The 56,876-nt window shown below is 74.3% G+C and carries 50 protein-coding genes and 1 riboswitch (2 of these 51 cut by a window edge); of the genes, 26 read left to right on the top strand and 24 right to left on the bottom strand.

The features are described 5' to 3' along the window. On the top strand, positions 1-649 hold the 3' portion of the coding sequence (locus tag ABZ858_RS05095) for a pentapeptide repeat-containing protein (RefSeq protein WP_361372722.1). Its footprint begins 20 nt before the window's first position; 649 of the gene's 669 nt are visible here — the last part of the coding sequence; its start codon lies beyond the left edge, outside the window; its stop codon occupies positions 647-649. 8 nt (positions 650-657) lie between these two features. On the opposite strand, the gene ABZ858_RS05090 is transcribed toward ABZ858_RS05095, so the two are convergent. Continuing rightward, complete coding sequence (locus ABZ858_RS05090) at positions 658-1,158, bottom strand: hypothetical protein (protein ID WP_361372720.1); 501 nt, start codon at positions 1,156-1,158, stop codon at positions 658-660. Between the two features lie 111 nt (positions 1,159-1,269). Between ABZ858_RS05090 and ABZ858_RS05085 the strand changes: the two genes are divergently transcribed. Beyond that, positions 1,270-2,634 carry a M1 family metallopeptidase gene (locus ABZ858_RS05085; protein WP_361372980.1) on the top strand — a complete coding sequence of 455 codons (1,365 nt, stop codon included), beginning with the start codon at positions 1,270-1,272 and terminating at the stop codon, positions 2,632-2,634. A 158-nt stretch (positions 2,635-2,792) separates the two neighbouring features. On the opposite strand, the gene ABZ858_RS05080 is transcribed toward ABZ858_RS05085, so the two are convergent. Next, positions 2,793-3,368, bottom strand: a complete 576-nt coding sequence (locus tag ABZ858_RS05080; RefSeq protein WP_361372718.1) for a TerD family protein — start codon at positions 3,366-3,368, stop codon at positions 2,793-2,795. A gap of 218 nt (positions 3,369-3,586) precedes the next feature. Between ABZ858_RS05080 and arfB the strand changes: the two genes are divergently transcribed. Then, the gene (gene arfB / locus ABZ858_RS05075) at positions 3,587-4,024 is read left to right on the top strand and encodes an alternative ribosome rescue aminoacyl-tRNA hydrolase ArfB (RefSeq protein ID WP_361372716.1); all 438 of its coding nucleotides are present in this window, start codon (positions 3,587-3,589) and stop codon (positions 4,022-4,024) included. A 193-nt stretch (positions 4,025-4,217) separates the two neighbouring features. Here arfB and ABZ858_RS05070 read toward each other — a convergent pair whose 3' ends face one another. Together ABZ858_RS05070 and ABZ858_RS05065 are read right to left on the bottom strand one after the other, a co-directional pair. Next, positions 4,218-4,670, bottom strand: coding sequence for a GNAT family N-acetyltransferase (locus ABZ858_RS05070; protein ID WP_361372978.1), 453 nt, complete (start codon positions 4,668-4,670; stop codon positions 4,218-4,220). Between the two features lie 129 nt (positions 4,671-4,799). After that, the gene (locus ABZ858_RS05065; protein ID WP_361372714.1) at positions 4,800-5,384 is read right to left on the bottom strand and encodes a flavin reductase family protein; all 585 of its coding nucleotides are present in this window, start codon (positions 5,382-5,384) and stop codon (positions 4,800-4,802) included. Between the two features lie 367 nt (positions 5,385-5,751). Here ABZ858_RS05065 and cdgB point away from each other — a divergent pair, with 367 nt between their 5' ends. Continuing rightward, positions 5,752-7,431, top strand: a complete 1,680-nt coding sequence (gene cdgB / locus ABZ858_RS05060; protein ID WP_361372712.1) for a diguanylate cyclase CdgB — start codon at positions 5,752-5,754, stop codon at positions 7,429-7,431. 120 nt (positions 7,432-7,551) lie between these two features. After that, complete coding sequence (locus ABZ858_RS05055) at positions 7,552-8,508, top strand: CBM35 domain-containing protein (protein ID WP_361372710.1); 957 nt, start codon at positions 7,552-7,554, stop codon at positions 8,506-8,508. A gap of 6 nt (positions 8,509-8,514) precedes the next feature. Here ABZ858_RS05055 and ABZ858_RS05050 read toward each other — a convergent pair whose 3' ends face one another. The 3 genes from ABZ858_RS05050 to ABZ858_RS05040 all read right to left on the bottom strand — a co-directional run bounded on the left by ABZ858_RS05050 (position 8,515) and on the right by ABZ858_RS05040 (position 11,682). Continuing rightward, on the bottom strand, positions 8,515-9,444 hold the full coding sequence (locus ABZ858_RS05050) for a 1-phosphofructokinase family hexose kinase (protein WP_361372708.1): 930 nt from the start codon (positions 9,442-9,444) through the stop codon (positions 8,515-8,517). A gap of 143 nt (positions 9,445-9,587) precedes the next feature. After that, positions 9,588-10,730, bottom strand: a complete 1,143-nt coding sequence (nagA, locus tag ABZ858_RS05045) for an N-acetylglucosamine-6-phosphate deacetylase (RefSeq protein WP_361372706.1) — start codon at positions 10,728-10,730, stop codon at positions 9,588-9,590. Positions 10,731-10,737: 7 nt separating this feature from the next. Then, entirely contained in the window at positions 10,738-11,682 is a 945-nt protein-coding gene (locus tag ABZ858_RS05040) for an ROK family protein (RefSeq protein ID WP_361372704.1), read from the bottom strand. A 126-nt stretch (positions 11,683-11,808) separates the two neighbouring features. On the opposite strand from ABZ858_RS05040, the gene ABZ858_RS05035 reads away from it, so the two are divergent. From ABZ858_RS05035 to otsB, 3 genes are all read left to right on the top strand, one after another. Further along, complete coding sequence (locus tag ABZ858_RS05035) at positions 11,809-13,059, top strand: extracellular solute-binding protein (RefSeq protein WP_361372702.1); 1,251 nt, start codon at positions 11,809-11,811, stop codon at positions 13,057-13,059. A gap of 260 nt (positions 13,060-13,319) precedes the next feature. Next, positions 13,320-13,562 carry a DUF3263 domain-containing protein gene (locus ABZ858_RS05030; protein WP_361372976.1) on the top strand — a complete coding sequence of 81 codons (243 nt, stop codon included), beginning with the start codon at positions 13,320-13,322 and terminating at the stop codon, positions 13,560-13,562. Between the two features lie 85 nt (positions 13,563-13,647). Continuing rightward, a complete protein-coding gene (gene otsB / locus ABZ858_RS05025) occupies positions 13,648-14,508 on the top strand; it encodes a trehalose-phosphatase (protein ID WP_361372700.1) in 861 nt (286 codons plus the stop codon). A gap of 53 nt (positions 14,509-14,561) precedes the next feature. Here the strand turns inward: otsB and ABZ858_RS05020 are convergent, their stop codons facing one another. Further along, positions 14,562-15,992 carry a trehalose-6-phosphate synthase gene (locus ABZ858_RS05020; protein WP_361372698.1) on the bottom strand — a complete coding sequence of 477 codons (1,431 nt, stop codon included), beginning with the start codon at positions 15,990-15,992 and terminating at the stop codon, positions 14,562-14,564. A gap of 173 nt (positions 15,993-16,165) precedes the next feature. Between ABZ858_RS05020 and ABZ858_RS05015 the strand changes: the two genes are divergently transcribed. Further along, positions 16,166-16,888 (top strand): hypothetical protein, encoded by a 723-nt coding sequence (locus tag ABZ858_RS05015; RefSeq protein ID WP_361372696.1) that lies wholly within the window; start codon positions 16,166-16,168, stop codon positions 16,886-16,888. Positions 16,889-17,430: 542 nt separating this feature from the next. On the opposite strand, the gene ABZ858_RS05010 is transcribed toward ABZ858_RS05015, so the two are convergent. Continuing rightward, complete coding sequence (locus ABZ858_RS05010; protein ID WP_361372694.1) at positions 17,431-18,375, bottom strand: glucosyl-3-phosphoglycerate synthase; 945 nt, start codon at positions 18,373-18,375, stop codon at positions 17,431-17,433. A 182-nt stretch (positions 18,376-18,557) separates the two neighbouring features. Beyond that, positions 18,558-18,721: riboswitch (SAM riboswitch) on the top strand. A 17-nt stretch (positions 18,722-18,738) separates the two neighbouring features. Here ABZ858_RS05010 and thrC point away from each other — a divergent pair. The 5 genes from thrC (at position 18,739) to ABZ858_RS04985 (ending at position 24,283) form a co-directional block, all read left to right on the top strand. After that, positions 18,739-20,025 carry a threonine synthase gene (thrC, locus tag ABZ858_RS05005; protein ID WP_361372692.1) on the top strand — a complete coding sequence of 429 codons (1,287 nt, stop codon included), beginning with the start codon at positions 18,739-18,741 and terminating at the stop codon, positions 20,023-20,025. Beyond that, entirely contained in the window at positions 20,022-20,297 is a 276-nt protein-coding gene (locus ABZ858_RS05000) for a ubiquitin-like small modifier protein 1 (protein ID WP_361372690.1), read from the top strand. Before thrC ends, ABZ858_RS05000 begins: the two co-directional genes overlap by 4 nt. Positions 20,298-20,728: 431 nt before the next feature. Then, positions 20,729-20,932, top strand: a complete 204-nt coding sequence (locus ABZ858_RS04995; RefSeq protein ID WP_009189266.1) for a cold-shock protein — start codon at positions 20,729-20,731, stop codon at positions 20,930-20,932. A gap of 378 nt (positions 20,933-21,310) precedes the next feature. Beyond that, complete coding sequence (groL, locus tag ABZ858_RS04990) at positions 21,311-22,933, top strand: chaperonin GroEL (RefSeq protein WP_361372688.1); 1,623 nt, start codon at positions 21,311-21,313, stop codon at positions 22,931-22,933. A 216-nt stretch (positions 22,934-23,149) separates the two neighbouring features. After that, positions 23,150-24,283, top strand: coding sequence for an NADH:flavin oxidoreductase (locus tag ABZ858_RS04985; RefSeq protein ID WP_361372686.1), 1,134 nt, complete (start codon positions 23,150-23,152; stop codon positions 24,281-24,283). Positions 24,284-25,066: 783 nt separating this feature from the next. On the opposite strand, the gene ABZ858_RS04980 is transcribed toward ABZ858_RS04985, so the two are convergent. The 3 genes from ABZ858_RS04980 to ABZ858_RS04970 all read right to left on the bottom strand — a co-directional run bounded on the left by ABZ858_RS04980 (position 25,067) and on the right by ABZ858_RS04970 (position 27,818). Next, on the bottom strand, positions 25,067-25,651 hold the full coding sequence (locus ABZ858_RS04980) for a hypothetical protein (RefSeq protein WP_361372684.1): 585 nt from the start codon (positions 25,649-25,651) through the stop codon (positions 25,067-25,069). A 45-nt stretch (positions 25,652-25,696) separates the two neighbouring features. Next, on the bottom strand, positions 25,697-26,638 hold the full coding sequence (gene murQ / locus ABZ858_RS04975; RefSeq protein ID WP_361372682.1) for an N-acetylmuramic acid 6-phosphate etherase: 942 nt from the start codon (positions 26,636-26,638) through the stop codon (positions 25,697-25,699). A 109-nt stretch (positions 26,639-26,747) separates the two neighbouring features. After that, complete coding sequence (locus ABZ858_RS04970) at positions 26,748-27,818, bottom strand: MurR/RpiR family transcriptional regulator (protein ID WP_361372680.1); 1,071 nt, start codon at positions 27,816-27,818, stop codon at positions 26,748-26,750. Between the two features lie 55 nt (positions 27,819-27,873). On the opposite strand from ABZ858_RS04970, the gene ABZ858_RS04965 reads away from it, so the two are divergent. Both ABZ858_RS04965 and ABZ858_RS04960 read left to right on the top strand, forming a co-directional pair. Then, on the top strand, positions 27,874-28,257 hold the full coding sequence (locus tag ABZ858_RS04965; RefSeq protein ID WP_361372678.1) for a hypothetical protein: 384 nt from the start codon (positions 27,874-27,876) through the stop codon (positions 28,255-28,257). Between the two features lie 25 nt (positions 28,258-28,282). After that, positions 28,283-28,561 carry a DUF4031 domain-containing protein gene (locus ABZ858_RS04960; protein WP_361372676.1) on the top strand — a complete coding sequence of 93 codons (279 nt, stop codon included), beginning with the start codon at positions 28,283-28,285 and terminating at the stop codon, positions 28,559-28,561. Here the strand turns inward: ABZ858_RS04960 and ABZ858_RS04955 are convergent. Together ABZ858_RS04955 and ABZ858_RS04950 are read right to left on the bottom strand one after the other, a co-directional pair. Beyond that, positions 28,543-29,637: a GNAT family N-acetyltransferase gene (locus ABZ858_RS04955; protein ID WP_361372674.1), complete on the bottom strand. Its 1,095-nt coding sequence runs from the start codon at positions 29,635-29,637 to the stop codon at positions 28,543-28,545. The genes ABZ858_RS04960 and ABZ858_RS04955 overlap by 19 nt on opposite strands. Positions 29,638-29,665: 28 nt before the next feature. After that, a complete protein-coding gene (locus ABZ858_RS04950; protein WP_361372672.1) occupies positions 29,666-30,319 on the bottom strand; it encodes a hypothetical protein in 654 nt (217 codons plus the stop codon). 81 nt (positions 30,320-30,400) lie between these two features. Here ABZ858_RS04950 and ABZ858_RS04945 point away from each other — a divergent pair, with 81 nt between their 5' ends. Both ABZ858_RS04945 and ABZ858_RS04940 read left to right on the top strand, forming a co-directional pair. Further along, positions 30,401-31,078 (top strand): maleylpyruvate isomerase family mycothiol-dependent enzyme, encoded by a 678-nt coding sequence (locus ABZ858_RS04945; protein ID WP_361372670.1) that lies wholly within the window; start codon positions 30,401-30,403, stop codon positions 31,076-31,078. A gap of 89 nt (positions 31,079-31,167) precedes the next feature. After that, positions 31,168-31,890, top strand: coding sequence for a copper homeostasis protein CutC (locus tag ABZ858_RS04940; RefSeq protein ID WP_361372668.1), 723 nt, complete (start codon positions 31,168-31,170; stop codon positions 31,888-31,890). Positions 31,891-32,314: 424 nt separating this feature from the next. Here ABZ858_RS04940 and ABZ858_RS04935 read toward each other — a convergent pair whose 3' ends face one another. Next, positions 32,315-34,279, bottom strand: coding sequence for a UvrD-helicase domain-containing protein (locus ABZ858_RS04935; protein ID WP_361372974.1), 1,965 nt, complete (start codon positions 34,277-34,279; stop codon positions 32,315-32,317). 521 nt (positions 34,280-34,800) lie between these two features. On the opposite strand from ABZ858_RS04935, the gene ABZ858_RS04930 reads away from it, so the two are divergent. Both ABZ858_RS04930 and ABZ858_RS04925 read left to right on the top strand, forming a co-directional pair. Continuing rightward, positions 34,801-34,986 carry a hypothetical protein gene (locus tag ABZ858_RS04930; RefSeq protein ID WP_361372666.1) on the top strand — a complete coding sequence of 62 codons (186 nt, stop codon included), beginning with the start codon at positions 34,801-34,803 and terminating at the stop codon, positions 34,984-34,986. Between the two features lie 17 nt (positions 34,987-35,003). Continuing rightward, positions 35,004-36,197 (top strand): glycosyltransferase 87 family protein, encoded by a 1,194-nt coding sequence (locus ABZ858_RS04925; protein ID WP_361372664.1) that lies wholly within the window; start codon positions 35,004-35,006, stop codon positions 36,195-36,197. Here the strand turns inward: ABZ858_RS04925 and ABZ858_RS04920 are convergent. Together ABZ858_RS04920 and ABZ858_RS04915 are read right to left on the bottom strand one after the other, a co-directional pair. Continuing rightward, positions 36,160-37,806 (bottom strand): DNA repair helicase XPB, encoded by a 1,647-nt coding sequence (locus tag ABZ858_RS04920; protein WP_361372662.1) that lies wholly within the window; start codon positions 37,804-37,806, stop codon positions 36,160-36,162. The two genes, ABZ858_RS04925 and ABZ858_RS04920, sit on opposite strands and share 38 nt — an antisense overlap. Positions 37,807-37,953: 147 nt before the next feature. Then, the gene (locus ABZ858_RS04915; protein WP_361372660.1) at positions 37,954-40,536 is read right to left on the bottom strand and encodes a helicase C-terminal domain-containing protein; all 2,583 of its coding nucleotides are present in this window, start codon (positions 40,534-40,536) and stop codon (positions 37,954-37,956) included. Between the two features lie 142 nt (positions 40,537-40,678). Between ABZ858_RS04915 and ABZ858_RS04910 the strand changes: the two genes are divergently transcribed. Next, a complete protein-coding gene (locus tag ABZ858_RS04910) occupies positions 40,679-41,812 on the top strand; it encodes a hypothetical protein (protein ID WP_361372658.1) in 1,134 nt (377 codons plus the stop codon). Between the two features lie 196 nt (positions 41,813-42,008). Further along, positions 42,009-42,743 carry an HAD family hydrolase gene (locus tag ABZ858_RS04905; RefSeq protein WP_361372656.1) on the top strand — a complete coding sequence of 245 codons (735 nt, stop codon included), beginning with the start codon at positions 42,009-42,011 and terminating at the stop codon, positions 42,741-42,743. Here ABZ858_RS04905 and ABZ858_RS04900 read toward each other — a convergent pair. Beyond that, on the bottom strand, positions 42,719-42,970 hold the full coding sequence (locus ABZ858_RS04900) for a hypothetical protein (RefSeq protein ID WP_361372654.1): 252 nt from the start codon (positions 42,968-42,970) through the stop codon (positions 42,719-42,721). The genes ABZ858_RS04905 and ABZ858_RS04900 overlap by 25 nt on opposite strands. A 165-nt stretch (positions 42,971-43,135) precedes the next feature. Here ABZ858_RS04900 and ABZ858_RS04895 point away from each other — a divergent pair, with 165 nt between their 5' ends. Beyond that, positions 43,136-43,519: a cold-shock protein gene (locus tag ABZ858_RS04895; protein WP_361372652.1), complete on the top strand. Its 384-nt coding sequence runs from the start codon at positions 43,136-43,138 to the stop codon at positions 43,517-43,519. A gap of 7 nt (positions 43,520-43,526) precedes the next feature. Here the strand turns inward: ABZ858_RS04895 and ABZ858_RS04890 are convergent, their stop codons facing one another. From ABZ858_RS04890 to ABZ858_RS04875, 4 genes are all read right to left on the bottom strand, one after another. Then, complete coding sequence (locus tag ABZ858_RS04890) at positions 43,527-44,420, bottom strand: 1,4-dihydroxy-6-naphthoate synthase (RefSeq protein ID WP_361372650.1); 894 nt, start codon at positions 44,418-44,420, stop codon at positions 43,527-43,529. Continuing rightward, positions 44,401-45,144 (bottom strand): futalosine hydrolase, encoded by a 744-nt coding sequence (locus ABZ858_RS04885; RefSeq protein ID WP_361372972.1) that lies wholly within the window; start codon positions 45,142-45,144, stop codon positions 44,401-44,403. The genes ABZ858_RS04890 and ABZ858_RS04885 overlap by 20 nt, the downstream gene beginning before the upstream one ends. 11 nt (positions 45,145-45,155) lie before the next feature. Further along, on the bottom strand, positions 45,156-45,632 hold the full coding sequence (locus ABZ858_RS04880; RefSeq protein ID WP_361372648.1) for a DUF2771 domain-containing protein: 477 nt from the start codon (positions 45,630-45,632) through the stop codon (positions 45,156-45,158). Positions 45,633-45,836: 204 nt separating this feature from the next. Next, positions 45,837-47,699 (bottom strand): MFS transporter, encoded by a 1,863-nt coding sequence (locus ABZ858_RS04875; protein ID WP_361372970.1) that lies wholly within the window; start codon positions 47,697-47,699, stop codon positions 45,837-45,839. Between the two features lie 459 nt (positions 47,700-48,158). Between ABZ858_RS04875 and ABZ858_RS04870 the strand changes: the two genes are divergently transcribed. Together ABZ858_RS04870 and ABZ858_RS04865 are read left to right on the top strand one after the other, a co-directional pair. Further along, on the top strand, positions 48,159-49,082 hold the full coding sequence (locus ABZ858_RS04870) for a DUF3027 domain-containing protein (protein ID WP_361372646.1): 924 nt from the start codon (positions 48,159-48,161) through the stop codon (positions 49,080-49,082). A gap of 122 nt (positions 49,083-49,204) precedes the next feature. Next, positions 49,205-52,492 carry a molecular chaperone Hsp90 gene (locus ABZ858_RS04865; RefSeq protein ID WP_361372644.1) on the top strand — a complete coding sequence of 1,096 codons (3,288 nt, stop codon included), beginning with the start codon at positions 49,205-49,207 and terminating at the stop codon, positions 52,490-52,492. 150 nt (positions 52,493-52,642) lie between these two features. On the opposite strand, the gene ABZ858_RS04860 is transcribed toward ABZ858_RS04865, so the two are convergent. Both ABZ858_RS04860 and ABZ858_RS04855 read right to left on the bottom strand, forming a co-directional pair. After that, positions 52,643-55,039 (bottom strand): cation-translocating P-type ATPase, encoded by a 2,397-nt coding sequence (locus ABZ858_RS04860; RefSeq protein ID WP_361372642.1) that lies wholly within the window; start codon positions 55,037-55,039, stop codon positions 52,643-52,645. Between the two features lie 612 nt (positions 55,040-55,651). Continuing rightward, the gene (locus ABZ858_RS04855) at positions 55,652-55,909 is read right to left on the bottom strand and encodes a DUF2530 domain-containing protein (RefSeq protein ID WP_361372640.1); all 258 of its coding nucleotides are present in this window, start codon (positions 55,907-55,909) and stop codon (positions 55,652-55,654) included. Positions 55,910-56,280: 371 nt separating this feature from the next. Between ABZ858_RS04855 and ABZ858_RS04850 the strand changes: the two genes are divergently transcribed. Continuing rightward, a protein-coding gene (locus ABZ858_RS04850) for an NCS2 family permease (RefSeq protein ID WP_361372638.1) crosses the window boundary here: on the top strand, positions 56,281-56,876 show its start. 856 nt of this gene lie beyond the right edge of the window; 596 of the gene's 1,452 nt are visible here — the first part of the coding sequence; its start codon is at positions 56,281-56,283; its stop codon lies beyond the right edge, outside the window.

The following is a 56,876-nucleotide window of genomic DNA, read 5'->3' as shown; positions in this document are numbered from 1 at the left end:
GGTGAAGGCGGCGCGACGGCCCGAGCTGCGGCTGCCCGCGCTGGAGGCGTACGACGGCGGGGGCCTGGAGCCCGACGGGGACTACGACGGGCTGGAGTTCGCGCACAGCGACCTGGCCGGGCAGGACGGCGCGGGCGCCCGGTTCATGGACTGCGCGCTGCGCGGCTGCGCCCTGGACGAGACCTCGCTGCGCCGCGCCCGCCTGCTCGACTCGGTCCTCACCGGCGTACGGGGGGTGGGCACCGAGCTGGCCGAGGCGACCCTGCGCGATGTCGAGCTGGTCGACGCCCGGCTCGGCGGGACGCGGCTGCACGGGGCGGTCCTGGAGCGGGTGTGGGTCCGAGGCGGCAAGATCGACTATCTGAACCTGCGCGACGCGAAGCTGCGGGACGTGGTCTTCGAGGGCTGCGTCCTGGTCGAGCCGGACTTCGCCGGGGCCCGCCTGGAGCGGGTCGAGTTCGTGGACTGCGTGCTCAAGGGCGTGGACCTCGGCGGCGCGGCGCTCACCGACGTGGACCTGCGCGGCGCCGCCTCGCTGGAGATCGCGCGCGGCGTGGACCGGCTGGCGGGCGCGGTGATCAGCACCGGCCAACTGCTCGACCTGGCCCCCGTGCTGGCGGCGGAGCTGGGGCTCAGGGTGGAGGACTGACGGCCGGGTCAGGGCAGCCGGGGGAAGCGGGCCTGGAGGGTCCAGACGGCCGGGTTCTCCGCGAGGTCCTCGTGCAGGTCGCACAGGTCGGCGATCAGGTCGTGCAGGAAGTCCCGGGCCTCCCGGCGCAGCGCGGCGTGGGAGAAGGGCAGCGGGGCCTCCTCGGCCGGCATCCAGTCGGCCTCGATGTCCACCCAGCCGAAGCGGCGCTCGAAGAGCATCCGGTCGGTGGACTCGGTGAAGTCCAGCTCGGCCCGCTGGGGGCGCGACGCCCGGGAGCCGGCCGGGTCCCGGTCCAGCCGCTCCACGATGTCGCACAGCGCCCACGCGAAGTCCAGCACCGGCACCCAGCCCCAGGACGTGGCCACTTCCCGGTCCGACTCGGTGTCGGCCAGATACACGTCCCCGCAGAACAGGTCGTGGCGCAGCGCGTGGACGTCCGCGCGGCGGTAGTCCGTCTGCGGCGGGTCGGGGAAGCGGTTGGAGAGGGCGTAGCCGATGTCGAGCACGTACGCGATGGTGTCATGGCCGCCGCATAGGATCGCACCGTGTACCGAACCGCACCGGCCGTCCGGGCCGCACGCGTTGCCCGGGCCGCACGGGTTGCCCGGGCCGCCGCCGTGTCGCTGCTGCTCGTCCTGCCCCTGGCCGCCTGCGACAGCGGGGTGCGCGGCACCCCGGGCGGCTCCGGCCTGCACGACCCGTACTTCCCCAAGGCGGGCAACGGCGGTTACGACGTCACCCATTACGACCTCGCCCTGGACTACGACCCGGCCCACCGCCGGCTCACCGGCACCGCGGTGATCCAGGCCCGCGCCACCCAGGACCTGTCCGCCTTCGACCTCGACCTGTCGGGCCTGGAGGTCCGGGCGGTGAGCGTCGAGGGCAAGGACGCCCGGTTCAGCCGGGCCGGCCAGGAGCTGACCGTCCGGCCGCACGACGACCTGGACGAGGGCGAGACGTTCAGCGCGACCGTCCGCTACTCGGGCACCCCGCGGACCGTCACCGACGCCGACGGCGCGAAGGAGGGCTGGCTGCCCACCGGCGACGGCGCGCTGGCCCTCGGGGAGCCGGTCGGCTCGATGGCGTGGTTCCCGGGCAACGACCACCCCTCGGACAAGGCCACGTACGACATCGCCGTCACCGTGCCCGCCGCGCTGCGGGCCGTCTCCAACGGCGAGCTGAAGAGCGACACGGTCACCGGGGGCCGCCGGACGGCCCGTTGGCACGTCGGCGAGCCGATGGCGACCTACCTCGCCACGGTCGCGATCGGCGACTTCGAGGTGGAGACCTCCACCCTCGACGACGGCCTGCCGGTCTACGTCGCCGTCGATCCCTCCCTGGCCGCGGCGAGCGCCCCCGTGCTCGCGAAGATCCCCGAGATCATGGAGTGGGCGCAGGACAACTTCGGCCCGTACCCCTTCTCCTCCACCGGCGCCGTGGTCGACCGCGTCGACGGCGTCGGCTACGCCCTGGAGACCCAGAACCGGCCCTCCTTCCCCGCCGCCCCCGACACCACCACCCTCGTCCACGAACTCGCCCACCAGTGGTACGGCGACTCCGTCACCCCCAGGAGCTGGCGGGACATGTGGCTCAGCGAGAGCTTCGCGACCTACGCGGAGTGGCTGTGGGCCGAGGACCACGGCGGCCGGAGCGCACAGCAGACCTTCGAGACCGTCTACCGCGGCGAGGGCGACAACGGCACCGACATCTGGGACTTCCCGCCGGGCCGGCCCAGCAGCGCCGCCCACATCTCGGAGGCGCCGGTGTACGACCGCGGCGCGATGGTCCTGCACAAGATCCGCCGGACGGTCGGCGACGACGCCTTCTACGACATCGTCCAGGGCTGGGCCGCCGCCCACCGGCACGGCAACGCCTCCACCGCCGACTTCACGTCGTACGTCGAGAAGCGGGCCCCCGGCAAGGACTTCAGCGGCATCTGGCGGGTCTGGCTGTACGGGAACGGCAAGCCGGCGCGTCCCTGACCGGCGGCCGCCGGCGTCTCACAGCCCGCTGCGCGGCGCCACGCACGGCCGGCGCGGCGCCCGGTCCTCGACGAGGGCCGCCACCTGGCAACGTGCCGGCCCCGGCCCCACGCGGACGCGGGACCGGGGCCGGCACGGAAGTTCTGGCGCGACCGTCCTCAGACGTTCACACCGAAGTCCTGGGCGATGCCCACCAGGCCCGAGGCGTAGCCCTGGCCGACCGCGCGGAACTTCCACTCCGCGCCGTTGCGGTACAGCTCGCCGAAGACCATGGCGGTCTCGGTGGCGGCGTCCTCCGACAGGTCGTAGCGGGCGATCTCGGCGCCGCCGGCCTGGTTGACGATGCGGATGTAGGCGTTGCGGACCTGGCCGAAGTTCTGGCCGCGGTTCTCCGCGTCGTAGATGGAGACCGGGAAGACGACCTTGTCGACGTCGGCCGGGAGCCCGGCCAGGTTGACGTTGATCGCCTCGTCGTCGCCGGCGCCCTCACCCGTGAGGTTGTCGCCGGTGTGGACGATGGAGCTGTCCGGGGTCTGCTTGTTGTTGAAGAACACGAAGTGGGCGTCGGAGTACACCTTGCCCTGGGTGTTGACCGCGATCGCCGAGGCGTCCAGGTCGAAGTCCGTGCCGGTGGTGGTGCGGACGTCCCAGCCGAGGCCCACGGTGACGGCGGTCAGGCCCGGGGCTTCCTTGGTGAGCGAGACGTTGCCGCCCTTGGACAGGCTTACAGCCATTGTTGGGAGTCCCTTCCCTCGTTGCGTGTACGGACGAAGCTACCGCCACCTCCAAGAACGCCGAGAGGGGTCCCCATGGTTCCTGACGGCTTTACCTTTTTTGCCAAACCGGGCTCGAACGGCCCCGGACCTGCCGCCGCCGGGTCCGGGCGCGCCGCTGCCGGGAGCGAAGACCCGGTGAGAAAACCCGGTGACGTGGGCCGGTCCCGGGCGGGAACATGGACGGCATGTCCGGTCCCCATGTCATCCGCGGTTCCGTCGCGCTCCCCGAAGCCGAGCTGGCCTGGCGCTTCTCGCGGTCCTCGGGGCCCGGCGGACAGCACGTCAACACGAGCGACTCGCAGGTCGAGCTGCGCTTCGACCTGGCGCACACCGAGTCCCTGCCCGAGGTGTGGAAGGAGCGCGCGCTGCGGCGGCTGGCCGGCCGGCTCGTCGACGGGGTGGTCGTGGTCCGCGCCTCCGAGCACCGCTCCCAGTGGCGCAACCGCGAGGCCGCCGCCGTACGCCTGACCGCCCTGCTCGCCGAGGCGACCGCGCCCCCGCCCAAGCCCCGCAGGCCCACCCGGATCCCGCGCGGCATCAACGAGCGGCGGCTGCGGCAGAAGAAGCAGCGCTCGGACACCAAGCGGGGCCGCTCGGGCCGCGACTGGTCGTAGGGCGGCGTACGGACGCAGGACGGCGAACGGACGTAGGCCGGCGTACGGACGTAGGCGGGCGTACGGACGTAGGCCGCCCTCCGGGCGTAGGCGGGCGTACGGACGTAGGCCGCCCTCCGGGCGTAGAACAGCGAGCGCGCGCAGGACGGCGGCCGGCCCGGAGACCGGGCCCGGCGCTCCCCCCCGGCCGCCCTCACCCCGCCGCGTCGTCCGTGAGGTCCAGCACGCCCACCGTCTGGCCCCCGCTGCGCTCGCCGTTCGGGCGGAAGCCGAGGCCGAGGTAGAAGCCCTCCGGGCCGTCCGGGCCCGGGTGCCAGGTCACGTGCAGCTGCGTGCCGCCGCGGCGGCGGATCTCCGCGGCGACCTGTGCGACGGCGAACCGGCCGTAGCCGCGCCCCTGTTCGCCGGCCGCGATGTTCAGCCGCCACAGGCCCGAGCGGATCGCGCTGCCGTCCTGGTGCCAGTCGATGCCGAGGAAGGCCATGAGGAAGCCCACCGGACGCCCGCCGTCGGTGATCAGCCGCGGCCAGGCGATGCCCGGATACGCGTACGCCTCGGCGAGGGACTTCACGACCGGCGCGACCGCGTGCTCCTGGTCGGGGCGGACGCGGACGCCGAGCGCGGCGTCGAGGTTGTCCGGGGTGATCTCTTCGAGACGCGGCCGGGACGTGTGAGCGGGGGCGGGGGCGGGGGCGGCGGCGCCGGGGGCCGTGTCACTGGAGGTCACCCGCGCACCGTAGAGCGGCCGGCCGGTGCGCCGCCACCGGATTCCGCCTCACCCCAGGTGCCGGTACCGCCCCTGGAAGTACAGCAGCGGGCCGCCGTCCGCGCCCGGCAGCCGTGCCGACAGGACGCGGCCGACGACCAGGGTGTGGTCGCCCGCCGTCACCCGCTGCTCGGTGCGCAGCTCCAGGGTGGCCAGGGCGCCGGAGACCAGCGGGGCGCCGGAGATCTCGCCGCGCGCGCAGGGGAGGTCCGCGAAGAGCAGCCGGTCGCTGATGCGGCCCTTCATGGCGAACCGGCCGGCGATCTGGCGCTGGCTCTCGGCCAGCACGGACACCGCCCACAGCGGCTGCTCGGCGAGCAGGTCGTCCATGCGGGAGCCCTCGCGCAGGCTGACCAGGGCGAGCGGCGGGTCCAGGGAGACCGACAGGAAGGCCGTCGCGGTCATGCCCACGTCCTCGCCGGCCGGCGCCGCCGGGTCGTCGGGGTCGAGCGGCGGCTCCTGGGCGGTCACCAGGACCACGCCCGCGGCCAGCCGGGACATCGCGGCACGGAACTCCTCGTCGGTCACCCCCTCAGCATGCCCGCAGGGGGCGGCGGCAGCGGGGGAGGACGGCACGGCGGAAGTGTTCAGCACACGTCAACGCTAGTCACGGACCCGCCGCCCGCGCATCGGCCCCTGGCCCGAACCGGGGCCTAGGACCTCGGACCCACCCCGTGCCGGCGGCCACCGCCCGAACCTGTGATTCCGCTCCGCCCGGCGGCCGGTTCGTGCATCATGTCCGCACATCCGCAAGGTTTCCGTGCGGCCAACGTGACGGAAAAAAGCAGAAACTCTACACAATTGCTCATGTTCTGATGTGACTTGAGTCACAAGGGACATGAATTGTTGACCCTGTGTACCGAGTGGGCTTCGCGCTGTGATTCAGTGGCGGGGACCGCACGGAACGAAACGCCGAAGAGCACCCTTTGATGCGCTGCGAGGTCTCGGGGGGAGGGCGAGCATGGAGACCGAGTCGGAACCGTACGTCCGTCTTGCGACCCTGCGCCAGCTGCACCAGGTCATGGCGGACATGAACACCGCGCGGAGCCTGGCGGACACGCTCCAGACCGTCGCCGACGGCGTCGTCACCGGCCTCGGCTACGAACTGGCCTGCGTCAACCTCGTCCGCCCCGACGGCGACCTCGTGGTCGCCGCCTTCTCCGGCAACCCCGCCGCCGAGGCCCTCATCACCGGCCGGGTGGGCTCCCGCGAGTCCTGGGAGCGCCGGCTCACCATGGGCGAGAACTGGGGCGATCTGGTCTTCATACCCCACACCGAGGGCTGGGTCCTCGACGACGACGACGTCCCGCAGTGGTACACCGACGGGCCCGCCCCCCGCTTCGAGGACGAGTGGCACCCCTGCGACCGGCTGTTCGCCCCGATGTACGTGCCCGGCGCGCCCGGCGGCCCCTCCGGCGAACTGCTCGGTGTGCTCTCCGTGGACCGCCCCCGCAACGGCCGCCGGCCCGGCGCCTGGGGCCGTGAGGCCCTCCAGGTCTACGCCTTCCAGGCGGCCATCGCGATCAGCAACGCCCGGCTGCGCGCCAACATGCAGCGCGCCCTGGTCCGCCTGGAGCGCGAGCAGCAGGCCCTGCGCGCCAGCGAGGAGAGCTTCCGCCAGGCCTTCGAGTACGCCCCCTCCGGCATGGCCATCGCCGAGATGGGCGGCGACCAGCACGGCCGGCTGCTGCGCACCAACGACGCCCTGTGCCGCCTGCTGGGCCGCCCCGCCTCCGCGATGCGCCGCTACTCCTTCTCCGACCTCGTGCACCCCGAGGACATCGGCACCCTGCTGCGCACCTCCGCCGAGGGCGGCCGCGCCGAACTGCGCCTGGGCCGCCGCGACGGCAGCTACGTCTGGGTGTCCCTGCGCAACTCCGTCGTCGCCGACGCCGCCGACGGCCCCCGCTTCCTGCTCACCCACGTCGAGGACATAGAGGAGCGCAAGCGCCGCGAGCTGCACCTCGCCCACCGCGCCTCGCACGACTCCCTCACCGGCCTGCCGAACTCCGCCGAGCTGCGCTCCCGGCTGTCCGCCCGGCTCTGCCGGCGCGCCCAGCCCGCGGTCCCCGGCGAACTCGGCTCCCTGGACGCGGCCTACGGCCACCCGGCCTTCGACACCGGCGACCACGGCTTCGACGCCGGTGACCACGGCTTCGACTTCGTCCCCGGCGCGCCGGCGTACGACGCCTACGACCGCCATGTGCACACCATCGCCCCCGAGGACGGCCGCGACGACGGCGCCAAGGGGCTCGCGGTGCTCTTCTGCGACCTGGACGGCTTCAAGTCGATCAACGACCGGTTCGGGCACAACGCGGGCGACGCCGTCCTCATCGAGGTGGCCCGGCGGCTGAGCAACGGCGTGCGCGACGGCGACACCGTGGCCCGGCTCGGCGGCGACGAGTTCGTGATCCTCGCCGACGGCCTCGGCCGTGCCGACGCCCAGGACCTGGCCGTACGGCTGCGCAACGAGATCATCCAGCCGATCCGCGCCGAGGGCCGGGCCGTGCGCGTCGGCGCCAGTTTCGGCATCGGCTGGGCGCACTGCGGCATGACGGCGGACGAAGTGCTCAAGTCCGCCGACGAGCGGATGTACGTCGAGAAACGATCTCGTCCCAGACAGCATCGCCGGGCCGGCTGATCCGCAGGTCAGCGCCGAGGTGCGGGGTGAGCCCCCCGTTCGGGCCCACGGGAGCGGGTAGGCTCGTCCAATCTCACGACGTACCGCATCCGACCCGCACCTGTTGAGGAGTACCAAGGGATGACGCCCGGCGACAACGGCCCGAGCACGCCCGAGGACGACGACCCGTTCGGCTATCTGTACGCCGACGGTCAGGCCAACGGAGCCCAGCCGCCCTCCGGAGGCGGCGGCTACGGCTACCCCGGCTCGGTCAACCGGGTCCGCGCCGTCGGCCAGCGTCAGTACGGCCAGGCGCAGACGGCGGCCTACGGCCAGGTCCCGCAGCAGGCCCCCACCGCCCCGCAGCAGGGCGCGTACGGCCGGCCGAACGCGCACTACGCGGCCCCCGAGACCCTGCCCGGCGGGGCGCAGCCGCCCCGGCAGGCCGGCCAGGGCGCGGGCGGCGGCGGCCGCCGGGGGCCCAACACCAAGGGCCTGCTGATCGGTGCCGTGGCCGTGGTGGCCGCGGTCGTGATCGGCATCGGCGTGGCCATGATCGGCGACAAGCCCGACCACAAGGGCGGCGACAAGGCGGGCGGCGTGACGCCGACCGCCCCCCAGAGCGCCCGGTCGAGCCCGTCCGCGAGCAGCAGCGTGGCCCCCGACGGCCGGCTCCCGAAGATCGACGCCAAGGCGCTGCTGCTCGGCGGCGGCGCCACCACCGCCTCCTCCGTCAAGGGCGCCCAGGCGGACGGCGGCGTCTACGTGACCAACTTCAACAACGCCGGCGCCTCGGTCACCTGGACCGTCAACGGCATCCCCGACGCCGGCAAGTACTCCCTGTACGTCGGCTACGGCGTCCCCGGCAAGGACGGCACCGCCACCCTGACGGTCAACGGCACGCCGTCCACCACGCCGGTCAAGCTCAGCAACTTCGCGCACGGCCCCGCGGGCGACTACCAGAAGGGCTGGACGCGCACCTACAACTGGATCCAGCTCAACAAGGGCACGAACACCCTCAAGGTCTCGTGCGAGCAGGGCAACCAGTGCGACGCCAACCTGGACCAGCTGTGGCTGGTCAAGGGCTGGGTCCACTGACCCCGGTCAGGCCGCGCTGACCTCCGTCGTCACCGCGACCTTGCCGAGCAGCTCCGCGTAGGCCGCGCGGTCGAACTCGCCGGCCGCCGGGGCCAGCACGGTCGCCGCGGACAGGGCCACCGCGCGGGCCAGCCGGTCCGGCCAGGGGACGTCCTCCACCAGGCCGGAGAGCAGCCCGGCGACCGCCGAGTCGCCCGCGCCGGTCGGATTGCCCTGGACCCGGCCGGGCGGGACGGCCCGCCACATGCCCTCCGAGGTGTGCGCGAGGAGTCCCTCGGCGCCCAGCGAGGCGATCACCGTGCGGGCGCCGCGCCGCCGGGCGTCCTGGGTGGCGCGCAGCGGCTCGTGCGAGCCGGTCAGCTCGGCCAGCTCGTCCGCGTTCGGCTTGATGATGTCGGGCCGGGCCGCCAGCCCGCGCCGCAGCGCCTCGCCGCTGGTGTCCAGGAGCACCGGGACGTGCGCGGCCCGCGCGGCGCGCACCAGGACGGCGTACGCCCCCACCGGCAGGCCGGGCGGCAGGCTGCCGCACAGGGCGACGGCCGACACCCGGCCGAGCAGGTCCTCGTAGACGTCCTGGAAAGCGGCCCACTCGGCGGCCGTGACCAGCGGGCCCGGCTCGTTGAGCTGGGTGGTGTCGCCGGTGTGCTCGTCCACGACGGCCACCGTGCGCCGGGTCGCGCCGGCCACCGGGACCAGCGCTTCCGCCACACCGGGCAGCTCCCGCAGCCGCTCGTGCACCTCGCGCCCGGTGGCGCCGCCCGCGAGGCCGGTGACGGTCACCTCGTGGCCGAGGGCCGCCAGCACCCGGGCGACGTTGACGCCCTTGCCGCCGGGCCGCTCGCTCACCTCGGCCACCCGGTGGGAGGCGTGGGGCCGCAGGGACGGCACCCGGTAGGTGATGTCGAGAGCGGTGTTCAGCGTGACCGTGAGGATCACGGAGTCCGGCCTCCCCCGGGACAGGCGCGCCTGGCACGCGTACGACGAAGCCCCGGACCTGCTCCGGGGCTTCGATCATGCCAAACGGACGGTGTGCCGCACACCCCCGCGACCGCCCCCGGCGTCCGGATGGCGGGGGCGGATCAGCCCAGGTGCGGATCGACCACCCAGGCGCCGCGCCGCATCACGCCCTTGAGGACGAAGTCCTCGTCCAGCAGCACCAGGTCGGCGTCCTTGCCGGGCTCCAGGGAGCCCACCCGGTCGTCCAGGCCGAGCAGCCGGGCCGGGTTGGCGGACAGCGCGGCCACCACGTCCTCGACCGGCAGCCGGTCGACGGTCACCGCCCGCCGGAAGGCCCGGTCCAGGGTGAGCGTCGAACCCGCGATCGAACCGCCCTCGACCAGCCGGGCCACGCCGTCGGCGACCTCGACCTCCAGGGGGCCCAGCAGATAGCGGCCGTCGCCGCGGCCGGCGGCGTCCATGGCGTCGGTGATGAAGGCGACCCGGGCCGCGCCCGCGCGGTGGAAGGCCAGCTCCAGGGCGGCCCGGTGCAGGTGGACGCCGTCGTTGATCAGCTCGACCGTGACCCGCTCGTCCTCCAGCAGGGCCGCGATCGGGCCGGGCGCGCGGTGACCGAGCACCGGCATGGCGTTGAACAGATGGGTGGCCACGGTGGCCCCGGCGTCGATCGCCTCCACCGTCTGCTCGTACGTCGCGTCGGTGTGCCCGATCGCCGCGATCACACCGTGCTCGGCGAGCAGCCGTACGGAGTCGGTGCCGCCGGGCAGCTCGGTGGCGAGCGTGACCATCCTGGCCTGCCCGCGGGCCGCGTCGACCAGCTTGCGGACCTCGGCCGGGTCCGGGTCGCGCAGCAGCGCCTCGGAGTGGGCGCCCTTGCGGCACGGGGAGATGAACGGCCCCTCGAAGTGGATGCCGGCGATCTCGCCCTGCTCGGCCAGCTCCGACAGCAGCCCCGCCTGCCGGACCAGGAGGTCCGTCTCGTCGGTGACGGTGGAGGCCACCAGCGTGGTGGTGCCGTGCGCCCGGTGGGTGCGGACGGCGGTCAGCACGTCCTCGGCGGAACCCGAGAAGGAGGCGCCGCCGCCGCCGTGGTTGTGCAGGTCGACGAAGCCGGGGACCAGCCAGTGCCCGCCGGCGTCGACCGTCTCGGCGCCGCGCGGGGCGGTCTCGGCGATCCGGGTGCCGTCGACGACCACGCCGGCGCCGTCCGCGATCCCGGTGGGCAGCACCACCCGGGCTCCGGTGAGAACCTTGCTGGGGGCCATGGGGTGGCTACCTCCGGGGAGTCGTAGGGGAAGAGGGGCCGCCGAGGAGGTCCCAGGCGAGGAGGCCCGCGCCCAGGCAGCCGGCGGTGTCGCCGAGGGCGGCGGGCACGATGGACGGCAGCTTCTGGAAGGTGACCCGCTGCTCCACGGCCTTCCGCAGCGGTGCGAAGAGGGTCTCCCCGGCCTCGGCAAGGCCGCCGCCGATGATCAGCGTGCGTGGGTCCAGCAGGGTGAGCGCGGTGACCAGCCCGTCGGCGAGCGCGTCCACCGCCTCCTGCCAGACCTCCCGGGCCGCCCGGTCCCCGGAGTCCACGGCCTTGGCGCAGTCCGCCGCGTCCGCGTCCGGGTCCCCGCAGGCCGCCGCCCACGCCTGGCTGACCGCGGAGGCGGACGCGAACCGCTCCAGGCAGCCGCGCTGGCCGCACGGGCAGAGGACACCGCCGGGCCGCACGACGACATGCCCGATCTCGCCTGCGAAGCCGTGCGCGCCCGTCTCCACCCGGCCCTCGATGCCGATGGCGCCCGCGATCCCGGTGCCCAGCGGCACGAAGAGGTAGCGGTCGGCGCCCCTGCCCGCGCCGATCCGGCCCTCGGCGAGGCCGCCGGCCCGCACGTCATGGCCGAGGGCGACCGGGAGGCCGAGCCGGGCCGAGAGCAGGTCGCGCAGGGGCACGTCGCGCCAGCCGAGGTTGGCGGCGTAGGCGGCGACGCCCTGCTCCTCGTCGACGATGCCGGGGACGGCGACGCCCGCGGCGGCGGCCGGCTCGCCGAACCGCTCCCGGCCGGCGGCGCGCAGTTCGGCGGCGAAGCCGAGGATGCCCTCGACGACGGCGTCGGGTCCGCGTTCGCGGCCGGTGGGGCGGCGCGCCTGGTGCAGCAGGCCGCCCTCCTCGTCGACCAGCGCGGCCTTCATCCCGGTGCCGCCCACATCGAGCGCGATGACATGTCTCACAGGTGACAGTGTGACCCTTTGACCCGCAAGAGGTCTAGTCCACTCACGTGGTGTAGACCTATCGTGTCCGCATGGTGAACACGAGACAGTAGGGGCGGGAAGACGGTGCAGCGGCGTAGGACAGGAATGATCGCGGTGGTGTCCGCACTGGGCATGACGGCGGTCCTCGGCGGCTGCGGGAGCACCGGCTCCTCCGAGGTGACCCTCAAGCTGGTCGCCGCCGACTACGGAGACTCCGCGGCGAACAGCTCGCAGGCGTACTGGGACCGGCTGGCCCGCGCCTACGAGGGCCGGCACTCCGGCGTGAAGATCGACGTCAAGGTCTACTCCTGGACGGACGTCGACCGCAAGGTCAAGGAGATGGTCGACGCCGGCGACCCGCCGGACATGGCGCAGATCGGCGCCTACGCCGACTACGCCGACCAGAACCTGCTCTACAAGGTCGACGACCTGCTCTCCATACCCGTGCAGGCCGACTTCCTCGGCCAGCTCTCCGAGGCCGGGCAGCTGCGGCACGAGCAGTACGGCATCCCGTTCGCCGCCTCCACCCGGGTGCTCTTCTACAACAAGAGCCTCTTCGACGAGGCCCACATCAGCCCGCCCAAGACCTGGGACCAGCTGGCCTCCGACGCCGCGGCGCTCAAGGCCAAGGGCGTCAAGTACCCGTACGCGCTGCCGCTGGGCCCCGAGGAGGCGCAGGCGGAGACCATGCAGTGGCTGCTGAGCGGCGGCTCCGGCTACACCGACGACATCGGCACCTACACGATCAACTCGCCGCAGAATGCAGAAACGTTCACTTGGCTCAAGGACCAGCTCGTCGGCAAGGGCCTGACCGGCCCGGTAGCGCCCGGCAGGCTGAACCGCGCCGACGCCTTCGCGGCCTTCGCCAACGGCGATGTGGGCATGCTCAACGGCCACCCCACGCTGATGCAGCAGGCGCAGAAGAAGGGCGTGGACTTCGGCATGGTGCCGGTGCCGGGCAAGAACGGCACGCCCAAGTCGACCATGGGCGTCACCGACTGGATGATGGCCTTCAAGAAGGGCGGCCACAAGTCCCAGGTCGGCGCCTTCCTCGACGACGTCTACAGCGAGAAGAACGTCCTCGACTTCTCCCGCGAGTACGACCTGCTGCCCGTCACCACCTCGGCCTCCGACGCGATGGCCGACGACCGGCAGGAGAAGAACCTGTGGCCGTTCCTGGAGGAACTGCCGCTCGCCCAGCTCTACCCGGTCGGCAAGACCTCCTGGGCCCGGGTCAGCTCGGACGTCAAGAAGCGCATCGGCAGCACGGTCGGCCCCGCCGGCGACCCCGCCGCGGTCCTGGACCAGCTGCAGAACACGGCGGCCCAGGCGGAGGCCGCGGAGAACGCGGGCTGACGGACTGCCGCCCGGGCGCGCCGTTGTCGGCGGCGGGGGCTACGGTGCCGGGTATGGACGTGCAGGGCAGCGGGGACGCGGGGGGCGCGGCGGGGGAGGCGGAGGACGCCGAGGGCGTGGCGGAGGATCCTGCCGGGGACGCGGAGGGTGCCGGGGACGCGGAGGGTGCCGGAGGCGCGGCCGGGGACGCGGAGGACGTCGACGGCGTGGCGGAGGGCACCGGGGCCGTGGCGGAAGGCGCCGAGGCGGAGGCCGGGAGGGTGGGCCGGGGCGAGGGGCCGGGGCTCGGCCGCCGGGAGCGGGACATCCTCGCCCTGGAGCGGCGCGGCTTCACCGGCCCCGGCCTGAAGGAACGCGCGATCCGCGAGGAACTCGGGCTGTCCCCCGTCCGCTACTACCAGCTCCTCAACGCCCTCCTCGACGACACCCGGGCCCTCGCGCACGACCCGGTCACGGTCAACCGGCTGCGCCGGGTGCGGGACGCCCGCCGCGCCGAACGCTGAGCCGGCGCGCGGTCCCGGCCCGGAGGGCGACGCCCGTCCCCGTCGTCGAGGAGTGCGACGGCCCGGGTGTGGATAGGTTCGGCGTATGGGCCACGACACGGACTCGACCAACCCCGCCCCCGCCCTGCCGGCGCCCGCCACACCGGCCGGCCGGGACGGGCTCGCCGCGCTGCTGGCACGGCCGGAGCGCGCGGTGATCGCGCTCGACTTCGACGGCACGCTCGCCCCGATCGTGTCCGACCCGGACCAGGCCAGGGCGCACCCGGACGCGGTGCCCGCGCTCGCCGCGCTCGCCCCGAAGGTGGCCTCCGTCGCGGTGGTCACCGGCCGCCCCGCCGGGGTCGCGGTGCGCAACGGCGGCTTCGCGGGCGTCCCCGGACTGGAACACCTGGTCGTCCTCGGCCACTACGGCGCCGAGCGCTGGGACGCCGCCACCGGCACCGTCACCGCCCCCGCCCCGCACCCCGGCGTCGCCGCCGTCCGCGCCGAACTGCCGGGCTTCCTGGACCGGATCGGCGCCTGGCAGGGCACCTGGATCGAGGAGAAGGGCCGCTCCCTGGCGGTGCACACCCGCCGCGCCGAGGACCCGCAGGCCGCCTTCGAGGCCCTGCGCGACCCGCTCACCGGCCTGGCCGTCCGGCACGGGCTGATCGTCGAGCCGGGCCGGATGGTCCTCGAACTGCGCCCCGCGGGCATGGACAAGGGCGCCGCCCTGCTGGACCACGTCCGCGGCGCCGGCGCCGGCTCCGTCCTCTTCGCCGGCGACGACCTGGGCGACCTGCCCGCCTTCACCGCGGTCGGCGAACTCCGCTCCGACGGCGTACCGGGCGTCCTGGTGTGCAGCGGCAGCGCCGAGGTGACGGAGCTGTCGGACCGGGCGGACCTGGTGGTGCCGGGCCCGGCCGGGGTGGTGGACCTGCTGCGCGCCCTGGCCGCCCGCCTCTGACCTCCCTCTGATCTCCCCGGCGGCCCCAGGCGTGTCCCGGCGGCCCCGGCCGCTCAGGCGTTCAGCTCGCCCAGCTGGTCGAGGAACCACTGGGCGGGCGGCAGCGCGGTGGCGGCGGCGGCCAGCCGCTTGGACCGCTCCGCCCGCTCGGTCCCCGGCATGCGCAGCGCCTCGTCCAGCGCCGCCGCCGTCCCCACCACGTCGAACGGGTTCACCGGCACCGCGTCCTCGCCGAGTTCCGCGTACGCGCCCGCCTCCCGCGACAGCACCAGCGCGCAGCCCGCGTCGGAGACGACCGGCACCTCCTTGGCGACCAGGTTCATGCCGTCGCGGATCGGGTTGACCAGGGCCACGTCCGCGATCCGGTACGCCGCCAGCGACCGTGCGAAGTCGTCCTTGACGTGCAGCACGACCGGCGTCCAGCCGGGCGTCCCGAACCGCGCGTTGATCTCCTCGGCCAGCCGCCGCACCTCGGCCGTGTACTCCCGGTAGACGGCGAGATCCTGCCGCGAGGGGTAGGCGAAGGCGACGTGGACGACCCGTTCGCGCCACTCGGGGCGGTCCTCCAGGAGCTGCCGGTACGCCAGCAGCCCGCGCACGATGTTCTTGGACAGCTCGGTACGGTCCACCCGTACGATCGTGCGGCGCGCCCCGCCGTCCGGCGCCGCGCCGATCTCCTCGCGCAGCGCGGCCATCCGTTCCTTGACGTCGGCCCGGCGCGAGCGCTCCCGCAGGAACTCCCCGTCCGCGCCCAGCCCGTGCACCCCGATCCGGGTGCCGCCGAGCCCGCCGGCCAGCGCCTCGCAGCAGCCGGTGAAGGCGTCCGCCCAGCGCTGGGTGAGGAAGCCCAGCCGGTCCGCGCCCAGCATGCCGCGCAGCACCTGCTCGGCGATGTCGTCGGGCAGCATCCGGAAGTAGTCCACCGGCGCCCACGGCGTGTGCGAGAAGTGCCCGATGCGCACATCGGGCCGGAAATCGCGCAGCATCCCGGGGACCAGGGTCAGGTGGTAGTCCTGCACCACCACGGCCGCGCCCTCGGCGGCCTCCTCGGCCAGCGCCTCGGCGAAGGACCGGTTGTAGCTCTCGTACGAGGCCCAGCGGCGCCGGAACTCCGCGTCGAAGACGGGCTCCAGCGGGGTCTGGTAGAGCATGTGGTGGACGAACCAGAGCACCGAGTTGGCGATGCCGTTGTAGGCGTCGGAGAAGACGTCCGGGGCGATGTCGAGCATCCGGACCCGCTGCCCGCCGGTGTCCTCGGCCGGCAGCCTGCGGCCGCCCTCGAAGCGGCGCACGGCCTCCCGGTCGGTCTCGCCGAGCGCGGCGCACACCCATACCGCGCCCGCGTCCGGGCCGATCGCGGACAGTCCGGAGACCAGTCCGCCGCCGCCGCGTTTCGCGTGCAGCGAGCCGTCCTCGGCCCGCTCGTACGAAACCGGACCGCGATTGGAGGCGACCAGCACCTCGGCACCGTGCGTTGAAGCCATGGTCCTCAACCTAGCCCGGCCTTCGAACGCTCAAACGTACGCGGTGGCGGGCCGGTCGGGATTCCGCCGCCCGACGGGTTGTGAGAAGGATGTGAAGACCGTGAAGATGTGCGGTGCATGTCAGTGATGCCGTCCCGGGTGCCGCGCGGGGCGGTCGGTGAGGGGTGGGTTCCATGCGACTCGTACGAATACGCCGGTTCGCCGGCACGGCCGCGCTGCTCGCGGCCGGCGCGCTGGCCCTGGCCGGCTGCGACGACGGCGCCCCGGGGACGCCGAAGGCGGCGCCGTCCACCCCGGCGGCGGTGGCCCCGGCCCCGGCCCCGAGCACGGAACCGCCGACACCGACACCCACCCCTACACCCACGCCGACTCCGACTCCGACTCCGACGCCGTCCGCGACGCTGCGCGACTACACCGGCTCCGGCATCGGCACCGCCGTGGCCGCCGCCGAGGCCGGGCACCTGCGCTACGCCGTCCACCTCCAGGGCACCGGCGCGCGGGCCGCCTCCTGGCGGTCCGGTGAGAAGGTCTGCGAGCAGCGCGGCGGGACCGGCGGGGACGAGGTGACCTTCACGGTGGCCCGCGACGGCCACGACTGCGCCGGCCACCCGCTGTCCACCCCGGCCCCGAAGAAGACGAACTCCACCACGGGCGGCACCGGCACGGGCGGCGGCAGCGGCAGCAGTGGCGGCACCGGAGGCAGCGGTGGCAGCGGTGGCAGCGGTGGCAGCAAGGCGTGCGCGATCACCAGCCCCGCCGGCAACTGCTACGCCGACGGCCAGTTCTGCGCCGCCCGCCACCACGGCCTGAGCACCTACGGCAAGGGCGGCGAGTACCTGACCTGCGCACAGGACGCGGCAGGCCGCTGGCGCTGGTCGGACGGCGCGGCAGGCTGACAACGGGCCCGCCCGGCCCGCACGTCCGCCGGGCCCGACCGGCTCACCGGTCCGACCGGTCCGCACGTCCGCCGGGCCCGACCGGCTCACCGGCCCACCTGGCCCACCCGGCCCGCACGTCCGCCGGGCCCGACCGGCTCACCGGCTCACCTGGCCCGACCGGCTCACCTGGCCCGACCGGCTCACCGGCTCACCGGCCCACCTGGCCCGACCGGCTCACCGGCCCACCCGGCCCGACCGGCCCACCTGCCCGACCGGTCCTCCCGGCCCCCTGACCCGTCGCACCCGTCGCACCCGTCGCACTGGCCGCGCGCGGGCGGCCCGGCTCGCTGAGCCGCCCGCTCCGGCCCACCGGGCGCACCGGGCGCACCGGGCCGACCGGGCGCACCGGGCCGACCGGGCGCACCGGGCCGACCGGGCGCACCGGGCCGACCGGGCCCACCGAGTCCCCCGGTCCGCGGGCGACCGGTCCCGCGGGCGACCCGGCCCTCATACTCAGCTCACCCGGTGGGCTTCCTGCTCAGGCCCCCGCCGCCCCCCGCTCAAGCCACCCGCCGTGCCGCATACTCCGCGATCTCGGTCATCGGCGGTCGTTCCTCGGTGTCCACCGAGTAGGTGCGGGGCTCGAAGCCGGTCTCGCCGCGTTCGAACTGGGTGAGGGCGGGGCGGATCAGGTGGCCGCGGGCCAGGCGGAGCTGGGCGGTGCGGTAGATGGCGGCGGCCATCCGGCCGAGGGCCTGCCCGTCCTGGTGCCGGTGCTTGCGCACACCCACGTCGACCTGCGCGAGCGCGTCCAGGCCGGCCAGGTGCAGCGCGTCCACCAGCATGCCCAGCTCCACCCCGTAGCCGACCGGGAACGGCAGCTGCTCAAGGAGCGAGCGGCGGGCCGCGTACTCGCCGCCGAGCGGCTGCACGAAGCCGGCCAGCTGCGGCCAGTGCATGTTGAGCAGCGGGCGCGCCATCAGCTCGGTGACCCGGCCGCCCTGCCGGGCCGCACCGGCCAGCGGGCGGTCGTACATCGCCTTGACCAGCTGCACGTCCGGCTCGGTGAGCAGCGGGCCCACGATCCCGGTGACGAAGTCGGCGGAGAACTCCCGCAGGTCGGCGTCGACGAAGCAGATCACGTCCCCGCGGGTGACCAGCAGCGAGCGCCACAGCACCTCGCCCTTGCCGGGCAGCGCGGGCAGCCGCGGCAGGATCGCGTCGCGGTGCACCACCCGGGCGCCCGCGGCGGCGGCCACCTCCGAGGTGCGGTCGGTGGAGCCGGAGTCGACGACCACGATCTCGTCCACCAGCGGCGCCCGCTCGACCAGATCGCGGCGGATCACCGAGACGATCTCCCCGACCGTCTCCTGCTCGTCGAGCGCGGGCAGCACCACGCTGACCGTCGCACCGCTCACCCGCTTGGCGGCCAGCACCGTGTGCAGCGGGCGATCGGCCACGGACCAGGAACGCGTCCTCAGCCAGCGCTCGACTTCTTCCAGCACGGTCGACGGCTCCTCACTCCTGCGCGATGCGCTGCTGCCCGCAGCCGGTCCGGACCGGATCACCGTGTGATCCGTCTCGCGGTTCGGACGACTATCTCGCACCGTCCTGGCCTTCGGTTACAGTCTTGAACAACGCGGACGGCCCCCGCATGCCGGGGTCACCGCCGCGCACAATCGAATACCGCTCATCCAGAGGGGCAGAGGGACACGGCCCGATGAAGCCCCGGCAACCCTCCAGCCGGTCTCGTACCGATCGACGATTCTCCGATCGCCACCGCGAGGCTCCCCGGCTAGGGAAGGTGCCAAATCCGTCTCACGGCGAGATGCGTCGTGAGGAAGATGAGGAGAAAGGGCCTCGCCTCCATGGCTGTGCAGACAGTTGCCACCAGCACCGACTCCCCCTCCGTCGACCTCGGCCCCGCCGCGGCGCTCAGCTGCCGCGAATGCGGCCACCGCGTCCCGCTCGGACCGGTCTTCGCCTGCGAGGAGTGTTTCGGCCCGCTGGAGATCGCCTACGACTTCTCGGCCTACGACACCGAGGAACTGCGCAAGCGGATCGAGGCCGGCCCCGCCGACATCTGGCGCTACGCCCCGCTGCTCCCCGTCCCCGCGGACGTCGCGGACAAGCCGAACCTCAACCCCGGCTGGACCAAGCTGGTCAAGGCCGACCGCCTCGCCGCCGAACTCGGCGTGACCGGCGGCCTGTACGTCAAGGACGACTCGGGCAACCCCACGCACTCCTTCAAGGACCGCGTGGTCGCCCAGGCCCTGGAGGCCGCCCGCGCCTTCGGCTTCACCACCCTGTCCTGCTCCTCCACCGGCAACCTGGCCGGCGCCGTCGGCGCCGCCGCCGCCCGCTCCGGCCTGCGCTCGTGCGTGTTCATCCCGCACGACCTGGAGCAGGGCAAGGTCGTCATGGCCGCGATCTACGGCGGCGAACTCGTCGGCATCGAGGGCAACTACGACGACGTGAACCGCTTCTGCTCGGAGCTGATCGGCGACCCGGCCGGCGAGGGCTGGGGCTTCGTCAACGTCAACCTGCGGCCGTACTACGCGGAGGGCTCCAAGACCCTGGCGTACGAGATCTGCGAGCAGCTCGGCTGGCGGCTGCCCGACCAGCTCGTCGTCCCGATCGCCTCCGGCTCCCAGCTCACCAAGATCGACAAGGGCCTCCAGGAGCTGATCAAGCTGGGGCTGGTCGAGGACCGGCCGTACAAGATCTTCGGTGCCCAGGCCGAGGGCTGCTCCCCGGTGTCCACCGCCTTCAAGGCCGGGCACGACGTGGTGCGCCCGCAGAAGCCGGACACCATCGCCAAGTCCCTCGCCATCGGCAACCCGGCCGACGGCCCCTACGTCCTGGACATCGCGCGCCGCACCGGCGGCGCCGTGGAGGACGTCACCGACGCGCAGGTGGTCGAGGCGATCAAGCTGCTGGCCCGCACCGAGGGCATCTTCGCCGAGACGGCGGGCGGGGTGACGGTCGGCGTGACGAAGAAGCTGATCGACGACGGCCTCCTCGACCCCGCGAAGACCACCGTCGTCCTCAACACCGGCGACGGCCTGAAGACCCTGGACGCGGTGGCCGGCACCGGCCTCACCGCCACCATCCGCCCGAACCTGGACTCCTTCCGAGAGGCTGGCCTCGCATGAGCGTGACCGTTCGCATCCCCACCATCCTGCGCACCTACACCGGCGGCCAGGCCGAGGTGAAGGCCGAGGGCGCCACCCTCGCCGAGGTCATCTCCGGCCTGGAGCAGAACCACCCGGGCATCGCCGCCCGCGTCCTGGACGACCAGGGCAAGCTGCGCCGCTTCGTCAACGTCTACGTCAACGACGACGACGTCCGCTTCGAGCAGGGCCTGGAGACCGTCACGCCGGACGGCGCCGGTGTGTCGATCATTCCGGCGGTCGCCGGCGGCTGATCGTTACCTTCGGTAATTGCCGTGCCCGGCTGTTCCTTGAATTGCCCCCTCCGCGCCAGAAGCGGAGGGGGCAATTCAGTGTGATTGAGCGCGGTACAGTTGGGGCACGCGCTCCTGATCTCCGGTTCGGGAAGCCCCTTTTCCCCGGGCGCCCGCCGTCAAGAAGTAGCCAAAGTGCGCGGGCTTTTCGTGGCATTTGTCTTGTTTATGGGGCCCGACTTGCCCGGGGTTCAGTCGAATTCTCACCACATTCCGGACCGCTCCCGTCCAGAATTCTCGTCCGATTGACCTGTTGCAGACGGCAGTTGGGCAGATACATTCAGCCGCGGTCGACGCGTTCCGGCGCACGCCCCCGGTCCACGGGGAGTGAGGTCTGACCCGGGTCCGCGAAGTGCGGATCTGTGCAAGGGCCAGTAATAGGGGAGTTAGGCATGGCTCAGGGCACCGTCAAGTGGTTCAACGCGGAGAAGGGGTACGGCTTCATCGCGGTCGACGGCGGGGCGGACGTCTTCGTCCACTACAGCGCGATCCAGATGGACGGCTACCGCTCGCTGGAAGAGGGTCAGCGGGTCGAGTTCGAGATCTCGCAGGGCCAGAAGGGCCCGCAGGCCGACATGGTCCGCGTCACGGCCTGAATCGCGCGACCACCACAAGCGATCTTCTCGTCCCTGAGAGCCCGCACCTCACCGGGGTGCGGGCTCTCAGGCGTGCGCGCGGCGGAGCGAGGCCGGCCGGCCCGCCGCCGGGGCCCGCCGCCGGGGCCCGCCACCGCGGCGCGCCCGTGTTCGCCCCGGGCTGAGTACCGCCCGGTACCCCCGATGGGCGCTTGCACTCTCCTAGGCCGAGTGCTAATCATTGCGTTAGCACTCTGAAGGTGAGAGTGACAAAAGAGGACCGGGTCGGTGAGGCCCGCGGGCCCCGTGGTGCAAGGAACCACAGGCCGGCGAGCCGTCCGTCGCGGGCGCGGGCGCGGTCCGGAGGAATCACCCCCAGTCCTGGAGGGACCACTTCACATGGCCAAGATCATCGCGTTCGACGAGGAGGCGCGGCGCGGCCTTGAGCGCGGTATGAACCAGCTCGCCGACGCCGTCAAGGTCACCCTCGGCCCCAAGGGCCGCAACGTCGTCCTTGAGAAGAAGTGGGGCGCCCCCACGATCACCAACGATGGTGTCTCCATCGCCAAGGAGATCGAGCTGGAGGACCCGTACGAGAAGATCGGCGCCGAGCTGGTCAAGGAAGTCGCCAAGAAGACGGACGACGTCGCCGGCGACGGTACGACCACCGCGACCGTGCTCGCCCAGGCCCTGGTCCGCGAGGGCCTGCGCAACGTGGCCGCCGGTGCCAACCCGATGGCTCTCAAGCGCGGTATCGAGAAGGCCGTCGAGGCCGTCTCCGCCGCCCTGCTCGACCAGGCCAAGGAGGTCGAGACCAAGGAGCAGATCGCCTCCACCGCCTCCATCTCCGCCGCCGACACGCAGATCGGCGAGCTGATCGCCGAGGCGATGGACAAGGTCGGCAAGGAAGGCGTCATCACCGTCGAGGAGTCGCAGACCTTCGGTCTGGAGCTTGAGCTCACCGAGGGCATGCGCTTCGACAAGGGCTACATCTCCGCCTACTTCGCGACCGACATGGAGCGCATGGAGGCGTCGCTCGAGGACCCCTACATCCTCATCGCCAACTCCAAGATCGGCTCCGTCAAGGACCTGCTCCCGCTCCTGGAGAAGGTCATGCAGTCGGGCAAGCCGCTGCTGATCATCGCCGAGGACGTCGAGGGCGAGGCCCTGTCGACCCTGGTGGTCAACAAGATCCGCGGCACCTTCAAGTCCGTCGCCGTCAAGGCCCCGGGCTTCGGCGACCGCCGCAAGGCCATGCTCGGCGACATCGCCATCCTCACGGGCGGCGAGGTCATCTCCGAGGAGGTCGGCCTCAAGCTGGAGAACGCCACCCTCGACCTGCTGGGCAAGGCCCGCAAGGTGGTCATCACCAAGGACGAGACCACCATCGTCGACGGTGCCGGCTCCTCCGAGCAGGTCGGCGGCCGGGTCAACCAGATCCGCGCCGAGATCGAGAACAGCGACTCGGACTACGACCGCGAGAAGCTGCAGGAGCGCCTGGCGAAGCTCGCCGGCGGTGTCGCGGTCATCAAGGCCGGCGCCGCCACCGAGGTGGAGCTGAAGGAGCGCAAGCACCGCATCGAGGACGCCGTGCGCAACGCCAAGGCGGCCGTCGAGGAGGGCATCGTCGCCGGTGGCGGCGTGGCCCTGCTGCAGGCCACCCAGGTGTTCGAGAAGCTGGAGCTGGACGGCGACGAGGCCACCGGTGCCGCCGCCGTCAAGCTGGCCCTCGAAGCCCCGCTGAAGCAGATCGCCGTCAACGCCGGCCTCGAAGGCGGTGTCGTGGTGGAGAAGGTGCGCAACCTGACCCCGGGCCACGGCCTGAACGCCGCGACCGGCGAGTACGTCGACCTGGTCGCCGAGGGCATCATCGACCCGGCGAAGGTGACGCGCTCCGCGCTGCAGAACGCCGCGTCGATCGCCGCGCTGTTCCTCACCACCGAGGCCGTCATCGCCGACAAGCCGGAGAAGGCCGCCGCGGCCGCTCCGGGCGGCATGCCGGGCGGTGACATGGACTTCTGATCCTTCCGGGGATCGGTACTAGTCCTTCCGTACGAGGGCGGCACTTCCTGCCAGTGGCAGGGGGTGCCGCCCTCGGGCGTGTCCGGGGTCACGCGCGGATTCCCGTGCCGGGCGGGAATGCCGGGCCGCGCGCTCGCGCTGTCCGTTAAGCACCTGCAACAATGCACGCGCACATACCAACCGGTTCGCCCGCCCGCCCTCACGAGGAGCCCCCACGTGACCGTCACCGTCACCACGCCGCCCGCCTCCCGCGCGGCCCAGATCCTCTCCCGCCCGATCGCGCTGAACGGCCTCACCGTCCCCAACCGGATCGCGATGGCGCCGATGACCCGCATGTTCTCGCCGGGCGGCGTCCCCGGTGCGGACGTGCGCTCCTACTACGCCCGCCGCGCCGCCGCCGGCGTCGGCCTGATCGTCACCGAGGGCACCTACGTCGGCCACGAGTCGGCCGGGAGCAGCGACCGGGTGCCCCGGTTCCACGGTGAGGAGCAGCTCGCCGGCTGGGCGAGGGTGGCCGAGGACGTGCACGCGGCGGGCGGCACGATCGTCCCGCAGCTGTGGCACATCGGCATGGTCCGCAAGCAGGGCGAGCCGCCCTTCGCCGACGCCCCGGCAGTCGGCCCCTCCGGCCTGGTGGCCGCGGACGCCGAGCCCACCGGCACGGCGATGACGCGGGCCGACCTGGACGCCGTGATCGGCGCGTTCGCGCAGGCCGCGGCCGACGCCGAGCGCATCGGCTTCGACGGGGTGGAACTCCACGGCGCCCACGGTTATCTGCTGGACCAGTTCCTGTGGGAGGGCACCAACCGCCGTACCGACGCCTACGGCGGCGACCCGGTGGCCCGCGCCCGGTTCTCCGCGGAGATCGTCGCGGCGGTCCGCGAGCGGGTCTCGTCCGGCTTCCCGGTCATCTTCCGCTACTCGCAGTGGAAGCAGCAGGACTACCAGGCCCGCCTGGCGCAGACCCCCGAGGAGCTGGAGGCGATCCTCACGCCGCTGGCCGCGGCCGGCGTCGACGCCTTCCACGCCTCCACCCGCCGCTACTGGCGGCCCGAGTTCGACGGCTCGGACCTGAACCTGGCCGGCTGGACGAAGAAGATCACCGGCAAGCCGGCCATCACCGTCGGCTCGGTCGGCCTGGACGGCGACTTCGTCAAGGCGTTCCAGGGCGAGGGCTCCCCGGTCCAGGGCATCGACAACCTCCTGGACCGGCTGGAGCGCGACGAGTTCGACATGGTGGCCGTCGGCCGCGCGCTGCTCCAGGACCCGGAGTGGGCCGCGAAGATCCTCACCGACCGCTTCACCGAACTGCGGCCGTACGACGCGGCGGCACTGAAGACGCTGACCTGAGTGCCGGGCGGTGCCGGACGGGCGGCTCCTTCCGGCCGTCCGCCGGAGGCCGTCCGCCGGGGGCTGCCTGCCAGAGGCCGTTCCCGGGCCGGGCGACGGCCGGCCCCGTCCGGCGGTCGGGTGCCGGTTCGCTCCGGGGGCCGGCCCGCTCCGGCTGTTGCCTGCCTGGCCAATGGCCCACTCGGGCCGCCGTCCAGGCGGCGGGCGCTCCGGCTGTCGTCCGGCCGGTGGCTCGCGCCGGCCGCCGCCCGGGTGGGCGGCTCCTTCCGGTCGTCCGCCGGAGGCCGTCCGCCGGGGGCTGCCTGCCAGAGGCCGTTCCCGGGCCGGGCGATGGCCGGTCCCGTCCGGCGGTCGGGTGCCGGTTCGCTCCGGGGGCCGGCCCGCTCCGGCTGTTGCCTGCCTGGCCAATGGCCCACTCGGGCCGCCGTCCAGGCGGCGGGCGCTCCGGCTGTCGTCCGGCCGGTGGCTCGCGCCGGCCGCCGCCCGGGTGGGCGGCTCCTTCCGGTCGTCCGCCGGAGGCCGTCCGCCGGGGGCTGCCTGCCAGAGGCCGTTCCCGGGCCGGGCGATGGCCGGTCCCGTCCGGCGGTCGGGTGCCGGCTCCGGCGGCTCACTCCGGTCGTCCGCCGGAGCGCCGTCCCACGGTCGTCAGCCGCACCTCGGCCGGAGATCGCCCCTCAGCCGGGAGCCGTCCCCGGGCTGGGAGCCGACCCCCCAGGCCGGGAGGCCGACCGGCTGCCAGGGTGGCCGTCCACCGGTGGGGCGGGCTGTGCCGGGTGTTCCCGGTCACGGGCCGTTCATCGGCTCGATGTCGACCCGGACGGGCGTGCCCCAGATCCGTACCACCTCGTAGTCGGTGAACTCGTGCACCAGCCGGTAGGCCATCGCGGTGCGCGGGCCGCGGCGCTGGGCGGCGATGAACAGTTCCGCCTCGCGCCGGTCCCGGCGCGGGGTACCGCACAGCTGCCACTCCCGCCCGTTCCACAGCTCCGGCAGCCAGCGCTGCTGGGGCTGCGGCCGGTCCTCGCGCACGCCGTAGCGGGACGGGACGGGCGCGGCGGCCCCGGCGGCCGGCCGGGCGTACGCCGCGTACGCGCCGTCCACCTCGGAACGGCGGGCGGCCCGCCGCCGGGTCTCGCACAGCAGGCACAGATCGGGCGCGCCGGTGTCCACCGGCCCGTTGGGATGCTCGGGGCAGCGGGTGGCGGCCGCGGCCGTGGTGACGCTCTCCTCCAGCAGGTCCAGGGCCCGCCGCAGATCCCCCTTCACCTCGTGCAACTGCGCGTCGGGCGTGTCGGCGGTGAGTGCCTCGCCGTGCTCACCGAGGAGACGGAGGGCTCGGCCTAGGGCGGTGAGCTGGGCGTGGTTCATGGTCCCCCCAGCGTAGAACGCGGAGCCCGCCGGGCGGCAGCGGCGTCAGGCCCGGGACCGGCCCCGCTCCAGCGCCGCGCGCAGATGGCCGTCCGTCTGGGCCAGCAGGCGCCCGGCCGTGGTGCCGTCGGTGCCGGTCAGCAGGACCAGGATGGCGTTCTTCACCTCACCGTCGGTGGCCGCCAGCGCCTTCTCGATCTCCTCGTCCGGCGCCCCGGTGGCGAGGGCGACGATCCGGCGGGACCGGGCGCGGAGCTTCTCGTTGGAGGCGCGCACGTCCACCATCAGGTTCCCGTACGTCTTGCCCAGCCGGATCATCGTGATCGTCGAGAGCATGTTCAGGACGAGTTTCTGGGCCGTGCCCGCCTTCAGCCGGGTGGAGCCGGTGAGGAGTTCGGGCCCGGCGACGATCTCGATGCCGTGCTCGGCGGCGGCCGCGAGCGCGCTGTCCTTGTTGCAGGCCAGCCCGATGGTGAGCGCGCCGAGCGCCCGGGCGTGCTCGACCGCGCCGATGGCGTACGGGGTGCGCCCGGAGGCCGAGATGCCGACCACCGTGTCGTCCGGGGTCAGCTTGAGCGCGTCGAGCGCCTCGACGGCCAGTTCCCGGGAGTCCTCCGCGCCCTCGACCGAGGTCACCATCGCCTGCGGGCCGCCCGCGATCAGGCCGACGACCTGCGCGGGGTCGGTGTTGAAGGTCGGCGGGCACTCGGAGGCGTCCAGCACCCCCAGCCGGCCGGCCGTGCCCGCGCCCGCGTAGATCAGCCGGCCGCCGCGGGCCATCCGCGCGGCCACCGCGTCGATCGCGGCGGCGATCTGCGGCAGCCGCTCGGCCACGGCGGCGGGCACGGCCGTGTCCTCGGCGTTCATCAGCCGCGCGATCTCCAGCGTGGGCAGCCGGTCGATCTCGGACAGCTCCGGGCGGAACGCCTCGGTGGTCAGCGACTCCAGTTCGGCGCGCAGCGCACCGTAGGGGGAGGTGGAGGACATGAAGGGGCGGCTCTTTCCGGGCTTCGGGCTACGGGCTACGGTTTTCCGGGCTTCCGGGCTTCCGGGCTTCGGGGCGTCGGGTTTTCGGGCTTCGGGGCCCGGTCCCCGGCTACGGGCGCCGGCTGCCGTCGCGCGGGCGGTGCCGGTGGGCCAGTGCCTCGTACGACGCCGCCAGCGCCGGCGCCGCCGACTCGTACGTGCGCTGCGCCACCCCGACGAACAGGCAGTCCACCACCAGCAGTTGGCTGGTCCGCGAGGACATCGCGGCGGGCCGCAGCTCGCTCTCGCGGGAGGTGGAGGTGGTCAGGACGTGGTCGGCGTACTGCGTGACGGGCGCGTCGGGGCGGCCGGTGATGGCCACGGTGGTCGCCCCCCGCTCGAAGGCGGCGCGCAGCGGCTCGATCACGTCCCCGGTGGAACCCGAATGGGTGATCGCGATCGCCACGTCCCCCGCGCGCAGCTGCACCGCGTTGGTGACGGCGAGGTGCGGGTCGCTGTGCCCGTGCGCTATCAGCCCTATGCGCAGCAGTTTCTGGGTGAGGTCCTGGGCGACCAGGCCGGAGGCCCCGATGCCGTACACGTCGGTACGGCGGGCGGCGGCGAGCGCGGCGACGGCCGCGCCGAGCTGGACCGTGTCGAGCCCGGCGGCGGTGTCGGCGAGGGTCTGCTGCTCGTCGTAGGCGAGCTTGGCGACCACGTCGGCGATGGGGTCGTCCACCGCGATGTCGGTGGTGATGGCGGGCGCGCGGCCGGACTGCTGCTGGGCGGCGAGGCCCGCGAGGGCCAGCCGCAGATCGCGGTAGCCGGGGTAGCCGAGCAGCCGGGCGGTGCGCACGACGGTCGCCTCGCTGGTGCCGGTGAGTTCGGCCAGGCCGGTGACCGTGAGCGCCGCGCAGCCGGCCGGGTCGCCCGCCACCGCCTCGGCGACGCGCTGCATGGAGCGGGTCATGGAGGGCGCGAGCGTGCGTACCTTGGCCGCGAGGGCGGCGGGCGCGGGAGGCGGCGCGAGGCCGGGGGCCGCGCCCGCACCGGCACCCGGACCGCCCGCACCGGCACCCGGACCGCCCGCACCGGCGCCCGGACCGGCGCTCGCACGGGCGCCCGGACCAGCACCCGGACCAGCGCTCGCACCGGCGCTCGCGCCCGCGCCTGCGAAAATTTCCTTCACGTCCTGGGTCACATGTGAAAGATATTTTCCGGGCGGAGGTGCGGTCAAGAGTGCGCACAATGGAGCCATGGATCCCCTCAGCCCCCTGGAGCAGGCCCTGCACGCCGCCCGCGCCCTCGTCCTGGCCGATCTGGTGGCGGGCGAGGTCGCCCAGGCCGACGTGGTCTCCCTCGTCGAGGACTCCGTCGTGCAGCGCCGCTGGTGGGTGGAGCAGTGGCCGGAGGGCGCGCGGTACGTCGCCGGACTGGTCGCCCAGGACGTGCAGGACGCCCTGCTGGAGCGGTACGGCCGCTGGCCGCTGTGCCCGGTGTGCGGCCACGGCGACCCGCACGCCCTCGACGTCGAACCCGAACTCGGCCCCGACCCGCACTGGGTGTGCGCCAAGGCCGGCGTGAAGGTCGCCGCGGTGGGGGCGCTGGGGCGGGCCACGGGCGGGAAGCCGTCCTCGTGACGGCCGCCCGGGGCGCGGTGGCGCCGTGACGGTCTACATCGACCCGCCCAGCTGGCCGGGGCACGGCCGGATGTGGTCCCACGTGGTCAGCGACGTCTCCTACGCCGAACTGCACCGGTTCGCCGCCGCCCTCGGCGTGCCGCCGCGCGCCTTCGAACGCGACCACTACGACCTGCCCGCCCACCGCTACGCCGACGCGGTGGCGGCCGGCGCCGTCGAGGTCAGCAGCCGTGAGGTGGTGCGGCGGCTGCACGCGGCCGGGCTGCGCCGGCGCAAGGGCCGTGCTCAGGGCAGCAGTTCGTAGGCGAACTGCCCGTCGCCCGCCCGGTCCGCCCCGCCTTCCTCGGTCCCGCCGACCCGTACGTACCCGGCCCGGGTGACCACCCGCTGGGAGGGCAGATTGTCCCGGTCCACGGTCGCGAACAGCCGCCGTACGTCGTCCCGGGCCAGCGCCCACGCGGACAGCGCGCGCAGCGCCTCGGTGGCGTGGCCGTGACCGCGGGCGGCCTCGGTCAGGTCGTACCCGACCTCCGCGCGCCCCTCCTCGTCCGGGGCGCCGTGGAAGCCGATGCCGCCGACCGCGCGCCCGTCCTGAGTGCGGACCAGCACGAACATCCCCCACTCGGGCCGGTGCACCCCGCTCTCGTACGCCTTGAGGACCATCCCGGCGGCCTGCCGGGTGCCCTCGTAGGGCCCGCCCTCGATCCAGGCGAAGCCGCCGTCCCCGCCCGCGGCGAGGTCCCGGGCGGCGGCGGGGGTGACGCCCTCCAGGGTGAGGCGTCCGGCGGGGATCGCCAGGGGGTTGCTCCACCGCCACCCGGTGACCGGCGCCCGGCCGGGCAGCTCGCCGCGCCCGGTGGCCCACAGCAGCACCGGCCAGGCCTCGGGGCCCGGCTGGACGTGCGGGAACAGCCGGGTCAGCACGTCCTCGCACAGGCCGGCCGGCGGCTCGTACACCAGCCCGAGGCCCTGCGCGATGTCGTGCGTGTGCAGCAACACCTCGGCGATGCCCATCGCGGCGAAGCCCGCGCGGTCGGCGCTGCGGAACGGGTACGGATGGAAGGCCCGCACATGCCGGGGGGTGGTGCGCACGACCGCGGCGAGCAGCGCGCCGGTCGTCTCGATCACGTCCAGGGCGCCCGCGTCGCCGGTGCCCTCGTCGAGGCTGATCTCGAAGGGGACGTAGTCGTCCTGCGCGCGGCCCGCCAACTGCCCGGCGTACGCGATGAGATCGCCCGCCACGTGCTCGGCGGTGTACCGGCAGCTCCATTCGAGGCGGCCCGCGCGCACCCCCTCCCAGTCCCGGCCGGCCGCCGTCCGCAGCAGCGCGACGGCGTCCGCTACGGCCTGCTCCACCTGTTCCCCGCCCCATGCCTTCATGGGGCGAAGAGTAGGTACGGCGCGGCGGTCAGAGCGACAGCATTTCCAGCTCCGAGGACAGGTTGTAGCGGGCGGTGGCCTCCCAGTGCCGCTGCCCGTAGGGGGTGCGGAAGAGCAGCGGCAGGGCGAGGAGTCGGCGCAGGATCGCCGCGCGGCCCTCACGGAAGGCGTCGCTGGGCACGAAGTGGTACTCCTCGCGGACGGCGGCCGTGTAGGCGGCGTACGCCGACGGCGGGCCGGCCAGCACCGCGAGGTCGGCGTCGCACAGCACCTGGCCGTCGCGGTCCTCGCCGGCCGGGTCGTGGCCGGTGGTGAGCCGCACCAGGCGGGCCACCTCGGCGGCCGCCCGCGCCGCCACCCCGGCCTCGGGCAGCGCCCGCTCGGCCAGCCGCGCGGAGCGCTCCTCGTTCTCGGAACGTTCGGGCAGGTAGACCGCGTCGTGGAACCACGCGGCCAGCCGGACCGCGTCCGGGTCGTCGGCGTACTCCTCCAGTACGTCGATGTGGTCGAGGACGGCGGTGAGATGGGTGAGCGTGTGGTAGTGCCGCTGCGGTTCCTGCCAGCGGGCGAGCAGGTTGTCGGCGTACGGCACCGGGTCGGGTCCCCCACCGGGTCCCCGTACGCCCTCCAGGGCGCGGGTCCAGCGGGTGCGCAGGTCGTCGATGTCGACATGATCGGCCATGCGCCCATTGTCGCGTCGGTGACGGGGGGAAACCCCGCGAGTGCGGCCATGAGGCGAAGGGGAAGCCCTAGCGTGGGGGGCATGACTTCTGTCGATGTGCATGAGGTACGGGACCCCGAGCTGCCCGGGCGGCTGCTCACCGGGGAACGGGACGCGCTGATCCCGCTGCTGCGGTCGCGGCCGGAGGCGGACTTCGCGCTGCCGACCGCGGGCTGCCCGGGGTGGACGGTGCGGGACGTGCTCGCGCACTGCTGCGCCGTGCTGGCCAGGGTGGTGGAGAACCGGTTCGAGGAGGGCGTGTTCTCGCCCGGGTCCAACGACCGGGACATCGCCGAACGGGCCGGCTGGACGCACACCCGGGTGGTGGACGAGCTGGAACGCCGGATGACCGAGGCGGGGCCGGTGATCGCCGCGGCCGGCGGGGCGCTGGACGGGATCGCGCTGGGCGAGTGGGTGCACGCCGGCGATGTGCGCGAGGCCCTCGACACGCCGGGCGCGTACGCCGGCGCGGGACTGCCGTACGCGCTCCCGCTGCTCGCCCGGTTCACCCGGGAGCGGGGGCACCTGCCGCTGCACGCCGACCTCGACGACGTGGACGACCCGCTGCGGCTGGGCGACCTGAGCGGCGAGCGGACCCCGGCCCGCTACATCGGCGACGCCGCCACCCTCGTACGGCTCTACGCGGGGCGTCCGGTCCCGGCGGCCGCCGGATTCGAACTGGCGGGTGCCGAGCGGGCGGAGCTGAACATCTTCGGGTGACCGGCTGTCGGCCCCCGCCGCCACTCGGCGTACCCTGATATTGGACTAGACCTGTCATAGCCCCAGGGGAATCCGAGGAAAGGGGTCCCATGAGCATGCGTGCAGTCCTGGAGGTGATCGCCCTCGACGTCGAGGACGCGGTCGCCGCCCAGGCCGGAGGCGCGGACCGCCTCGAACTGGTCACCGACATGGCCGCCGACGGGCTGACCCCGCCGGCCGGCACCGTCGCCGCGATCCGCGCCGCCGTCGACATCTCGCTGCGCGTGATGGTGCGGCTCGCGGACGGATTCGCCGCGGGCGGCCCCGCGGGTGTGGACAGGCTGGCGGGGGCCGTGGGCGAACTCCGGGCGGCGGGGGCCGGCGAGTTCGTGTTCGGGTTCCTCGACCCGGACGGCGCGGTGGACCTCGCGGTCATGGAACGGATCGTCGCCGAGCTGGACGGCTGCCCGTGGACCTTCCACCGGGCCATCGACCAGTCCGCCGACCGGGACGCCCTGCGCAAGCAGCTGGACGGGCTGCCGGGCCTGGACACCTACCTGACCGCGGGCGCGGCGAGCGGCGTGGACGACGGCCTGCCGACCCTCCTCGCGGAGGCGGCCCGCCGCGGTGAGCCCGGCTACGAGCAGCGGATCATGGTCGGCGGCGGCCTCCGTCTCGCACACCTGCCCCCGCTGCGTGCCGCCGGCATCGACACCTTCCACATCGGCGGCGCGGCCCGCCCCACCGGCTGGACCGGCCCCGTCTCCGCGGACGCGGTCGCCCGGTGGCGCACGGTCCTGGACGGCGAACCGGCACGGCAGCCGGTGATGTGAGGCGGGGGCGGGGGCGGCGGCCGGCTGGGGTTGACCGCCCGCCGCCTGGGAGGCGCGGCGGTCGCTTGCCGGGCGCGGCGGTCGCTTGCGTGAGTGGCGGGTGGCGGGTGGCGGGTGGCGGGTGGCGGGTGGCGGGTGGCCGGTCGGCGGCCGGCCAGCGCCCGGCGTTTCCGGAGCGCCCGGGGCGGCGCGGGGCGTCGGCTTCGTGCCGGGCGGCGCCGGGAGGCTCGTAGCGCCGCCGGACGCGCCCGGGGCATCCGGCGGCCGCCCGGCGTATCCGGTCGGCGCCCGGCGCATTCGGTGCGCCCGCCTCCGGGTGTCGGTCTCGTAGCCGGGCCGCGCCCGGGAAGCTCACGGCCGGGCCCTGTGCCGCGTCCGGCCGGCCCGTGCCGCCGGGCCGGTGGTGCGCCGGCCGCAGGCCGATTCAGGCCAGCTGGGGCGGGAGCGGGGCCCTGTGGGTGATGATCAGGCCCGAGACCGCTCGGGTCAGGGAGACGTACAGGCGGCGCAGCCCCGTGCGCTCGTCGGGTTCGCCGTCGACCACGGCCTGTGGCTCGTCGAGGACCACATAGTCGTACTCCAGGCCCTTGGCGAGGGAGGCCGGGACCAGGGTGAGCCGGGTCTCGGCGGTCGTCTCCTCGCCGGGGGACAGATACGTCAGCCCCGCCGCCGTGAGCGCCCCGGCGAGCGCGGGCACGCGGGCGTCGGCGGCGATCAGGCCGGTCGAGCCCTCGTTGCGCAGCAGCTCCTCGCAGGCCGCCACCACCTCCGCGTCCCCGCCGCTCGCCCGGACCGCGAAGAAGCCGGGGTTCTCGCGGACGGAGGCGACCGGCGTCAGCCCCGGCGCGATGTGCGGCAGCAGCCGGGAGGCGTAGGTGATCACGTCCGTGGGCACGCGGAAACCCGCCGTCAGCTCCTCGATCACGCCCTCGGACTTGCCGAGGTGGGCCAGCGCCTCCTCCCAGGTGCGGGTCGCCCACGGCGTGGTGCCCTGCGCGAGGTCGCCGAGGACGGTCGCCGAGCCGGTGGCGCAGCGCCGGCCGACCGCGCGGTACTGCATGGGGGACAGGTCCTGCGCCTCGTCCAGCACCACGTGCCCCAGGGAGTGCGTGCGCTCGACGAGATCGGCGGCCTCGTCGATCAGCACGGCGTCGGCCGCCGACCACTTGGCGGACTTCACCGACCGTACGGGCCTGTCCCACAGGATCGTCCTGCGCTCCTCCTCGGTGAGGACCCCCTCGGCGTGCGCGCCGAGGAAGTCCGCGTCGGTCAGCAGCCGCAGCACCAGCTTGGCCGGATCGACCGGCGGCCACACCGCCTTGACGGCCGCCTTCACCGCGGAGTTGCGGGCCACGGAGTCCTGCACCCGGTCGTCCGGTGCCTCGCCCGACCGCTCCATCTGCACCAGCACGGCGTGTGCGACGCGCTGCGGCAGGGCCTCGCGGGCCGCGCCGTAGCGGATGCCGCGGTCCAGCAACTCCTGGACGATCTCCTCCAGTTCGTACGCCGGCACCCGCCAGCGCCGGGAACCGCGCACCACCACGACCGGCTCGGTGGGCAGCGTGACGTGCGCGTACACCGCCCGCCTGAGCACCTGGGCCATCCGCGCGTCGCCCTTGACGACCGCGGCCGCCGCCTCGTCCGTGCCGCGCACCTCCACGTGCGCCACCAGATCGTCGACCGTCGCCTGCTGGACCGCCAACTCGCCGAGCGCGGGCAGCACTTGCTCGATGTAGTGCAGGAAGGAACGGTTCGGCCCGATGACGAGGGTGCCGGTGCGGGCCAGCCGCTCGCGGTGGGCGTACAGGAGGTAGGCGACGCGGTGCAGGCCCACGGCGGTCTTCCCGGTGCCGGGGCCGCCCTGGACGCAGACCGTGCCGGAGAGCCCGGACCGCACGATCTCGTCCTGCTCGGGCTGGATGGTCGCCACGATGTCGCGCATCGGGCCCACGCGCGGGCGCTCGATCTCCTGCTGGAGCAGCTTGCTGGTGGTGGCCGCCTCGGCCGGGTCGGACAGGTGCTCGTCCTCGTACGCGGTGAGGTCGCCGCCGGTGTAGCCGAACCGGCGGCGCAGCCCGACGTCCAGCGGGTCCTTCCTGGAGGCCCGGTAGAACGGCTGGGAGACGGGCGCGCGCCAGTCGATGACCATGGGGTCGCCGTCGGCGTCGTGCACGTGCCGGCGCCCGATGTAGAAGCGCTCCCCGTCCGCGCCCTCCGCCCGGTCCGCGCCCGGCGCGTGCAGGTAGTCGAGGCGGCCGAAGAACAGCGGGGTGTCGCTGAGGTCGGCCAGCGCCTTGATGCGCTCGTCGATCTGGCGGGCGAGCACCTCGGCGTTGACCCAGTTCGCGCTGACGTCGCGGATGTCGAGCGACTCGACGTCCTCGCGCATGGCCCGCAGGGCGGACCGGGAGGCGGCCAGATGGGACCGCTCGCGGCCGAGGGGATCGTCGGCGCCGGCCGGGCGGTCCGCCGGGTCGGCCGGTTGTTCCGCCAGGCCGGCGGCGTGTTCTGCCGGGCCGGTGGGGCGTACCGCGGGGTCGGTGGGCGTGGACGAGGACGACAAGGGAGTGCCTCCGGAGGACCTACGGGACGGGCGGACGGCCGCGCCGGGCCGGGGGCGGGGCGCCGGCCGCCGGCTGCGGGATCTGCCGGCCGGTTTCCGTCCGGGCGGCGGCACTCCGTGAGGGAGGCGGGCAAGAGCGGAGAGTCTAGGTCGCCGGGATCGGGAAGGCCAACCGAATTCCGCGGTGCCGAGGGTGCCCGGAAGGCGGTCCACGGAAGCCGGTCCCCTAGGGGAAACCGATGGCCGGGTGTAGGGGATGCGCTCCCTCCACAGGGGTACGCGGAGGGCAGGGAGGTTGGCTCCCAGGACCGATGCCGGCCTCACGTCCTGCGATCCACCATTGAGCCATGAGCGCAGCAACCATCCATCCAGCTTCCGCCGCCCGTCCGGCCGGTGCCACGGCCGTCCGCGGCAGCCACCCCCAGCACCGTCTCGGCGACGCGCTGCACGCCGTCAAGGTCTTCGCGGGCGCCGCGTTCGACGTGGTCATCCTCGGGGAGTACGGCGAGGAAGCGGGCATACGCCACAAGTGAACGATTAGGGTCACTCCGTGACAGAACGGAAGATGACCCTCCGGTCACTCCCCGCGCCGCCCCTTGTCCTCCTCGCCGTCTCCTTCGTCGCCCTCGGGGTCCTGTTCGCCGCCCTGCGGGTGCCGATGCCGGACGCCCTGGTCTACCGGGCGGAGGGCGCGGCCGTCCTGCACGGCCGTGATCTGTACGGGTTCGAGGTCACCGCCGGCCGGCTGCCGGCCACCTACCCGCCGTTCGCGGCGGTGCTGTTCGTGCCCACCGCGCTGCTGCCCGTCCCGGCGCTGAAGGCGGCCTTCCTGGCCGGCAACGCGCTCCTGCTGGCCTGGCTCGTCCACCTCTCCGCCCGGCTCGCCGGCCGCGCCACCACCCCCGCGCCGCTGTGCGCCGCGACCGCCCTGGCCGCCTGGTGCGAGCCGGTCTTCCAGACCTTCCGGTACGGGCAGATCAACATCGCGCTGGCCTGCCTGGTCCTGTGGGACCTGACCCGGCCGCCGGGGGCGCGCGGCAGGGGCGCGGCGATCGGCGTCGCGGCCGGGATCAAGCTCACCCCGGGCCTCTTCGCCGTCTATCTGCTGCTGCGCGGGCGCGGACGCGAGGCGGCCACGGCGACGGCCGCGTTCGCCGGGTCCGTCGCCCTGGGCGCGCTCGTCCAGCCCGCGGCGAGCGTCGCCTACTGGACCCGCCATGTCTTCGAGACCGACCGAGTGGGGAAACTGTGGATCATCGACAACCAGTCCCTCCAGGGACTGATCGCCCGCCTGCTGCGGAACCCCGGGCCCGGCCTCGCCTGGCTGCTCCCGGCGCTCGCGGTGGCCGGCGCGGGCCTGTGGCTGGCCCGCCGGGCGCCGCGGGAGCGGTGGGGCGTCCTGCTGACCGCCCTCACCGCGCTGCTCGTCTCACCGATCAGCTGGTCCCACCACTGGGTGTGGTGCGTTCCGCTGACCGCCGTGCTCCTGGCCGAGGGCCACCGCGCCTGGGCGGCGGTCACCGCCCTGTGCTTCACGGCCCGCACGATGTGGCTCGTCCCGCACGCCGACGGCCTGCCGCTGCGCCTGCCGTGGTGGCAGCAGCCGCTGGCGTCGCCCTACGCGCTGCTGGCCCTGGCCCTGCTCACGGCGGCCGCGCTGGAGCGGGGACCGGGGCGCCGCGCCCCGGGCGGCGACGCCGAGCCGGTCAGGCTTCCCCGGCCAGCAGCTCGTCCGCGTCCATGATCCGGTAGGCGTAGCCCTGCTCGGCCAGGAAGCGCTGGCGGTGCGCGGCGAAGTCCTGGTCGAGCGTGTCGCGGGCGACCACCGAGTAGAAGTGGGCCTGGTGGCCGTCGGCCTTGGGGCGCAGCACCCGGCCCAGGCGCTGGGCCTCCTCCTGGCGGGAGCCGAAGGTGCCCGAGACCTGGATGGCGACCGTGGCCTCCGGCAGGTCGATGGAGAAGTTCGCGACCTTCGACACCACCAGCACATTGATCTCGCCCTCGCGGAAGGCGTCGAAGAGCTTCTCGCGCTGGGCGTTGGAGGTCTCGCCCTTGATGACCGGGGCGTCCAGGTGCTCGCCCAGTTCGTCGAGCTGGTCGATGTACTGGCCGATGACGAGGATCTGCTGCCCGGCGAAGCGGCGCACGATCGCCTCCGTGACCTTCCGCTTGGTCGCGGTGGTCGCGCAGAAGCGGTACTTCTCCTCGGTCTCGGCGGTGGCGTAGGCGAGCCGCTCGGAGTCGGTCAGGTTCACCCGGACCTCGACGCAGTCGGCGGGAGCGATGTAGCCCTGCGCCTCGATCTCCTTCCACGGGGCGTCGAAGCGCTTGGGCCCGATCAGGGAGAACACGTCGGACTCGCGGCCGTCCTCGCGCACCAGGGTCGCGGTCAGCCCGAGCCGCCGCCGGGCCTGGAGGTCGGCGGTGAACTTGAAGACCGGCGCGGGCAGCAGATGCACCTCGTCGTAGACGATCAGCCCCCAGTCCCGGGAGTCGAACAGCTCCAGGTGCGGGTAGACACCCTTCCTTCTGGTGGTGAGGACTTGGTACGTGGCGATGGTGACCGGCCGGATCTCCTTGCGGGTCCCGCTGTACTCACCGATCTCGTCCTCGGTCAGCGAGGTCCGCTTCACCAGCTCGTGCTTCCACTGCCGGGCGGAGACGGTGTTGGTGACCAGGATCAGGGTGGTGGACCTGGCCTGCGCCATCGCCCCGGCGCCGACCAGCGTCTTGCCGGCCCCGCAGGGCAGGACGACCACACCGCTGCCGCCGTGCCAGAAGTTCTCCACGGCCTGCTTCTGGTAGGGCCGCAGCGCCCAGCCGTCCTCGGCCAGCTCGATCGGGTGCGCCTCGCCGTCGACGTACCCGGCGAGGTCCTCGGCCGGCCAGCCCAGCTTCAGCAGCACCTGCTTGATCTGCCCGCGCTCGGAGGGGTGCACGGCCACCGTGTCCTGGTCGATGCGGGCGCCGACCAGCGGGGTGACCCGCTTGGACTTCAGCACCTCCTCCAGGACCGGCCGGTCGGTGGTGGTGAGGACCAGTCCGTGCGCCGGGTGCTTGGAGAGGGTCAGGCGGCCGTAGCGGTCCATCGTCTCGGCGATGTCGACGAGCAGCGCGTGCGGCACCGGGTAGCGGCTGTACTGCACCAGCGCGTCCACCACCTGCTCGGCGTCATGGCCGGCGGCCCGGGCGTTCCACAGGCCCAGCGGGGTCAGCCGGTAGGTGTGGATGTGCTCGGGGGCCCGCTCCAGCTCGGCGAAGGGCGCGATGGCGCGACGGCAGCCGTCGGCCTGCTCGTGGTCGACTTCCAGGAGCAGGGTCTTGTCGGACTGGACGATCAACGGACCATTCACGCGCGGCACCCTTTCGCTGACACGGCCGGAGGACTCGGCCAACACTCCAGTGTGCCCTACCGGCCGCACGGCCCGGGGCGGCGAACGTCCCGTCCCGCACGGCCCGGCGGCCGCTCACTCCGCGGGCCCGCACGGCCCGGCGGCCGCTCACTCCGCGTCCGGCTCCAGTTCCGCCACGCCCGTGACCCGGTGCAGCGGGTAGGTCCGCACCTCGTCGGCGGTGTGGTCGTACGCCGTCACGAAACCGCCCTCGACGCGGACCGGGGCGATGACGCGCTGGCTGGCGGTGCCCTCGGCGTTGACGTAGCCGATCCACAGCGACTCGCCGGTCAGCACGGCGGCCTGCATGGTGGCGAGGGTCTCGGCGGAGCCGGTGCGGGGCAGTTCGCCGTCGGCCGCCGGGGCCGCGGTCGGCTTGCGCGGGGCGGTGGAGGCCAGGTCACCGGCCCGGATCGCGCGGACCGCCGCCGAGAGCAGCGTGGCGTCGGGCACGGGCGGGCCGTCCGGGACCGGTTCGGGCGCGGTGCGCGGCGGGGTGCGGTGGGAGTCGGCGCGCGCGATCAGCACGTCGCCCTCCGCGGACTCGGCCGCCGGGGCGTAGCCCATCGCGCGCAGCCCCTCCAGGAGCGCGGCCGGGTCGGCCGGTGTGGCCAGCACGGTCGGCGCCAGGCGGCGCAGCCGCAGGCCGGCGGACCGCTTGTCGGCGAGGATCTCGTTGAGCAGCGCGTCGTCGTCGCAGCGCACATACGCCGACGCGGCCCCCACCCGCAGGTGCCCGTGCCGCCGGGCCACGTCGTCGATCAGGTACGCCAGCGGTTGCGGGACCGGGGTGCGGGCGTGCTCGGCGAGGAAGGCGTGCAGGTCGGCGGCGGTGCGGCCGGAGTCCAGGGCGCGCCGCACCGAGGCGGGGGTGAACCGGTAGACGGTCGCGCCGCCCTTGGACTCGACGTCCGCGAGCACCCCGAGCACATCGGCGAGCGGGCGGCGCAGCGGGCCGGGCGCCACCGCCGTCAGGTCCGCCTGGAGCAGCACATGATCCAGCGGTTCGGGCAGCAGCGGGTCGAGCAGGCGGGCGGCCGCGGCCGCGGCGGCCGCCTGCTCGGCGGGGGACAGGGGCTCGCCGGGAGTGGCCGGGCCCGCGCCCGGGGCCCCGGCGGGCCGGTGGTGCCGGTGGTGCACGGGCAGCTTGTCGCCGGGCCCCGCGGACCCGGCCCGCGGGGCCGGGGCGGGCGGCGCGGGCGATGCCCCCAGCAGGGCCCGCCCGTGCGCGGACAGCGCGCCCCGGCCGGTGACGCCGAGCAGTTCCGCCTCGGACAGCGTCCACCGGGCGAGCCGTTCGCGCAGATCGTGGTCCTGGTCGCGCTGCGGTCCGCGCAGCGGGCGCTCCCAGCGCAGCCGGGCCGACACCGAGTCGGCGGACGGCGCGGCCCCCTCCGGCAGCCCGGCCAGCAGGGACAGCGCCCGGTGCCGTACCTCCGGCGCGGCCGAGCGGTCCAGGCCCGGGCCGAGCGCGGACAGCGAACGGTCCTTGGCGTCCCGCCCGCCGACCACCCCCGGCGTCCGGGTCGCTACCAGCCACGCCTGGGCCAGCCGCGCCCAGCGCTCGGCGGCCGGCGCCTCCCGCCACTCGTCGTACGCCGGGGTCGCCGCGTACCGCTCGTCGGCCTCGCCGTCGGAGGCCAGCAGCCCGGCCGCGTAGGCCAGCTCCACCCAGAAGGCGGCCACCGGCTCGGACACGTCCAGGGCGACCGCGGTCCGCTTCAGGTCGCGCATGCTCAGGCCCCCCGCGCGCAGCACGGCCGGCCCGCCCTCGTCCCAGTCCTTCAGCAGCTCCTCGACGGTGGCCAGCGCGGTGTACGCCTGCCCGGCCGCGGTCGCGTCCACGATCCGGGGCGGGTGCGTGGCCGCCGTCTCCACGGCGGGCGGCACCGGCTCCGGCGCGCGGTGCGCCCGCCCGCCGCGCAGGTGCAGGGCCACCTCGCGGGGCAGTACGACCGTGCCGGGCGCGGTGGGCAGCAGCAGCCCCCGGTCGAGCAGCCGCCGCAGCCGGGGCGCCGGATCGGCGGTCACCTGGCCGTACGGCGGCCCCCACACCAGGCGGTCGAGGACCTCCAGGGAGTCCTCCGGCACTCCGGCGAGCAGCGCGGACATCCGCCCGCGGTCGCCGAACAGGCCGGTGAGGGAGGCGACGGCGGACACCGAGTCGTGGGTGGAGGGCAGCCCGACCGCGGTCACGATCTCCTGGATCCGCCCCGGCGACATGCCGGCCGTGGCCTCCTGCACCGTCGGGCCGAGCCCGGTGGGGGAGGGGTGCTGCGCGGAGGGGGCGAGCAGTTCGCGGGCGGTGCGCACCAGGCGCAGCCGGTCGTCCTCGCCCCAGACCAGGGCCTGTTCGCGCAGGACGTCGAGCGCGCCGGGCAGCGCGGCGGCGACGGCGGGGTCACCGGCGTCCCCGGCCAGCAGGCCGAGCAGTTCGCCCGAGTCCGCCGGGTCGCCGGCCACGGCCAGCGCCTCCGCCGTCTGCAGGGTGAACCGGTCCAGCCGTTCCAGGGCGCGCACCACCGAGGCCCGGGTGCCGGCCCGGGTGGCGAGCTGGGTGAGGTCGGTGGGGACCGGGGTGATGAGGTCCGGGCGGCTGCGCAGCAGCGCGGCCAGCCGGGCGTCGTCGCGCGCGCGAAGCGCCTCCGCGAGCGAGCGGGGGGACGCCGCCGGTTTCTCATCGCTGCTCATCCGACCCACGGTAGCGGGTGGGCACGGCGGTGGGACACGTGTGCGACGCGCGCACGGCACGCCCGGCGGCGGCCACCGCGCCCGGCCCGCACGCGGTACCGTCGTCCCACGGGGTCATCGGCCAGCCGCCCCGGAGGGGTTCGTGGGGATCGAGAGCGACCAGGTCGTCTACGAGTATCTGAGCCGTGTCGGGGACGTCGCCCAGCAGCGCCAGCTGTCCTCGGCCACCCGGATGCGGCTCGTCTCGGAGCTGCGCAACGAGATCGACCGGTGCCGGGCCAGGGCCGCCGTCGACAGTCCCGCGGCGGTCCGCCGCATCCTCGACCGCCTCGGCAGCCCCGACGACATCGTCACGGCGGCGGGCGGCACGGGCGCGAGCACGGGCACGGGCACGGGCATGGGCACGGGCGGCGGATACGGCGGATACGGGAGTACGCAGGCCCCGGGGCCCGCCGGGCCCGCCGTGCCCGTGCAGCGCGACACCGCGGCCGCGCGGCCTGCCGGAACCGGCGCTCAGGGGGACGCGGCCGACGGCGCGGAGCGGGCGCGGCCCAAGGGGCTGCGCCGGGTGGTGCCCCGCCCCCGCCCGGCCCCGCCCCCGGCGAGCCCCGCGCCCCCGCCCGCCGGCGCGCGCCCGCCGCACCTGGCGACCGCGGAGGAACTGGGCGCGGGCGCGGCGGGACACCCGCACTGGTGGCGCGCGGCCGGGCCTGCGGGCGGGCCGGGCCGGGTGGACGAGAGCCCGTTCGGCATCGGCGACGACGTGCCCGGTTTCGTCGGCGGCGTGGAGATCCCCGAGCTGCTCAAGGCCCCGCCGCCCGGGGAGCCCGCCAAGGAGGCGGAACCCGTCCCGGCCGTCGTGGAGGACGCGGCCGAGGCCGCCGTGGAGACCGCGCCCCGCCGCCGCCTCGCCCTGCTGCCCCGCGGCCTGGCGCGGGGATCGTGGAGCAATCCGCTGCTCCTGCTCGCCGCCGCCCTGCTGGTGGTGGGCGCGGTCCTCGGCAACTGGTTCGTGCTGCTGTTCGGCTGGGTCATCGCGTACGGCTCCCGGCGGCTGACCCGGACGGAGACCCAGTGGGCCGTCATGGGCATGCCCGCGCTGGCGCTGGCGGCCGGAGCCGTCTGGCTGTGGGGCCGCCAGGACGGCCGCTGGGGCGATCCCGTCGCGCAGGGCCATATGAACGACGCGATCACCCAGACCTGGCCCTGGGTGGTACGGGCCGCCGCCGTCCTGTCGGCCCTGTTCCTGGCGTGGCGCTCACAGCGGCAGCGGTGAACGGGCGGGCAAGCCGCGGGCGCGGGAAGCCATGGGCCCGGAGAAGCCGCGGGCGCGGGAATCCATAGATCCGGGGAAGCCGCGGGCCCCGGGAAGCCATAGATCCAGGGAAGCCGCGGGCCCGGGAATCCACAGACCCGGAAATCCACGGGCCCGGGAAGCCGGAGAGTGACGGGCCCTGGGCACAATGGCCCATATGACTTCGCGCCTGCTGACCGTCGGCTTCGACCTCGACATGACCCTGATCGACTCCCGCCCCGGCATCCACGCCTGCTACGTGCGGCTGACCGAGCGGACAGGCACCCCCATCGACGCCGATCTGGCGGTCACGCGGCTCGGGCCGCCGCTGGAGGACGAGCTGGTCAACTGGTTCCCGGCCGAGCGGGTCCCGGAGATGGCGGACCTGTACCGCGCGATGTACCCGGACACCGCCATAGCACCCACCCTCGCGCTGCCCGGCGCCCGCGAGGCGGTCGCGGCGGTCCGGCGGGCCGGCGGACGGGCGATCGTCGTCACCGCCAAGTACGAGCCGAACGCCAAGCTGCACCTGGAGCACCTGGGCATCGAGCCGGACGCGGTGATCGGCGGCCTGTGGGCGGAGCAGAAGGCCGAGGCGCTGCGCGAGTACGGCGCCCAGGTCTACGTCGGCGACCACGTGGGCGATGTGCGCGGCGCCCGGACGGCCGGCGCGCTGTCGGTGGCCGTGGCCACCGGGCCGTGCGACGAGCGGGAACTGCGGACGGCCGGCGCGGACGTCGTCCTCGCCGATCTGACCGAGTTCCCGAATTGGCTTTCGGACTTCGGTGCGCGCTTTTCGGCCGAACAGGCCCCCGGCGTTTCCCGTGATTCCGGTGAATCCGGTGAATCCTGCGATGCCGGGGACGCGGGTGCCGGTGGCGGCCCGGGCTACCCCGCCTCGCCCCGCGCCTGACGGCGCCCGGCGGCGACGGACCGGAGCACTCCGGCGCCGGCGATCAGGAAGCCGACGCCCATGAGCATGCTCAGCCCGAACATGTAGGTCGGAAAAGGCTTCGCGTGGAAGAACAGCGGGGCCACGGTCACCATGGTGGCCAGCGTGCCGATGAAGAACACGAGGGCACCGGCACGGATCAGCCGGTCACCGGCAGCGGCGGAATTCGGTTGGGTTTTGTCACGCACCGGACCAGGGTAGTTCCCAGCGCGAGAGAACGACCGGGCGACGTCTTGTCACCCGCGTCACGACCATTAGCCTTGGTACCGGCGGGTCGGGACGCGACCCGCCCCAGTGCTATCAAGAGCCGTTTCAGAAGCAGTTTTCCGACGAGTACGGGGACGAGGACAGACGTGCCTACCGGCAAGGTCAAGTGGTTCAACAGCGAGAAGGGCTTCGGCTTCCTCTCCCGTGACGACGGCGGTGACGTCTTCGTCCATTCCTCGGTCCTCCCCGCCGGAGTAGAGGCGCTCAAGCCGGGACAGCGAGTGGAGTTCGGGGTGGTCGCCGGACAGCGCGGCGACCAGGCCCTGTCGGTGACGCTCCTGGAGCCGGCCCCCTCGGTCGCCGCGGCCCAGCGCAAGAAGCCGGACGAGCTGCTGTCCATCGTGCAGGACCTGACGACCCTCCTGGAGAGCGTCGGCCAGACCCTGGAGCGCGGCCGCTACCCGGAGAAGACCTCCGGCAAGAAGGTCGCCGGGCTGCTGCGCGCGGTCGCCGACCAGCTGGACGTGTGAGCCGCGCTCAGGGGAAGGCGAGCGCGTCGGGGGCGAGGGGCGGGACGAGTCCCTCGGCGGCCGCCCGGGTGAGCAGCCCGCGGACCGCCGCGTAACCGTCCTCGCCGAGGCCCGCGGTGAACTCGTTGACGTACAGCCCGATGTGCTGGTCGGCGACGGACGGGTCCATCTCCTGGGCGTGCTCCATGACGTAGGGCCGGGACGCCTCGGGGTCGTCCCAGGCGGCGCGCACGGAGGCGCGGACCGAGTCGGCCAGCCGGGTCAGGGTGTCCGCGCCCAGCGACCGCTTCGCGATGATCGCGCCCAGCGGGATGGGCAGCCCGGTGGTGTGCTCCCAGTGCTCGCCCATGTCGGCGAGCTTGTGCAGGCCGTAGTTCCGGTACGTGAAGCGCGCCTCGTGGATCACCAGTCCGGCGTCGACCTTGCCGTCCCGCACGGCCGGCATGATCTCGTGGAACGGCATCACGACGATCTCCCCGACCCCGCCGGGCACGGTGTCCGCCGCCCACAGCCGGAACAGCAGGTACGCCGTGGACTTCTCGCTCGGCACCGCGACCGTGCGGCCCTTCAGATCGGCGTCGGCCTCCCGGGTCAGCACCAGCGGCCCGCAGCCCCGGCCCAGCGCGCCGCCGCACGGCAGCAGCGCGTACGCACCGAGGACGTACGGCAGCACCGCGTACGACACCTTCAGCACGTCCAGCTCGCCGCGCTCGGCCATGCCGTTGGTGAGGTCGATGTCGGCGAAGGTGACGTCGAGGGCGGGGGCGTCCGGGACGCGGCCGTGGGCGAGGGCGTCGAAGACGAAGGTGTCGTTGGGGCAGGGCGAGTAGGCGATCTGAAGGCGCTCAGGGATCTGCGGGCGCTCAGGTGTCTGCGGGCGCTCAGGTGTCTGCGGGCTCATGTGGGTTCCAACTCTCCAGGACGGGGGCGAGCTTCCCGAAGCCCTCGGTCAGGGCGGTGAGGGCGTCGCCGATGCGCCAGGCGGCGCGGTCGCGCGGGCCGACCGGGTTGGAGACCGCGCGCAGCTCCAGGACGGGGACGCCGTGCGCGGCGGCCGCCTCGGCGACGCCGAACCCCTCCATGGCCTCGGCCAGGGCGCGGGGATGGCGCCCGCGCAGGGCGTCGGCGCGGGCGGCGGTGCCGGTCACCGTCGAGACGGTCAGGACCGTGCCGGTGGCGGCGCCGGTCGCGGCCGCGATCGCCCGTACGAGTGTTTCGGGTGGACGGTGGGTGACGGTGCCGAAGCCGAGTTCGGTCACCGGCAGGAATCCGTCGCCGGTCTCGGCGCCCAGGTCGGCGGCGGTGATCTCGTCGGCCACCACCAGGGAGCCGACGGACGCGCCGGGCGCGAAGCCGCCCGCGATACCGGCCGAGACGACCAGGCCGTACGGGGCGCCGCCGAGCGCGGCGGCGGTGAGGGCGCTCGCGGTGGTGGCGGCGGCCAGGGCGGGGCCGACCCCGGCGGCGATCAGGTCGTACCCGCCGAAGCGGTGCAGGTCCGCGCCGGGCAGCGGCAGCGCACGCGCCGACTGCGGCAGCTTCCGCCCAGGCTGTGCGAACGCCTGTGCCACCGCGTCCCGTTCGACGGGGACGGCGGTGGCGACGAGGACGCGCGGGGCGGACACCGGGGGTGCGGTCAGGAGGACTTCTTCTCCAGCTTGAAGGTCCACAGGCCCTTCACGTCCTTCTCGCCCTCCTTGATGGCGACCTTCGTCGAGTTGCCGGTGGCGCCGTACTGGGCGTTGAAGAACACGCTGCCCGGGATGGTGCGGTAGCTCTTCTTGCTGGAGTCGGTGAGCGGCTGATCGTTCATCAGGATCGTCCAGCCCTCGTCGGCGAGCTTCGGGTCGACGCCGAAGCGCACGGTGTCGTCCGGGTCGACCTTGATCGACTCGACGTCCGTGTTCTTGAGGCACTTGGCCAGGTCGGCGGTCGACAGCGCCTTGCCGTCGTTGTAGCAGGTGGCCTCCGAGTGCACCGAGTCGTCGCCGACGGTGATCGTGGCCATCGGGGTCGGCTTGTCGCAGGCCGTCAGGAGGAGCAGTCCGGCGGAAACGGCGGCGGCAGCGGCGACGGCGCGGCGGCGTCGCACGGCGGATTGCAGCGAGGTCATGGCCGAAGGCTATCGGGCGCCTCCCGCCCCCCGGCCACGCGGGGGTACGGCGTGCCGCCCGTCCGAGCGGCCGGGACCACCGGGTTACGGCACGGGCCGCCCGCGTCCGTGACCGGTCAGGACGCGTGTGCCCGGTTTGGCCCCCCCCCGCGTCCGTCTGGCCATCCGGAGGAGGCCCGTGTCCGGTGCGGCCGTCCGGGCCCGTCAGGCCGCCCGTGGGTGCCCCGGGCCGCCGTGGCGGACGGAGGCCAGCAGGCCGCGGGCGGTGGACAGCCAGCCCACGGCCACGATCGCGGCGGCCACCGACAGGCCCAGTACGCCGTTCAGCGGCAGCACGATGCCGATCGCCCCGCCGAGCACCGAGGCCATCTGGAGCAGCGTCTCGGAGCGCGCGAACGCCGAGGTGCGCACCAGCTCCGGCACGTCCCGCTGGATCAGCGCGTCCAGCGACAGCTTCCCCAGCGCCTGCCCGAACCCGGCGAACGCGGCCAGGCACGCCACCAGGAACGCGCCGAAGAGCACCGCCGCCGCGACCGCCACCCCCAGCACGATCGCCACGACCGTCACCACGATGACCTCCGGGGCCCGCGAGCGCAGCCACGCCCCGACCGCCGTGCCGAGCGCGTTGCCCGCGCCCGCCGCCACGCCCACGATGCCGAGCGACACCGCCGCGCTCTGCCCGCCCAGCGGGTGCTCCCGCAGCAGGAAGGCGAGGAAGAAGGTCAGGAAGCCGGACAGGCAGCGCAGGGCCGCGTTCGCGGCCAGGGCGTGCGTGACGGCCGTACCGACACTGCGCAGCCCGGGCCGCCGGACGGGGACGCGCCCCGGCTCGGGGGCTGTCCAGCGCCCCGGCCCGTGGCCCGTCCAGCGCCCCGGCCCGTGATCCGTCCCGCACCCCGGCTCGGGGACCGGCCCCGGGCCTGGCTCGGGGGCCGTTTCTTGGTCCGGTCCACGGTCCGGCTCGGGGGCCGTTCCTTGGTCCGGCCCACGGCCCGGTTCGTGGTCCGGTCCACGGTCGGGCTCGGGGGCCGTCCAGTGCCCCGGCTCGGGGACCGGGCCCGGGCCCGGCTCGGGGGCCGTTCCCTGGTCCGGTCCACGGTTCGGTTCGTAGTCCGGCCCACGATTCGGTTCGGCGCCCGCCCCGTGCCCCGGCTCGTGGCCCGTCTCGCGCCCTGGCTCGGCGGCCTTTCCGCGGTCCGTTCCGCAGTCCGTCCCGTGGCCTGGACCGCGGTCCGTTCCATGGCGTGGGCCGCGGTCCGTTCCGCGGTCCGTCCTGTGGCCTGCGCCGCGGTCCGGTCCCCTGTCCGTCCTGTGGCCTGGGTCGCGGTCCGGTCCGCGGTCCGGCTGGGGGACCGTCCCCCGGCGCGCCCCGTGGCGGCGTTCCCCGTCCGCCGCGAGCAGCGCCCGGTCCTCGCCCTTGGCCGAGTCCACCTTCGGCGGCAGCGAGAAGGACAGGAACGTTCCCGCGACGAAGATCACAAAGGCGCCGTACAGCGGCCAGCGCGGGCCGATCACGTGCAGTCCCGCCCCGATGGGCGCGGCCACGCCGGTGGCCAGCAGTCCGCCGAGCGTCACCCGGGAGTTCGCCTTGACCAGCGAGAACCGCGGCGGCAGCAGCCGCGGCACCACGGCGCTCCTGACCACGCCGTACGCCTTGGAGGCGACCAGCACGCCGAGCGCCGCCGGATACAGCTCGATCCCCCCGTCGGCCGCGGCGCCCGCGATGATCAGGGCGAGCAGCGCCCGGACCAGCATCGCGGCGGCCATCGCGGCCCGGCGGCCGTGCGGCAGCCGGTCCAGGAGCGGGCCGATCACCGGCGCCAGCACCGTGAAGGGCGCCATCGTGATCGCCAGGTAGAGCGCGACCCGGCCGCGGGCCTCGTCGGTGGGCACCGAGAAGAAGACGGTGGAGGCCAGCGCCACGGTGATCATGACATCGCCGGCACCGTTCACCGCGTGCAGCTCGATCAGCTTGCCGAGCCCGGACTCGCCGGCGCCGTGCGCGTGCGTGACGCGCCGGATCCCGCGGGCCGTCCCGGTGAACGGCAGACGCAGGGCACGGCCCACCGCGCGGACGGACCCGCCGAACCGGCCCGAACCGCTGCCCCGGCTGCTGCCCCCCTCCACCCCTTCGGGCTCGTCGAGCCCGGCGGTCTCCTGGGGCGTCCTCGCGGCTGCCACCCCGTCATAGTGCCCCGATCCGGGCGCGGGTAGCGCCATTGCGGCCCGGTTCCGGGCCGAGCGGACCCCGACGGGCGCACCCGCCCGGCCCCCCGGACCGCCCGCCGCGCGGACGGGAAGCAACCGTCGGTGTAGGCCCAGCGGCGGCGAGAAGGTAGCGTGCGTAGCGCGCCGTGGCGAACGTTCTCGGCCGCGCGCCTTACGTGCATACCGCAGAATGGATGACGTAGGTGCGCCCGAGCGCGATCGGGCGCGGACGTCGACGCGGTCCAGGGTCCGCTCCGTCCGCCCCGCCGCCTTCAGGCCGGCGCACCCGAGAGACGGCGTAGGAGAGAAGCGATACCTGTGAGCGCAGCGACCACGCGAAGCCGCACCCCCGACCGCCTGTGCGCCGAGGCCGTCGACCTCGCCCGCGCCGCAGCCGAGGAGGCCGCCGCGCCCGGCGTGGTCGGCGCGCACGAGGGCCTGGTGGCCGAGGGTGACCGGGTCGTCACGCACTTCTTCGGGTGCGCGGAACTCGGCTACCGGGGCTGGCGCTGGGCGGTGACCGTGGCCCGCGCCTCCCGCGCGAAGATCGTCACCCTGGACGAGGCCGTGCTGCTGCCCGGCCCGGACGCCGTGCTGGCCCCGGAGTGGGTGCCGTGGAGCGAGCGGCTGCGCCCCGGCGACATGGGCCCCGGCGACCTGCTGCCCACCGATGCCGAGGACCTGCGCCTGGAGCCCGGGTTCTGCGGCGAGGACGAGCCCGCGCCGGACTCGGCCGTCTCCACCGAGATGGCCGAGCTGGTGGAGGCCGAGGACGCCGAGGTCACCGACGGGTCGCCGCGCAACCTGCCCGCGGCGCCCTCGCGCGGCTCGATCGCCGCGGTCGCCGAGGAACTGGGCCTGCGCCGCGCCCGCGTCCTGTCCCGCTACGGGCTGCACACCGCCGCCGACCGCTGGGAAGAGGCGTACGGCGCGAAGACGCCGATGGCGCAGGCGGCCCCCGCGGCCTGCGTGAGCTGCGCCTTCCTGATGCCGATCGGCGGCTCGCTGGGGCAGGCCTTCGGGGTCTGCGCCAACGAGTTCGCCCCGGCCGACGGACGGGTCGTCTCCCTGACGTACGGGTGCGGCGGGCACTCCGAGGCCGCCGTCATGCCGAAGCCGCCGCAGCCGGCCCCGCCGGTGATCGACGAGACCCGGGTGGACCCCTTCCCGCTGCGCCCGGCCCGCGACTCGGGCTCGGTGCCGGACACGGACGACGAGACGGCCGAGCTGGGGCATTCGTAGCGGCTGTACGTCGGCTGCACGTCGGCTGTACGCCGGCTGTACGTCGGCTGCACGTCCTGCTCCGGGCGGGGCGGCTCCCGGGCGCGCGGTACCTTCGTTCTCACCCTCATGAGGAGATGAACGTGAGCATGTTGGTGCAGCCGTCCGCCGGGGGAGACCCGTTCGGGACCGCGCGTCTGCGGCGGGGTGTGCTGGACGCCTGGGCGGCCAGTCCGGCGCGGTTCAGGGAGGACGCCAACGCCGAGGAGGATCTGGTCCTGGGCGGCTACCGGGACCGGCTCGTCGTCGAACTGGCGCAGAACGCCGCCGACGCCGCCGCCCGCGCGGGCGTGCCCGGCCGGCTGCGCCTGACCCTGCGCGACGGGGTCCTCCTCGCCGCCAACACCGGCGCCCCGCTGGACGCGGCCGGCGCGGAGTCGCTGGCCACGCTGCGCGCCTCCGCCAAACGGGAGGCGGCGGACACGGGGACGGCCACCGTCGGCCGGTACGGCGTCGGCTTCGCCGCCGTCCTCGCCGTCACCGACGAGCCCGCCGTCGTCGGCCTGCACGGCGGCGTCCGCTGGTCGCTGGCCGAGGCCCGGGGCCTGGCCGAGGAGACCGCCCGGCACAGTCCCGGCCTCGCCGACGAGATCCGCCGCCGCGACGGCCACGTACCGCTGCTGCGGCTCCCGTTCACCGCCGAGGGCACCGCCCCCGACCCGTACGACACGGTCGTCATCCTGCCGTTGCGCGACACGGCCGCCGCCGCCCTCGCCGAACGCCTGCTGCGCGCCGTCGACGACGCCCTGCTGCTCGCCCTGCCCGGCCTGGCGGAAGTCGTCGTCGAGATCGGCGACGCCGACCCCCGTATCCTGCGCCGCACCACCGAGGGCCCGCTCACCGTCGTCACGGACACCCAGGAGGGCACCACCCGGTGGCGTACCGCCGCCGCGCACGGCCCCCTCACCCCCGAACTGCTCGCCGGCCGCCCGGTGGAGGAGCGGCTGCGCCCCCACTGGTCCGTCACCTGGGCCGTCCCCGTCGACGACGACGGCGCCCCGCTGCCGCCGCGCACCGCGCCGGTCCTGCACGCGCCCACCCCGAGCGACGAACCCCTCGGCGTGCCCGCCCTGCTCATCGCGTCGTTCCCGCTGGACCCCACCCGCCGGCACACCGCGCCCGGACCGCTCACCGACTTCCTCGCGCAGCGCGCCGCCGACGCCTACGCCGGGCTCCTCGCCGGCTGGCGGCCGGTGACGGAGGCCCTCATCGGCCTGGTGCCCGGCCCGCTCGGCAAGGGCGAACTGGACGGCACCCTGCGCCAGGCGATCCTGGACCGGCTGCCGCGTACCGCCTTCCTGCCGCCCGCCGCCGCACCCGACGCGAACCGCCACCAAGGCCGAGATCAAGGCCATGGCCAGGGTCAAGGCCGGGGCCAGGGCCGGGGCCAGGGCCAGGGCCAGGGCCGGGGCCAGGGCCAAGATCAAGATCACGGCCACGACTACGACTACGACCACGACCACGACCACGATCAAAGCCATGATCACGACCCCGGCCTGCCCGAGGCGCTGCGCCCGCGTGACGCCGAGGTGGTCGAGGGCGCGGGCGCCGAGACCGTGCGCGTCCTGGCCGAGGTGCTGCCCACCCTGCTGCCCGCGGGCCTGGAGCGGCGCGTGGAACTGCGCACGCTCGGCGTGGCCCGCGTCCCGCTGACCGACGCCGTGGACCGGCTGGCCGGCCTGGAGAAGGAACCGGACTGGTGGCGGCGGCTGTACGACAGTCTCGCCGGCGTCGACCCGGACCGGCTCACCGGCCTGCCGGTGCCGCTGGCCGACGGACGCACCGCCATCGGACCCCGCCAGGTGCTGCTGCCCGCCCCGGACGCCGCCCTCACCGACCCGGAGGTACTGGCCCGGCTCGGCCTCAAGGTCGCCCACCCCGACGCCGTCCACCCGGTCCTGGAAAAGCTCGGCGCGCTGAGCGCCACCCCGCGCGCGGTGCTCACCACCCCGCAGGTGCGGGCCGCGGTCGCCGCCTCCCTCGACGAGGACGGCGGGGCCTGGGACGAGGACACCCCCGACGCCGAGGAACTCGCCGACACCGTCCTCGCCCTGGTCCGCGACGCCGGACTGGAGGCGGGCGAGGAACCCTGGCTGGGCGCGCTCGCCCTGCCCGACGAGGACGGCGAACTCGCCCCCGCCGGTGAACTCGTCTTCCCCGGCGGCCCGTTCGCACAGGTCATGCGTGAGGGCGAACTGCCCGCCGTGGACGCCGAACTGGCCGCCACCTGGGGCGAGCAGCCGCTCGCCGCCTGCGGTGTCCTGGCTGGCTTCGCGCTCGTCCGGGCCACCGACGTCGTCCTCGACCCGGACGAACTGGAGCCCCGCGAGGCCGACTTCCCCGAGCCCGACGACCCGGGCCTGCTTGACGCGGTCGACGTGTGGTGCGAGGACGTCCTCGACCGGTTCCCGGACACCCCGGTGCCGCCGGTCGCCACCGAACTCGTCGCCGTACGCGACCTGGACCTCGTCGACGACGAGCAGTGGCCGCGGGCCCTCGCCCTGCTGGCCCGGCCGCCGCTGCGCGACGCGCTCACCCAGCCGGTGCGGGTCCTGCTGCCGGACGGCACCCACGAGGTCGTACGCCCCTACACCGCCTGGTGGCTGCGCGGGCACCCGGTGCTCGGCGGGCGCCGGCCGGCCGGCCTGCGCGCCGCCGGCTCCGACCCGCTGCTGCGCGGCCTGTACGACGAGGCCGACGCCACCGGCTTCGACGACGAGCAGGTGCTGCGGGCGCTGGGCGTGCGCACCTCCGTGGCCGCGCTGCTCGACGAGCCGGGCGGCGCCGCCGAACTCCTGGACCGGCTCGCCGACCCCGAGCGCCCGGTGAGCGCCGCCCAACTGCACGCCCTGTACGGCGCGCTGGCCGAGCTGGACCCGGAACGGGTCACCCTGCCCGACGAGGTGCGGGCCGTGGTCGACGGGCGGGTGGCGGTCGTGGACGCGGCCGACGCCGTGGTGTGCGACTCCCCGGACCTGCTGCCGTTCACCTCCGGCGTGCCGCTGCTGCCGGTACGGCCCGTGCTCGCCGGCGACCTGGCCGAGCTGTTCCAGGTGCGGCGGCTGAGCGAGTCCGTGCCCGGCTCGGTCGACTCCGAGGGCACCGAGCACGACGTACCGGAGCCGGTGCGGGTGCTGCTCGGGGCGCGCACCCCCGCCACCTACGTCGAGCACGAGGAACTCGTCGTGGACGGCACCGAACTGGACTGGCGCCTGACCGACGACGGCGTGCTGCACGCGGCCACCCTGGAGGGCGTGGCCGCGGGCCTGGCCTGGGCCGCCGGGCAGTGGCCGCGCCGCTTCGAGGTGGCCGCGCTCCTTGAGGACCCGTCACGGACGGAGGAACTGGCCCGCGACCGCTGGTTCGACTGACCACTCTCCGGCTGATCACATCGCGACCGGTCACATCGCGACCGGTCACATCGCGACCGGTCACATCGCGACCGGTCACATCGCGACCGGTCACATCGCGACCGGTCACATCGCGACCGGTCACGCTGCGACCGGTCATGCCTCGGCTGATCACACGGGGAAGCGGCGGCCGACCCACTTCCACAGGTACTCCAGGACGGCCGACGCCACGACGGCGATGCCCACCGCGAGCCAGGGCATCGCCGTCCCCACCAGCTTCAGCGCGAAGAACCGCTGGAGCGCGGGCACGGCCAGCACCACCAGGAACGCCGCCCCCATCGCGGCCACCAGCAGCACCCGCCACCAGGTGTAGGGGCGGGCGATGATCGCCAGGATCCACATCGAGATCAGGAACAGTGTGAGGGTGGCCGCGCTGGTCTCCGCGCCGAGCGCGTCCGGCCCGCTGTAGTGGTGGCGGGCGATCAGATACATGACGAAGGTGGCGACGGCCGCGAGCACCCCGCCCGGGATCGCGTACCGCATGACCCGCCGGACGAAGTGCGGACGGGCCCGTTCCGTGTTGGGGGCGAGCGCCAGGAAGAAGGCCGGGACGCCGATGGTCAGCGTGGACAGCAGGGTCAGGTGCCGGGGCAGGAACGGGTACTCCACCTGCGAGCACACCACCAGCACGGCCAGCAGCACCGAGTAGACCGTCTTCACCAGGAACAGGGTCGCCACCCGCGTGATGTTCCCGATGACCCGCCGCCCCTCGGCGACCACCGACGGCAGCACGGAGAAGCTGTTGTCCAGCAGCACGATCTGCGCCACCGCCCTCGTCGCCTCCGAGCCCGACCCCATCGACACGCCGATGTCGGCGTCCTTGAGGGCGAGGACGTCGTTGACGCCGTCACCGGTCATCGCGACCGTGTGCCCGCGCGACTGGAGGGCGCCCACCATGTCCCGCTTCTGCTGCGGGGTGACCCGGCCGAACACCGTGCCCTCGTCCAGCTCCTCGGCCATCGCCTCCCGCTCGCCGGGCAGCCGGCGCGCGTCGACGGCGGAGCCGGTGAGGCCCACCTTGGCGGCCACCGCGCCGACCGAGACCGCGTTGTCACCGGAGATGACCTTGGCACGGACGTCCTGCTCGGCGAAGTAGCGCAGCGTGTCGGAGGCGTCCGGGCGCAGCCGCTGCTCCAGGACGACCAGGGCGGCCGGCGTGACGGTCCGGGCCACCTCCGGGTCGTCCAGCTCGCGGCCGGCACGGGCCAGCAGCAGCACCCGCAGGCCCTGCTCGTTGAGCCGCCCGGTCTCGGCGAGGGCCGGGTCGCCGTCGGCGAGCAGCACGTCGGGGGCGCCCAGCAGCCAGGTACTGGACTCGCCGTCGCCCTCGCTGAAGCTCGCGCCGCTGTACTTGCGGGCCGAGGAGAACGGCAGCGACTCCACGCAGCGCCACTCCTCGCTGTCCGGGCAGGCGTCGATGATCGCCTGGAGGGAGGCGTTCGGGCGCGGGTCGGACTCGCCGAGGGCGCCGAGGACCTGGCGTACGTACGTCTCCTCGTGGCCGTTGAGCGGGTGCAGGGCGGTGACGTCCATACCGCCCTCGGTGAGGGTGCCGGTCTTGTCCAGGCACACCGTGTCCACCCGGGCCAGGCCCTCGATCGCGGGCAGCTCCTGCACCAGGCACTGTTTGCGGCCGAGCCGGATCACCCCGATCGCGAAGGCGACGGAGGTGAGCAGGACCAGGCCCTCCGGGACCATGGGGACGATCCCGCCCACGGTGCGCGCGACGGAGTCCTTCAGGTCGTCGTTCTTGGCGACGAGCTGGCTGATGACCAGCCCGACCGCGGTCGGGACCATCATCCACGTCACGTACTTGAGGATGGTGGAGATGCCCGTGCGCAGCTCGGAGTGGACGAGGGTGAAACGGGACGCCTCCTCGGCGAGCTGGGCGGCGTACGCCTCGCGGCCGACCTTGACCGCCTGGTACGCGCCGCCGCCCGCCACCACGAAACTGCCCGACATGACCTGATCGCCCGGGCGCTTGACGACGGGGTCGGCCTCGCCGGTGAGCAGCGACTCGTCGATCTCCAGCCCGTCGGCCTCCACGCACGCGCCGTCCACGACGACCTTGTCCCCCGGGCCGACCTCGATCACGTCCCCGAGGACGATCTCCGAGGTGGCGATCTCGGTGGCGGCGCCGTCGCGGCGGACGGTGGGGCGGGACTCGCCGATCACCGCGAGGGAGTCCAGGGTCTGCTTGGCCCGCCACTCCTGGAGGATGCCGATACCGGTGTTGGCGAGGATCACGAAGCCGAAGAGGCTGTCCTGGATCGGCGCGACGAACAGCATGATCAGCCAGAGGATGCCGATGATCGCGTTGAAGCGGGTGAAGACGTTCGCACGGACGATCTCGGCGAGGGAGCGGCTGCTGCGCACCGGTACGTCGTTGACCTCGCCGCGGGCGAGGCGTTCCGCGACGTCGGCGGAGGTGAGGCCGTTCGGCCTGGGCGGGGGGAGGGGTATGGGGTGGACGGGATCCAGCTCCGCGCCGGCGTCGGTGTGGCTCATGCATTCGACGGTACGTGGACCTTTGCGGAGTTGCCCGCTCGTGCGGGTGGGGTGTCGCCGCCCTTCGCCCACCCACCCGCCCGTCTCGGTGGCTACAGGGGTGGCCGTCCTCGGGGCTGCGCCCCGGACCCCGCCGGGGGCTGCGCCCCCGCTCGCCCACCCGCCCGCCCGTCTCGGTGGCTACAGGGGTCACCGTCCTCGGGGCTGCGCCCCGGACCCCGCCGGGGGGCTGCGCCCCTGCTTGCCCACCCACCCGCCCGTCTCGGTGGCTACAGGGGTCACCGTCCTCGGGGCTCCACCCCGCCCCTCGACAGGGCTCCGCCCCCGGCCCCAGCGTGACGAACCGGCGCCCGCCCCGAGTACGGTGCCCCCTCATCCCACCGAGACGGGTGGGCGGGTGGGCGAGCGGGGGACGGTGACCTCTTGTCCCACCGCGTCGGGTGGGATGGTGGGCGAGTGAGGGGGCGGAGCCCCCTCGGGGTTCGGGGCGGAGCCCCGGGGGCGGTCACTCCTGTAGTCACCGAGTCGGGCGGGCGGGTGGGCGAAGGGGTGGCAGGGCGACGCCGCGACCCGACTTCGGCCCGGCACCGCCCCTCCCCGCCCCCCACCGAGCTACACCGACCCCGCCATCCCCGCCCGCTTGATCGCCGCGTCCCGCCTACGGACGTACCACACACCGATCAGCCCCAGCCCCGCCCCGGCCAGGCAGGTCCACACCCACCACGTGTGCCCGTGGTCGTCGAACCAGCCGTAGAAGGGCAGCTGGGCGAGGAAGAGGACGAACCAGACGATCGTGCCGCCGGTGATGGTGGCGACCACGGGGCCCTCCAGGGGCTCCGGCGCCTCGTGCTTGGGGGTCCACTTCGCCATGGGCATCAGCTTACGGCCCGACCGGCAGCCCCCCGATCGCCGACCGGCAGCCCCCTGATCGCCGTTCGCCGCGAGCGCGAGCGCGAGCGCGAGCGCGAACGCGAACGCGAGCGCGAGCGCGAAACGCGAGCACAGAGCAGCACCTACTCCGAGCCACCGCTCTACGCGCGGAGATAGCCATTTCCTCCTTCATATGTTCATACTGAAACCGTTTGAGTCTGGCCACTTCTCTTCGTAGGAAACACCAACCGGGCATCAGGGGGAGACCGGATGGGGATTCCGGAGTGGCGAGGCTCAGTCGCGTTTGATCACGTTTGAGTCCCCTTCAGCCCCGGTACTCCCGTACTCCCCGCACCCTTGAGGTCACCCGTATGTCCACCTCGGCCACCGCCAAGGCTCCCGCCCCCGAGCAGCCGGGCACGCCCCCCGCCTTCGGCGTCCTCGACCGCTACTTCAAGATCTCCGAGCGCGGCAGCTCCCTGCCGCGCGAGATCCGCGGCGGCTTCGCCACCTTCTTCGCGATGGCCTACATCATCGTGCTGAACCCGATCATCCTCGGCAGCGCGAAGGACATGTACGGGCACCAGCTCGACAACGGCCAGCTCGTCACCGCGACCGCCCTGACCGCCGCCTTCACCACGCTCCTGATGGGCGTCATCGGCAACGTGCCGATCGCCCTGGCCGCCGGCCTCGGCGTCAACACCGTCGTGGCGCTCCAGCTCGCGCCCCGCATGTCCTGGCCGGACGCCATGGGCATGGTGGTCCTCGCCGGCTTCGTCGTGATGCTGTTGGTCGCCACCGGGCTGCGCGAGCGCGTGATGAACGCCGTGCCGCTGGGCCTGCGCAAGGGCATCTCCATCGGCATCGGCCTGTTCATCATGCTGATCGGTCTCGTCGACTCGGGCTTCGTCTCCCGGATGCCGGACGCCGCGCACACCACCGTCCCGCTCCAGCTCGGCGGCGACGG

Source organism: Streptomyces sp. NPDC047017, assembly GCF_040644175.1.
GTDB lineage: Bacteria > Actinomycetota > Actinomycetes > Streptomycetales > Streptomycetaceae > Streptomyces.
Note: the sequence above shows the minus strand (reverse complement) of the source record. Positions and strands in the feature narration are given on the sequence as shown.

Coding starts and splice junctions, on each gene's coding strand:
- ABZ858_RS04905 (WP_361372656.1), top strand. CDS start 42,009: ATGACTTCGCGCCTGCTGACCGTCGGCTTCGACCTCGACATGACCCTG.
- ABZ858_RS04880 (WP_361372648.1), bottom strand. CDS start 45,632: ATGACCTCGCTGCAATCCGCCGTGCGACGCCGCCGCGCCGTCGCCGCT.
- groL (WP_361372688.1), top strand. CDS start 21,311: ATGGCCAAGATCATCGCGTTCGACGAGGAGGCGCGGCGCGGCCTTGAG.
- ABZ858_RS04950 (WP_361372672.1), bottom strand. CDS start 30,319: ATGGCCGATCATGTCGACATCGACGACCTGCGCACCCGCTGGACCCGC.
- ABZ858_RS05015 (WP_361372696.1), top strand. CDS start 16,166: ATGCGACTCGTACGAATACGCCGGTTCGCCGGCACGGCCGCGCTGCTC.
- nagA (WP_361372706.1), bottom strand. CDS start 10,730: ATGGCCCCCAGCAAGGTTCTCACCGGAGCCCGGGTGGTGCTGCCCACC.
- ABZ858_RS04955 (WP_361372674.1), bottom strand. CDS start 29,637: ATGAAGGCATGGGGCGGGGAACAGGTGGAGCAGGCCGTAGCGGACGCC.
- cdgB (WP_361372712.1), top strand. CDS start 5,752: ATGGAGACCGAGTCGGAACCGTACGTCCGTCTTGCGACCCTGCGCCAG.
- ABZ858_RS04965 (WP_361372678.1), top strand. CDS start 27,874: ATGGATCCCCTCAGCCCCCTGGAGCAGGCCCTGCACGCCGCCCGCGCC.
- ABZ858_RS04980 (WP_361372684.1), bottom strand. CDS start 25,651: ATGAACCACGCCCAGCTCACCGCCCTAGGCCGAGCCCTCCGTCTCCTC.
- ABZ858_RS04995 (WP_009189266.1), top strand. CDS start 20,729: ATGGCTCAGGGCACCGTCAAGTGGTTCAACGCGGAGAAGGGGTACGGC.
- ABZ858_RS04940 (WP_361372668.1), top strand. CDS start 31,168: ATGAGCATGCGTGCAGTCCTGGAGGTGATCGCCCTCGACGTCGAGGAC.
- ABZ858_RS05000 (WP_361372690.1), top strand. CDS start 20,022: ATGAGCGTGACCGTTCGCATCCCCACCATCCTGCGCACCTACACCGGC.
- ABZ858_RS05020 (WP_361372698.1), bottom strand. CDS start 15,992: ATGGCTTCAACGCACGGTGCCGAGGTGCTGGTCGCCTCCAATCGCGGT.
- ABZ858_RS05055 (WP_361372710.1), top strand. CDS start 7,552: ATGACGCCCGGCGACAACGGCCCGAGCACGCCCGAGGACGACGACCCG.
- ABZ858_RS05080 (WP_361372718.1), bottom strand. CDS start 3,368: ATGGCTGTAAGCCTGTCCAAGGGCGGCAACGTCTCGCTCACCAAGGAA.
- ABZ858_RS04860 (WP_361372642.1), bottom strand. CDS start 55,039: ATGAGCCACACCGACGCCGGCGCGGAGCTGGATCCCGTCCACCCCATA.
- ABZ858_RS04935 (WP_361372974.1), bottom strand. CDS start 34,279: ATGCGCGAGGACGTCGAGTCGCTCGACATCCGCGACGTCAGCGCGAAC.
- thrC (WP_361372692.1), top strand. CDS start 18,739: ATGGCTGTGCAGACAGTTGCCACCAGCACCGACTCCCCCTCCGTCGAC.
- murQ (WP_361372682.1), bottom strand. CDS start 26,638: ATGTCCTCCACCTCCCCCTACGGTGCGCTGCGCGCCGAACTGGAGTCG.
- ABZ858_RS04930 (WP_361372666.1), top strand. CDS start 34,801: ATGAGCGCAGCAACCATCCATCCAGCTTCCGCCGCCCGTCCGGCCGGT.
- ABZ858_RS04855 (WP_361372640.1), bottom strand. CDS start 55,909: ATGGCGAAGTGGACCCCCAAGCACGAGGCGCCGGAGCCCCTGGAGGGC.
- ABZ858_RS04945 (WP_361372670.1), top strand. CDS start 30,401: ATGACTTCTGTCGATGTGCATGAGGTACGGGACCCCGAGCTGCCCGGG.
- otsB (WP_361372700.1), top strand. CDS start 13,648: ATGGGCCACGACACGGACTCGACCAACCCCGCCCCCGCCCTGCCGGCG.
- ABZ858_RS04890 (WP_361372650.1), bottom strand. CDS start 44,420: ATGAGCCCGCAGACACCTGAGCGCCCGCAGACACCTGAGCGCCCGCAG.
- ABZ858_RS05035 (WP_361372702.1), top strand. CDS start 11,809: ATGATCGCGGTGGTGTCCGCACTGGGCATGACGGCGGTCCTCGGCGGC.
- ABZ858_RS04915 (WP_361372660.1), bottom strand. CDS start 40,536: ATGAGCAGCGATGAGAAACCGGCGGCGTCCCCCCGCTCGCTCGCGGAG.
- arfB (WP_361372716.1), top strand. CDS start 3,587: ATGGACGGCATGTCCGGTCCCCATGTCATCCGCGGTTCCGTCGCGCTC.